General features: G+C 62.2%; 48 protein-coding genes and 2 tRNA genes (1 of these 50 running past the window's edge). 39 read left to right on the top strand and 11 right to left on the bottom strand.

Features of this window, described 5'->3' with window-relative positions; genetic code table 11:
• Positions 1-407, bottom strand: partial view of an acetyl-CoA carboxylase biotin carboxyl carrier protein subunit gene (locus tag AC1Q5P_RS01515; protein ID WP_039332404.1) — the 5' portion only. Its footprint begins 40 nt before the window's first position; only the first 407 of its 447 coding nucleotides appear in the window; its start codon is at positions 405-407; its stop codon lies beyond the left edge, outside the window.
• A gap of 7 nt (positions 408-414) precedes the next feature.
• Positions 415-1,632 (bottom strand): Tm-1-like ATP-binding domain-containing protein, encoded by a 1,218-nt coding sequence (locus tag AC1Q5P_RS01510; protein WP_492517942.1) that lies wholly within the window; start codon positions 1,630-1,632, stop codon positions 415-417.
• A gap of 139 nt (positions 1,633-1,771) precedes the next feature.
• On the opposite strand from AC1Q5P_RS01510, the gene AC1Q5P_RS01505 reads away from it, so the two are divergent.
• From AC1Q5P_RS01505 to AC1Q5P_RS01450, 12 genes are all read left to right on the top strand, one after another.
• Positions 1,772-2,548 carry an IclR family transcriptional regulator domain-containing protein gene (locus AC1Q5P_RS01505; RefSeq protein ID WP_230487620.1) on the top strand — a complete coding sequence of 259 codons (777 nt, stop codon included), beginning with the start codon at positions 1,772-1,774 and terminating at the stop codon, positions 2,546-2,548.
• 79 nt (positions 2,549-2,627) lie between these two features.
• A complete protein-coding gene (locus AC1Q5P_RS01500; RefSeq protein ID WP_244885323.1) occupies positions 2,628-3,647 on the top strand; it encodes a zinc-dependent alcohol dehydrogenase family protein in 1,020 nt (339 codons plus the stop codon).
• A 54-nt stretch (positions 3,648-3,701) separates the two neighbouring features.
• Positions 3,702-4,247, top strand: a complete 546-nt coding sequence (locus tag AC1Q5P_RS01495) for a VOC family protein (protein ID WP_062346772.1) — start codon at positions 3,702-3,704, stop codon at positions 4,245-4,247.
• Positions 4,248-4,281: 34 nt separating this feature from the next.
• Positions 4,282-5,523, top strand: a complete 1,242-nt coding sequence (locus AC1Q5P_RS01490; RefSeq protein WP_039332126.1) for an MFS transporter — start codon at positions 4,282-4,284, stop codon at positions 5,521-5,523.
• A gap of 17 nt (positions 5,524-5,540) precedes the next feature.
• The gene (locus AC1Q5P_RS01485; protein WP_492517941.1) at positions 5,541-6,482 is read left to right on the top strand and encodes a helix-turn-helix domain-containing protein; all 942 of its coding nucleotides are present in this window, start codon (positions 5,541-5,543) and stop codon (positions 6,480-6,482) included.
• Between the two features lie 150 nt (positions 6,483-6,632).
• Positions 6,633-9,137, top strand: a complete 2,505-nt coding sequence (locus AC1Q5P_RS01480; protein WP_492477982.1) for a TonB-dependent receptor — start codon at positions 6,633-6,635, stop codon at positions 9,135-9,137.
• A 74-nt stretch (positions 9,138-9,211) separates the two neighbouring features.
• Positions 9,212-9,745 (top strand): 2,4'-dihydroxyacetophenone dioxygenase family protein, encoded by a 534-nt coding sequence (locus AC1Q5P_RS01475; RefSeq protein WP_039332130.1) that lies wholly within the window; start codon positions 9,212-9,214, stop codon positions 9,743-9,745.
• A 13-nt stretch (positions 9,746-9,758) separates the two neighbouring features.
• Positions 9,759-10,304: a 2,4'-dihydroxyacetophenone dioxygenase family protein gene (locus AC1Q5P_RS01470; RefSeq protein ID WP_039332131.1), complete on the top strand. Its 546-nt coding sequence runs from the start codon at positions 9,759-9,761 to the stop codon at positions 10,302-10,304.
• Positions 10,305-10,311: 7 nt separating this feature from the next.
• Entirely contained in the window at positions 10,312-10,845 is a 534-nt protein-coding gene (locus AC1Q5P_RS01465; protein ID WP_039332133.1) for a 2,4'-dihydroxyacetophenone dioxygenase family protein, read from the top strand.
• A 10-nt stretch (positions 10,846-10,855) separates the two neighbouring features.
• Positions 10,856-11,932 carry a Rieske 2Fe-2S domain-containing protein gene (locus AC1Q5P_RS01460; RefSeq protein ID WP_492517940.1) on the top strand — a complete coding sequence of 359 codons (1,077 nt, stop codon included), beginning with the start codon at positions 10,856-10,858 and terminating at the stop codon, positions 11,930-11,932.
• Positions 11,933-11,958: 26 nt separating this feature from the next.
• Positions 11,959-12,798 (top strand): SDR family NAD(P)-dependent oxidoreductase, encoded by an 840-nt coding sequence (locus AC1Q5P_RS01455; RefSeq protein WP_039332135.1) that lies wholly within the window; start codon positions 11,959-11,961, stop codon positions 12,796-12,798.
• Positions 12,799-12,808: 10 nt separating this feature from the next.
• On the top strand, positions 12,809-13,816 hold the full coding sequence (locus AC1Q5P_RS01450) for a zinc-binding dehydrogenase (protein WP_062346786.1): 1,008 nt from the start codon (positions 12,809-12,811) through the stop codon (positions 13,814-13,816).
• A gap of 70 nt (positions 13,817-13,886) precedes the next feature.
• On the opposite strand, the gene AC1Q5P_RS01445 is transcribed toward AC1Q5P_RS01450, so the two are convergent.
• On the bottom strand, positions 13,887-14,810 hold the full coding sequence (locus AC1Q5P_RS01445) for an intradiol ring-cleavage dioxygenase (RefSeq protein ID WP_062346788.1): 924 nt from the start codon (positions 14,808-14,810) through the stop codon (positions 13,887-13,889).
• 320 nt (positions 14,811-15,130) lie between these two features.
• On the opposite strand from AC1Q5P_RS01445, the gene AC1Q5P_RS01440 reads away from it, so the two are divergent.
• The 3 genes from AC1Q5P_RS01440 to AC1Q5P_RS01430 are packed head-to-tail and all read left to right on the top strand — an operon-like array spanning position 15,131 to position 19,709.
• Positions 15,131-16,453 (top strand): MFS transporter, encoded by a 1,323-nt coding sequence (locus AC1Q5P_RS01440; RefSeq protein WP_052242041.1) that lies wholly within the window; start codon positions 15,131-15,133, stop codon positions 16,451-16,453.
• Positions 16,453-18,552, top strand: a complete 2,100-nt coding sequence (locus tag AC1Q5P_RS01435) for an alpha-galactosidase (protein WP_492517939.1) — start codon at positions 16,453-16,455, stop codon at positions 18,550-18,552. The genes AC1Q5P_RS01440 and AC1Q5P_RS01435 overlap by 1 nt, the downstream gene beginning before the upstream one ends.
• A 23-nt stretch (positions 18,553-18,575) precedes the next feature.
• Positions 18,576-19,709: a glycoside hydrolase family 68 protein gene (locus tag AC1Q5P_RS01430; RefSeq protein WP_492517938.1), complete on the top strand. Its 1,134-nt coding sequence runs from the start codon at positions 18,576-18,578 to the stop codon at positions 19,707-19,709.
• Between the two features lie 4 nt (positions 19,710-19,713).
• Here AC1Q5P_RS01430 and AC1Q5P_RS01425 read toward each other — a convergent pair whose 3' ends face one another.
• A complete protein-coding gene (locus AC1Q5P_RS01425; protein ID WP_492517937.1) occupies positions 19,714-20,733 on the bottom strand; it encodes a LacI family DNA-binding transcriptional regulator in 1,020 nt (339 codons plus the stop codon).
• 267 nt (positions 20,734-21,000) lie between these two features.
• Between AC1Q5P_RS01425 and AC1Q5P_RS01420 the strand changes: the two genes are divergently transcribed.
• From AC1Q5P_RS01420 to AC1Q5P_RS01405, 4 genes are all read left to right on the top strand, one after another.
• Positions 21,001-23,511 carry a TonB-dependent receptor domain-containing protein gene (locus AC1Q5P_RS01420; protein WP_062346798.1) on the top strand — a complete coding sequence of 837 codons (2,511 nt, stop codon included), beginning with the start codon at positions 21,001-21,003 and terminating at the stop codon, positions 23,509-23,511.
• Positions 23,512-23,670: 159 nt separating this feature from the next.
• On the top strand, positions 23,671-25,173 hold the full coding sequence (locus AC1Q5P_RS01415) for a tryptophan halogenase family protein (protein WP_492517936.1): 1,503 nt from the start codon (positions 23,671-23,673) through the stop codon (positions 25,171-25,173).
• Positions 25,170-26,564, top strand: coding sequence for a 2OG-Fe(II) oxygenase family protein (locus AC1Q5P_RS01410; RefSeq protein WP_492517935.1), 1,395 nt, complete (start codon positions 25,170-25,172; stop codon positions 26,562-26,564). Before AC1Q5P_RS01415 ends, AC1Q5P_RS01410 begins: the two co-directional genes overlap by 4 nt.
• A gap of 1 nt (position 26,565) precedes the next feature.
• A complete protein-coding gene (locus tag AC1Q5P_RS01405; RefSeq protein WP_492517934.1) occupies positions 26,566-27,888 on the top strand; it encodes a glycoside hydrolase family 32 protein in 1,323 nt (440 codons plus the stop codon).
• On the opposite strand, the gene AC1Q5P_RS01400 is transcribed toward AC1Q5P_RS01405, so the two are convergent.
• The 3 genes from AC1Q5P_RS01400 to AC1Q5P_RS01390 all read right to left on the bottom strand — a co-directional run bounded on the left by AC1Q5P_RS01400 (position 27,867) and on the right by AC1Q5P_RS01390 (position 31,442).
• The gene (locus tag AC1Q5P_RS01400) at positions 27,867-28,766 is read right to left on the bottom strand and encodes an ROK family protein (protein WP_492517933.1); all 900 of its coding nucleotides are present in this window, start codon (positions 28,764-28,766) and stop codon (positions 27,867-27,869) included. The genes AC1Q5P_RS01405 and AC1Q5P_RS01400 overlap by 22 nt on opposite strands.
• On the bottom strand, positions 28,763-30,268 hold the full coding sequence (locus tag AC1Q5P_RS01395; protein ID WP_492477993.1) for an MFS transporter: 1,506 nt from the start codon (positions 30,266-30,268) through the stop codon (positions 28,763-28,765). The genes AC1Q5P_RS01400 and AC1Q5P_RS01395 overlap by 4 nt, the downstream gene beginning before the upstream one ends.
• A 139-nt stretch (positions 30,269-30,407) precedes the next feature.
• Positions 30,408-31,442 (bottom strand): LacI family DNA-binding transcriptional regulator, encoded by a 1,035-nt coding sequence (locus AC1Q5P_RS01390; RefSeq protein ID WP_039332154.1) that lies wholly within the window; start codon positions 31,440-31,442, stop codon positions 30,408-30,410.
• 350 nt (positions 31,443-31,792) lie between these two features.
• Here AC1Q5P_RS01390 and AC1Q5P_RS01385 point away from each other — a divergent pair, with 350 nt between their 5' ends.
• The 12 genes from AC1Q5P_RS01385 (at position 31,793) to AC1Q5P_RS01330 (ending at position 49,076) form a co-directional block, all read left to right on the top strand.
• Entirely contained in the window at positions 31,793-34,513 is a 2,721-nt protein-coding gene (locus AC1Q5P_RS01385) for a TonB-dependent receptor (protein WP_052242088.1), read from the top strand.
• 114 nt (positions 34,514-34,627) lie between these two features.
• Positions 34,628-36,154 (top strand): tryptophan halogenase family protein, encoded by a 1,527-nt coding sequence (locus tag AC1Q5P_RS01380; protein ID WP_492517932.1) that lies wholly within the window; start codon positions 34,628-34,630, stop codon positions 36,152-36,154.
• Positions 36,147-37,970, top strand: a complete 1,824-nt coding sequence (locus AC1Q5P_RS01375) for an alpha-amylase family glycosyl hydrolase (protein WP_492517931.1) — start codon at positions 36,147-36,149, stop codon at positions 37,968-37,970. The genes AC1Q5P_RS01380 and AC1Q5P_RS01375 overlap by 8 nt, the downstream gene beginning before the upstream one ends.
• Entirely contained in the window at positions 37,967-39,601 is a 1,635-nt protein-coding gene (locus tag AC1Q5P_RS01370; RefSeq protein WP_492517930.1) for an alpha-amylase family glycosyl hydrolase, read from the top strand. The genes AC1Q5P_RS01375 and AC1Q5P_RS01370 overlap by 4 nt, the downstream gene beginning before the upstream one ends.
• Positions 39,601-41,649: a glycoside hydrolase family 97 protein gene (locus AC1Q5P_RS01365; RefSeq protein WP_492517929.1), complete on the top strand. Its 2,049-nt coding sequence runs from the start codon at positions 39,601-39,603 to the stop codon at positions 41,647-41,649. The genes AC1Q5P_RS01370 and AC1Q5P_RS01365 overlap by 1 nt, the downstream gene beginning before the upstream one ends.
• A 1-nt stretch (position 41,650) precedes the next feature.
• Positions 41,651-42,562 (top strand): alpha/beta hydrolase, encoded by a 912-nt coding sequence (locus tag AC1Q5P_RS01360; protein ID WP_492517928.1) that lies wholly within the window; start codon positions 41,651-41,653, stop codon positions 42,560-42,562.
• Positions 42,563-42,733: 171 nt separating this feature from the next.
• The gene (zwf, locus tag AC1Q5P_RS01355; RefSeq protein ID WP_039332162.1) at positions 42,734-44,182 is read left to right on the top strand and encodes a glucose-6-phosphate dehydrogenase; all 1,449 of its coding nucleotides are present in this window, start codon (positions 42,734-42,736) and stop codon (positions 44,180-44,182) included.
• Positions 44,175-44,801, top strand: a complete 627-nt coding sequence (locus tag AC1Q5P_RS01350; RefSeq protein ID WP_492517927.1) for a 6-phosphogluconolactonase — start codon at positions 44,175-44,177, stop codon at positions 44,799-44,801. The genes zwf and AC1Q5P_RS01350 overlap by 8 nt, the downstream gene beginning before the upstream one ends.
• On the top strand, positions 44,801-46,639 hold the full coding sequence (gene edd, locus AC1Q5P_RS01345) for a phosphogluconate dehydratase (RefSeq protein ID WP_492517926.1): 1,839 nt from the start codon (positions 44,801-44,803) through the stop codon (positions 46,637-46,639). The genes AC1Q5P_RS01350 and edd overlap by 1 nt, the downstream gene beginning before the upstream one ends.
• Before the next feature lie 28 nt (positions 46,640-46,667).
• The gene (locus AC1Q5P_RS01340) at positions 46,668-47,636 is read left to right on the top strand and encodes a glucokinase (RefSeq protein ID WP_492478003.1); all 969 of its coding nucleotides are present in this window, start codon (positions 46,668-46,670) and stop codon (positions 47,634-47,636) included.
• Positions 47,637-47,802: 166 nt separating this feature from the next.
• Positions 47,803-48,585 (top strand): enoyl-CoA hydratase-related protein, encoded by a 783-nt coding sequence (locus tag AC1Q5P_RS01335; RefSeq protein ID WP_039332424.1) that lies wholly within the window; start codon positions 47,803-47,805, stop codon positions 48,583-48,585.
• A 38-nt stretch (positions 48,586-48,623) separates the two neighbouring features.
• The gene (locus AC1Q5P_RS01330; RefSeq protein WP_492478004.1) at positions 48,624-49,076 is read left to right on the top strand and encodes a DUF488 domain-containing protein; all 453 of its coding nucleotides are present in this window, start codon (positions 48,624-48,626) and stop codon (positions 49,074-49,076) included.
• Here AC1Q5P_RS01330 and aroB read toward each other — a convergent pair.
• Both aroB and AC1Q5P_RS01320 read right to left on the bottom strand, forming a co-directional pair.
• Positions 49,073-50,179: a 3-dehydroquinate synthase gene (gene aroB / locus AC1Q5P_RS01325; protein WP_492478005.1), complete on the bottom strand. Its 1,107-nt coding sequence runs from the start codon at positions 50,177-50,179 to the stop codon at positions 49,073-49,075. The genes AC1Q5P_RS01330 and aroB overlap by 4 nt on opposite strands.
• Positions 50,170-50,751: a shikimate kinase gene (locus AC1Q5P_RS01320; protein WP_039332172.1), complete on the bottom strand. Its 582-nt coding sequence runs from the start codon at positions 50,749-50,751 to the stop codon at positions 50,170-50,172. Before AC1Q5P_RS01320 ends, aroB begins: the two co-directional genes overlap by 10 nt.
• A 97-nt stretch (positions 50,752-50,848) precedes the next feature.
• Between AC1Q5P_RS01320 and AC1Q5P_RS01315 the strand changes: the two genes are divergently transcribed.
• The 5 genes from AC1Q5P_RS01315 (at position 50,849) to AC1Q5P_RS01295 (ending at position 56,366) form a co-directional block, all read left to right on the top strand.
• The gene (locus AC1Q5P_RS01315) at positions 50,849-50,992 is read left to right on the top strand and encodes a hypothetical protein (RefSeq protein WP_156135713.1); all 144 of its coding nucleotides are present in this window, start codon (positions 50,849-50,851) and stop codon (positions 50,990-50,992) included.
• A 227-nt stretch (positions 50,993-51,219) separates the two neighbouring features.
• A complete protein-coding gene (locus AC1Q5P_RS01310) occupies positions 51,220-52,899 on the top strand; it encodes a hypothetical protein (protein WP_492517925.1) in 1,680 nt (559 codons plus the stop codon).
• Positions 52,900-52,945: 46 nt separating this feature from the next.
• Positions 52,946-53,785 carry a tyrosine recombinase gene (locus AC1Q5P_RS01305; RefSeq protein ID WP_492517997.1) on the top strand — a complete coding sequence of 280 codons (840 nt, stop codon included), beginning with the start codon at positions 52,946-52,948 and terminating at the stop codon, positions 53,783-53,785.
• A 32-nt stretch (positions 53,786-53,817) separates the two neighbouring features.
• Positions 53,818-54,762, top strand: a complete 945-nt coding sequence (locus tag AC1Q5P_RS01300) for an acetyl-CoA carboxylase carboxyltransferase subunit alpha (RefSeq protein WP_492517924.1) — start codon at positions 53,818-53,820, stop codon at positions 54,760-54,762.
• 176 nt (positions 54,763-54,938) lie between these two features.
• Positions 54,939-56,366, top strand: coding sequence for a M48 family metalloprotease (locus tag AC1Q5P_RS01295; protein WP_169745700.1), 1,428 nt, complete (start codon positions 54,939-54,941; stop codon positions 56,364-56,366).
• A 91-nt stretch (positions 56,367-56,457) separates the two neighbouring features.
• Here the strand turns inward: AC1Q5P_RS01295 and AC1Q5P_RS01290 are convergent, their stop codons facing one another.
• On the bottom strand, positions 56,458-56,637 hold the full coding sequence (locus AC1Q5P_RS01290) for a Flp family type IVb pilin (protein ID WP_492517923.1): 180 nt from the start codon (positions 56,635-56,637) through the stop codon (positions 56,458-56,460).
• A gap of 100 nt (positions 56,638-56,737) precedes the next feature.
• Positions 56,738-56,920 carry a Flp family type IVb pilin gene (locus AC1Q5P_RS01285; RefSeq protein WP_193826635.1) on the bottom strand — a complete coding sequence of 61 codons (183 nt, stop codon included), beginning with the start codon at positions 56,918-56,920 and terminating at the stop codon, positions 56,738-56,740.
• Positions 56,921-56,992: 72 nt separating this feature from the next.
• Here AC1Q5P_RS01285 and AC1Q5P_RS01280 point away from each other — a divergent pair, with 72 nt between their 5' ends.
• The 3 genes from AC1Q5P_RS01280 to AC1Q5P_RS01270 all read left to right on the top strand — a co-directional run bounded on the left by AC1Q5P_RS01280 (position 56,993) and on the right by AC1Q5P_RS01270 (position 57,669).
• On the top strand, positions 56,993-57,427 hold the full coding sequence (locus AC1Q5P_RS01280; RefSeq protein WP_492517922.1) for a (deoxy)nucleoside triphosphate pyrophosphohydrolase: 435 nt from the start codon (positions 56,993-56,995) through the stop codon (positions 57,425-57,427).
• A gap of 28 nt (positions 57,428-57,455) precedes the next feature.
• A tRNA-Arg gene (locus AC1Q5P_RS01275) sits at positions 57,456-57,532 on the top strand.
• Between the two features lie 63 nt (positions 57,533-57,595).
• Positions 57,596-57,669, top strand: a tRNA-Arg gene (locus tag AC1Q5P_RS01270).
• Positions 57,670-57,671: the final 2 nt, after the last annotated feature.

The following is a 57,671-nucleotide window of genomic DNA, read 5'->3' as shown; positions in this document are numbered from 1 at the left end:
GTTCCGTTCGCGACGACGATCGCGGCAATCGTGCCGCTGCGGCCGGCGTGCACCGGGTTCATCAGTTTCATCGTTTCGACGATGCCGATCACTGTTTCGGGGCCGACTTCGTCGCCCGGCTGCACGAACGGCGGCGCTCCGGGCTGTGGGGCATGGTAGAAGGTGCCGGGCAGGGGCGAGCAGATTGCGTTCGGATCGACGACTGCCGCGCTTGCTTCGGTCGAGACTTCGGGTCCCGATCCGGCCCATTGCCATTCCTGGGTCACGCCGCCCTGTGCATCGACGCCTTTGGCCACGCGCAGCCGGAAGCGCCGCGTCGAAAGGTCGAGTTCGCGGTAGCCTGACTTCTCCAGGATCTCGGCGATCTCGGCGATGTCTTCGTGGGTCAGGGGAATGTCGTCGGTCATCATCGGATCAGTTCTTTGCGGCCAGCAATTCACGGGCAGCGGCGATCACCGCACTCGAAAATGCTTCGTCGTTGAAGTGGGAATCGATCGCGGTGACAGGCACATGATCGGGCATCACCTGCGCGAGGTACTCGGCGAACGGGCCTGGCACGCCGAGGTCCTGCAGATGTCCGGCTGCGCTATCGTGGCTGGAAAAGCCCCTGAGCGGGGTGAAAACCCGAACCGGCCCCTTGGCTTCGCGCACGTTTGCGGCAAGGTGGTCGGCCAGCTTCTTGAGATCATCCACCTTGGTTCGCACCGCTGTCAGCTGCGGGTTGTGCTGATGGTAGCGGCGGCCGGGGAACTGCACTTCTGCTGCATCGATCGGTCCGCCGATGATGAAGTCGGCATTACCAGGTGCCAGGATCGTCGGTATGCCCTTGCGCAGCGCTGCGCGACCGCGATCGGGGCCGGAGTCTGCCAGCCCGCCGAAGAGATGGTCGAGGATCTCGGTCTGCGAAAGATCCAGCACCAGCGCCACGTCCTTGTCGGTGGCCAGACCATCAAGGGTGGGCCCGCCCGCGCCGGAGGAGTGGAATACCATTACCTCGCAGCCATCGCTTTCCAGAGCCTGGCGGATGCGCTTCACGCTGACTTCGGTGGTGCCGAGAGTGGTAATCAAGACCAGCGGCTTTTCCGGGCCCTTGTCGCGATCAAAGCCTTTGGCCATCCCTGCAACGGCGTTAGCGGCGTTGCGGAAGACATCGCGGCTGATGGTGTTGATGCCCGATATGTCGGTCACCGCGTTCATCATCGCGATGTCCTTCACGCCCATGTATGGCTTTGTAAATCCCGAGGCCATGGTCGAGACGATCAGCTTGGGCAGGCCATAGGGAAAGCTCTGCATCAGTGCCCCGGCAAGCGCCGAGCCCATCGAGCCGCCGACGGCAAGAATGCCCGAGACGGGCGACTTGGCGTCCCATGCGTGGGCTGCTGCGATTGCACCGCCAATCATCGCATCCTGGCACTTGCCTTCGTGGCCAAGTGCCCGGACCTCCTCGATCGTCATGCCGGCGGCCTCCGCAACCATCTCGGGCGAGATTTCCGCACCGCCGACAGTGCGGCGGACGCTGGGATCGAGGTGGACCACGTCAACTCCAGCCGCTTCCAAAGCGGCTCGGGTGAAGCGGGCTTCCTCTTCCTTGGTATCCTGCGTGCAGATGAACAGGACGCTTGGCTTCGTCATCGTCAGGTTTTCCTCTCCGTCCCCTATTGCTGCGACAGCGCGGTTGACTTTGCACGGGGGTTTCGTGATTTTGCGTTGCATAAGGTGAAACGCAGAATTTGCCGGAGCAGGATGGATGCTGGAACGCAGGGTCAAGACCGTGCGCGCGCTCGAGCGTGGACTGGACGTGTTGATTGAGGTGCAGACGCGCAAGGCGGCAAGCCTGCACGAACTCCATCAGGCGACGGGGTTGCCCAAAGCGACCTTGCTGCGAATGCTTGTCACCCTCGGGCAAAAAGGGCTGGTTTGGCAGCGTCTGGCAGATGGTGCCTACCTTCCGCATGTCGATCGGATCGAACGCGCGTCTTTCACCTCAGCTGCGCATATTGCCGAAGTCGCTTCTCCACACCTGAAGGCGCTTTCGACAAGGGTGGCCTGGCCGTCCGTGCTGGCCGCCCCGCGGCTTGATCACATGGAGATCCTCGAGACCAACAGCCCGCTTTTCCGGCTGGATTCTGCTATTCTCGGTCCAGTGGGCGTCAAGCTATCCTACATCCATACCGCGACTGGGAGAGCATACTTGGCGGCATGCGGAGATGCCGAGCGCGACTCGATCATCGACCGCCTTCGCCCCGCCAATCCACCTGACGGCAGCGAGGCTGAGCTTCGGCAGATGCTGCAGCAGGTAAAGCAGCGGGGGTATGCAACCCGCGATCCGCTGCTGCCCTGGCCAGATCGGTCGAAGCAACTCGTCTTGCGAGACGGGCGACGGTCGATGGCTGTACCGATCATGGTGGGTGGATCGCCAATAGCAACCATCAACGTGACCTGGCCGGGCAGGCGGGGAGCGGACGAAGCAGTTGTCCAGAGACATCTGGAAGCTTTGAAGGCAACTGCGCGAGCAATCGCGGCGGCGCTCGAAGCCAACCCAAACTAGGTTTCACTCCGTGAAATCGGTTTGTCCAACTGATTAATTTGTGACGCTGGATCGGTGATGATCGTCTCACAGGGAGAAAATGCCGATGCGCCAGTGGGTGATAGCCGCAGGCTCTACGTCGCTGAATGATCTGCGGCTGGACGAGACCGACATTCCGCAGCCCGGTCCGGGCGAAGTGCTGGTGCGCGTTCGTGCGTGCTCGCTGAACTACCGCGACCAGATCATTCCGCTCGGCTTCTACATGGGCGGTGTCGTACAGCAGGATACCGTACCGCTTTCCGACGGCGCCGGCGAGATTGCCGCGGTGGGCGAGGGCGTTGCCTCGCTCAAGGTGGGTGACCGCGTGGCCGGTATATTCTTCCAGGACTGGATGGACGGCCCGCCCAACCCCGGCATGGGCGCAGCCCTTGGCGCACCGCCTGCGCCGGGCATGCTGCAGGATTATGTTGTCCTGCCCGAGCATGGCGTTGTCCCGCTGGCTGAAACCTTGGACTTCACGCAGGCGGCCTGTCTGCCCTGCGCCGGTGTCACAGCGTGGAACGCCCTCATGGAGGGACCGCGCCCGGTAAAGGCGGGGGACACCGTCCTGGTTCTTGGCACCGGGGGCGTCTCTCTCCTGGCGCTGCAGATTGCCAAGGCGGCAGGTGCCACCGTCATCGCCACTTCGTCCTCGGACGAGAAGCTCGAGCGGGTGAAAGCGCTGGGTGTCGATCATGTGATCAATTACCGCACCACGCCCGAGTGGGGTGCCGAAGCAGCACGGCTCGCTGGTGGCGGCGTTGACAAGGTCGTCGAGGTGGGAGGCGCAGGTACGCTCAAGCAATCCATCGCCGCGGTCGGCTTCGCGGGCGAAATCGCCCTGATCGGCGTGCTGACGCGCGAGGGCGACACCAACCCGCACGGCCTGATGTTCAAGGGGGCCTCGATCCGCGGCATTTTCGTCGGTTCCAAAGGCATGGCCGAGCGCCTGAATGCCTTCATTGACCAGCATGGGATCGAGCCCGTGGTCGACAAGGTATTCCCCATCGAGAAGGCCCGCGACGCTTACGCTTACCAGTCATCGGCAGGCTTGTTCGGCAAGGTCGCAATCACGCTTTAGCAGCATTTGGTACGCTTCCGTCCGCCAGAGGCGGGGCGTGCGGAGAGGACAGAAATGGCAAGGATGCTCGGCTTCGGCCAGCCGTTCGGCGGCGTCATGCAGACCGCGTTCGTGGTCGAGGATGTCCGCGCGTCGATCGCGCACTTCCAGAAGGATTGCGCCGCCGGGCCGTTCTTCCTGCTCGACCATTTTCTCGGTCCCGACCAGTTTTATCGGGGCGCGCCATCGAACGCAGATGTCACGATCGCGATGGGCTTCATCGGTCACATGCAGGTCGAACTGATACAGCCTCTCGACGGCAACCCGTCCGTTTACCGCGAAACCATCGAGAAGAGCGGCTACGGCTTCCACCACTTCGGCATCGCCTGCGAGGACGTAGAGGCTGAACTGCCCGGCTATCTCGCACGGGGCTACAAGCTTGCGTTCAAGGCTGCTGTGCCGACAGGCGGCAGCGTCGCCTATCTGGAAGGGGGGAATGCTGCGGCACCGGGCTTTCTTGAACTGATCCCGGCCACGCCCGGGATGGACGCGCATTTCACGGCAATGTGGCAGGCTTCGCAAGGGTGGGATGGCGCCGACCCGGTCCGTCCATTCATCTGAACCATAACAATGATAGCAGGGACGGGAGACCGGGATGAAGGGCACACAGGCAAGAGGCAGCGGCTATCAGGTGTGGGTTACCGCGCTCCTCAGCCTCAATTTCGGCATCCTGTTTTTTGACCGGAACGCGCTCAACTTCCTGATGCCGTTCGTCCAGCCGGACCTGCAATTGAGCAACACGCAAGTCGGCATGTTCAGCTCGGCCCTGTCGCTCACTTGGGCGCTGTCGGGCCTGTTGGTCGGGCGCATCTCGGACAAGCTGGGGTCGCGCAAGCCCGTGGTTGTAGTGGCGACGGTGGCATTCTGCTTGTGCTCCTTCATCTCTGGCGCCGCCTCTTCGTTTCTGATGCTGCTTGGCGCGCGCCTCTTGATGGGGGCTGCCGAGGGTGGTGTCATGCCGGTCAGCCATTCTATCATTGTTGCCGAGGTCGCCCCTGAGCGCCGCGGCCTTGCCATGGGGGTTGCGCAGAACCTGGGTTCCAATCTGCTCGGTTCGGGACTTGCGCCCTTGCTGTTGGTGCCCGTCGCTGTTGCCGTTGGTTGGAGAACCGGCTTCTACCTGGCTGCGCTCCCCGGACTCGTGACGGCGGCCCTGATCTGGTTCACGCTGCGCGAGCCGCCGGTGGAGGCGCATGACGACACCGCACCCAAAGTCACGCTGCGTGAGGCATTTGGCCATCGCAACGTGATCCTTTGTGCCCTGATCTCGATCCTGCTGGTTTCCTATCTGGTTGTGTGCTGGGCCTTCATGCCGCTGTTCCTGACCAAGGCGCGCGGGTTTGATCCGGACACAATGAGCTGGCTGATGGCAACGCTCGGGATTTCCGCGGGTCTGGGCAGCTTCGCTGTACCGGCGATCTCCGACGTCATTGGCCGCCGCCCGGTGATGATCTTTTTCTCTTTCCTTGGTGTGATCCTGCCCTTGGGTGGCCTTTATTACGAAGGGTCTGCGTGGGTCCTCGCAGCGATCTTCTTCTTCGGCTGGGGCCTCAACGGGCTTTTCCCGATGTTCATGGCCACGATCCCGTCGGAATCGGTTGACCCGCGGTTGACCGCAACGCTCACAGGCGTCGTCATGGGGACAGGCGAGGTGCTCGGCGGGGTTCTGTCCCCGTTCCTCGCCGGAACCTTGGCTGACGCTTACGGTCTTGCTGCCCCGCTGTGGCTGATGCTCGGCTGCACCGTGCTGGCGGGCTTCCTGACACTTGGACTTATCGAATCCGCACCGCGCGTCGTTGCGCGGCGCTCCGGCAACGCGATCCCCTCGATCGCCTGACACGACGGAGAAGAACCATGGGTGCGCTTCTCAAATTTCACACTGCTGACGTGGCTCCCCCCGATCGGGCGCGATATTGGAACGAGATTGCCGATCGGGCCTTTACGGGCACATTCGTCAACGTGCCGGGAGAAGACTTCGCGGGGAAGATGCTGTCCTGGCGCGTCGGCGAGCTCGACATGATCCGCACGGATTCATCCCACTCGGCAGTAGGGCGCAATCCTCTGCCACAGAATGACGAGCGCCTGATCCTCCACCTTCAATGCCGCGGCAACAGCGAGCATATGCAGGGGCGCAGCGAATGCACACTCCAGCCGGGTGACTTCGTTCTGGCCAGTCCGCACCAGCCTTATGCGATCCGCCTCACAGGCCACGAACTGCTTGTGGTCGAGTTTCCGCGAGCGCCTCTGGCCGAGCGTTTTCCGGGCATCGATGATGCGCTGATGCAACGCATGTGCGGCGCGACGCCTGGCGGGCGCGTGTTCCACGATTTCCTGCTTTCGTTGTGGCAGCAGGGCGAGCGCGCCTCAGAGGATCCGGAATGGGAAATCGGTGTCAACGCCGTATTCTATGATCTCGCCGCAATGGCCGTACGCGGGGCGCAGCGTCCTTCAACCGACGCAGGCGAGGCCGACATGCGCCGCCGCGTGCTGGCAATGGTTGCAGCCAACCTTGAGGACCCGGCCCTGCGCACTACGTCCATAGCCGATGCCTGCAGCATATCGGTTCGTACGGTGCAGAACATCTTCGCGGCGATGGGTACTACGCCCACGGCCTACATCCTTGATCAGCGCCTGCGCCGCGCGGCTGACAGGCTGGTGGCCAGACCCGATTCCAGCATAACCGAGATCGCATTCGAGCTGGGCTTCAATGACAGTGCCTACTTCACGCGCTGCTTCCGGCAGCAGTTCGGCGCTGCCCCGCGCGACTGGCGAATGGGCAGAAAGTCACCAGCATGACGTAAGGGAATGCCGCGCAGCAGGACTTTTGCGCGGCAGTCCTGATCAGCTTGCGCGTGAGTGCAAGCGACAAGTTCCGCCAGTGCCTATCAAGCTGGCGAAATTCCGGGGCAGGGGCCCCTTTCGGACATAAACAGGGAGAGGAAAACCATGAGAATAGCATCGGTTTCCATTGCAGCCATGGCGACGGTCCTTGCGGCGCCAGCGTTTGCACAGGATCAGGCTCAGGCCGAAGACAGCGGCGGCGGCATCGCCCAGATTGTCGTGACTGCACAGAAGCGCGCGGAGAACGTCCAGGACGTGCCGATCGCGATTTCCGCATTCAGCGCAGATGCTCTGCAGGAACGTGCCGTCGGCAGCGTTGCGGGTCTTTCGAACATTTCGCCCAACGTCACGCTGGACGCCGGTACGCCGTTCTCGGGTTCGTCGGCGGTTCTCTCGGCCTATATCCGTGGCATCGGCGCGAACGACTTCGCGTTCAACATCGATCCTGGCGTGGGTGTCTATCTCGACGGCGTCTATCTTGCCCGTTCGGTCGGTGCGAACCAGGATCTTCCCGACGTGGAGCGCATCGAAGTGCTCAAGGGCCCGCAGGGCACGCTGTTCGGTCGTAACACCATTGGTGGCGCAATCTCGATCGTCACGCACGATCCGGGCGACGAGTTCCGTTTCAAGGGCGATGTGACGACGGGCCGTTTCGGCCTCGTACAGACCCGTGGCACAGCGGACCTGCCGCTGACTGACGGTCTTGCAGCGTCGGTCAGCTTTGCAACCAAGAACCGCGACGGTTACGTCAAGCGCGTTGCGTTCCCCGGCGCGAACAACTTCGCCTCTACGCCGATCACCAACTACAAGGCCGCTGGCTACAACAATATTGGCTACGGCAGCGAAGGCGGCGACAACAGCTGGAACCTGCGCGGCAAGCTGCGCTACGACAACAAGTCGAACCTGCGGATCACCGTGTCGGGTGACTACAGCAACATCGACCAGTCCCAGCTCGCCAATACGCTGATCAAGACAACCCCAGCCGTGTTCGCAGGCACCTACAACTGCGCCATTCAGGGCGTTGTCGTTGGCGATTGCGGTGGTGGTCCGCCCTCGTTTGCGTACATTGGTGGCATCGGCGGCCTGAACAGCATTTTTGACAATCCGACCGTCTTCGGCGTCAACGCCGATGCCAATCCGGCCAACAATCGCCTGCCTTACGACGACCGTTTCGTGTCCAAGGACATCGACGTGTCGTATGCGAACGGCAACAACTACTCGAAGCTGAAGACCTACGGCGGTTCGGGCACCATCGAGTTCGATCTTTCGGACACGATGATGGTCAAGTCGATCACGGCCTATCGTGAACTGCACTGGAACGCCGGAATGGACCTCGACGGTTCGCCGCTGAACTTCCTGCACACCAGCTTCACCATGAACCAGTGGCAGTTCAGCCAGGAACTGCAGCTCAATGGTTCGGCGATGGACAAGAAGCTGAATTACGTTCTGGGCGCATACTTCTTCAAGGAAGCGGGCGACCTTCACGACTACGTGACGTTCGCCGAAGGTCTGCTGCAGGTTGACGGTCCGAACGATCTTTCGACCAAGAATTATGCCTTCTTCGGCCAGATCGATTACCGTCCCACCGAACAGTTCGGCATCACCATCGGCGGTCGCTACACCAAGGAAAACAAGACCTTCGAGGGCTTCCAATCGGATGCCAACGGCCTGACCTACAAGATCCTGAATCAGATCGGCGTGCCGCAGTGCGCCTCGATCAATCCGATCTCCGATGCATGCCGTATCGCTGCGGGTTTCCCCAATCAGGGTCAGCCACTGCGCTACTACGTCGCCGGAACGCAGCGTAAGTCGTTCAGCGATTTCTCGCCCAAGATCGGCCTTCAGTATCACCCGACCGAAGACGCCATGCTCTACGCCAGCTGGTCGAAGGGCTACAAGACCGGTGGCTGGACGACACGCCTCTCCAACCCGCTGCCAACCGCGCCTGATTTCAACGAGGAGAAGGCAACGACTTGGGAAGTGGGCGTGAAGTCGATGCTTCTGGATCGTCGCCTGCAGATCAACGCAGCTGCGTTCCTCACCGACTACAAGGGCATCCAGCTGAACTTCCAGCAGGGCGTTTCGCCGACCATTCAGAACGCCGGCGATGCGCGCATCAAGGGCTTTGAAGTCGAGGTCGTCGCAGCTCCGACGGATGGCTTCCTGATCAATGCCTCGGTCGGTTACACGGACTCGTACTATACTGCGGTTCTTGCAGGAGCGCAGGTTGCTGCAAATCCGTTCCAGGCTGGCGTGTTCCCGGGTGCCGATCTGCCCAAGACGCCGAAGTGGAAGTTCAACGTCAGCCCGCGCTACGAACTTTCGATGGGCGGGGATTCCAAGCTTGTCGTGCTGGCTGACTGGACACACACCACGTCGCTTTGGAATGATACCGAGCGCGCCTACCTGCTCCAGCGTGGGCCGACTGACATCATCAACGGCAACATCACCTACAAGTCGGGCAACCACTGGGACCTGACTGTGGGCATGACCAACATCACCGACGAGCGCTATCTGGTCACCGGCCAGGCCCAGATTGCCGGTGGTCAGTTCTACGGCACCTACAGCCGCCCGCGTGAGTGGTTCGCGCGTCTCGGCGTGGAGTTCTGATAAACTGAACAAGTGCGCGGGCGGGGTCGTATCCCCTTCGGCTTCGCCCGCGTCCATCAATACGGAGAGAGACAATGCCTGAAGCGGCGCACACAGAGTTCTGGAAGGACATCAAGCCGGTCGACAAGGTCTTCCGTGAAGGCGGTCTGCCCGAAGTCTACATGCCCAAGATCGCCGAGGGCGACGAGCGCTACTGGGTGCCAATCTCCGAAACGGTATTTTCCAAGCCCGTCTGGATCAGCCCGGCAAAGAACATGTGGGCGGACGTCCTGATGAGCAAGCAGGCGGGTCTGGTGAACCGCCACTATCATCCGCATCCGATCTGGGCCTACACGATCAGCGGCAAGTGGGCCTACCTCGAGCACAGCTGGACCGCCACTGCCGGTGACTTCGTTTACGAAACCCCGGGCGAGAGCCATACGCTGGTCTGCTACGAGCATGAGGACCCGATGAAGGTCTTCTTCGTCGTCTCCGGCCCGCTCATGTGGCTCGATGAAGAGGGCAACACTGTCGGCCACTACGACGTGTTCGACTACATGAAGGCAGCGCGCGAACACTATGACGCCGTCGGAATCGGCGCCGACTATGTCGACACGCTGATCCGTTGAGAGGACCTGCACAATGAGCACCGCCACCGTGATGACCGCGCCGCCCTCGGACAAGGCCGAGATCGTCGATGTTCCTTTCGCGCACAAGGACCTGGTCAAACGCCTCAGCCCCGGCGGTCGCTACATCGACGCGCAGACCGACGTCGACAGCCCGTGGGTGCCGTTCGGTGAAAACGCCGCGATCAAGCACCTCGCGTTTGATGTGCGCCAGAACCTGTTCTCGAACATCCTGTGGGTGAAGGGGCCGGGCGTCATCGGCACGCACTTCCATCGCGGCACCATCACCATGGTCTGCCTCGAAGGCAGCGTCCGCTATCTCGAGTACGATTGGGTTGCCACACCGGGCGGTCTGATCCTTGAGACGCCCGGCGAGAGCCATACGCTCGTCACCGACCACCCGGAAGGTTGCAAGCTGTTCGGCTGGATGCAGGGCCCCATCGAATTCTACGACGAGAATGCCGTTCTGGTCGACACCACCGACGTCTGGTGGTTCATCAACCACTACGAAACGTACTGCCGCGAGAACGGCATCGCCATCAACCCCAAGCTCTATCTCTGAGGCTGCCATGGGTACCATGACCGCACCCCCATCGGGTGCCTACAAGATCGTCAATGTTCCGGAACTCTACGGTGACCTGATTCGCGCCAAGGGTGTTGAAGGCACCTACGTCGGCTCGTCGGAGGTCGAGAGCCCGTGGGTTCCCTTCGGTGACAACGCGGCCATCCGTCACCTTGCATTCGACGTCCGCGAGAACGTCTACGTCAACGTGCTGTGGATCAAGGGACCGGGCGTCATCGGCACGCACAAGCACCGCGGCAAGGTCTGGGCGATCGGCCTCGAAGGATCGTTCCGCTATCTCGAATATGACTGGGTTTGCCGCCCCGGCGACTTCATTACCGAGACGCCGGGCACCGCGCACACCCTCGTCACTGACGACCCGAACGGCATGAAGGCGCTGTTCCACATGCAGGGTGCGAACGAGTTCTTCGACGAGCACGGCAATCACGTCGAAACTCTCGATGTCTGGTGGTTCATGAACCACTACGAAAGCTACTGCCGCGAGCACAACATCGCGATCAACCCCGCCCTCTATCTCTGACGCTGCGATCGTGGGCGAGGAGAGGGCACCGGTTCCACGGCTCGGGCAGGAGCCACGGGGGACATACCTGCGCAACACCTGGTACGTGGCAGGCTGGGCGAGCGATCTAGGTACACAGCCGCAGCAGCGCACGTTCCTTGAAGAGCCGGTAGCCCTGTTCCGCGACGCAGCAGGCGTGGCGCAGGCCATCACCGGCCGCTGCCCCCATCGCTTCGCGCCGCTCGGTCATGGTACGGTGGTGGATGGCGCGCTGATGTGCCCGTATCACGGCCTGCGCTTCAGCGGCGCCGGTGTGTGCGTCCACAATCCGCACCCGGGCGGCCAGCTGCCCGATGCGAACCTTCAGGTCTACCCCCTTGTCGAACGCCATGCCCTGCTGTGGATCTGGATGGGCGACGCGGCCAAGGCCGACGCCTCAACGATCCCGGACTTCTCCTGGCTCTCGGACCCGAAGTGGGAAGCCGTCCGCGGCGTAACCGTCGCCGAAGGGCATTACGAGCTCTACAGCGACAACATCCTCGATCTCAGCCACGCCAATTTCGTCCATCCCGCGCTGGTAGCCAGTGCTTTCACGGAGGGGGAGCGGAAATTCTGGCAGGATGGCAGCAGCGTCTTCGCTGAATACATCCGCCTGAACGATCACCTCTCGGTTGGCATTTCCGCGGTCATGGGCACCGAGGGGCGCCGACAGGACTTCTACGGCCTCGTGCAATGGCACGCGCCCGCCGTGCTCTACTTCGACTTCCGCGCCGGCGATCCCGGTACCCCTTTTGAGGAGTGCACGCTGCTGCCCTCGCTGCACGCCTTCACGCCAGAAACGCCCGACACCACTCACTATTTCTGGGCAACGGCCCGCGACTACAAGCTGGGCGATGCCGAGTTCACGGCGGCCATGCGCGGCGCGCTCGAATTCGCGTTCGAGCAGGAGGACATGCCGATCATCCGTGACAGCCACCGCCTGATGCGCGGGGCAGACTTCTGGGATCTGCGCCCGGTCATTCTCGGTGGAGACGGCGGCGGCGTGCGGGCCCGCCGGATGCTGCAGCGCCTGATCGACCGCGAGCGCGAGGCCAGCGCCGCTGCCTGAACGAAACCAAGAACAAGAGGATGCAAATGGGAACGCTCGACAAGTTCGACATCAAGGGGCGCTCGGCGCTTGTAACCGGCGGCGCATCGGGGATCGGCCTCGCCTATGCCGAGGCCATGGCGGAGGCGGGCGCTGCAGTGACGCTGACCGACATCGATGCCGATGGCGCTGCCCGGGAAGCGGCAAGGTTGCGGAGCGAGGGGTATGAAGTCCGCTCCGATCAACTGGACGTTTCCAACTGGGAGAACGTCGTCGCCGCCTTCGACGCGCACGATAGCGCTTATGGTGGGCTCGACATCTGTTTCGCCAACGCCGGCATCGACACCGGCGCCGGCTTCTGGAACCCGGCAGGCCACCGCAACGATGATGGCCAGGTCGATACTTACGATCACAACCGCTGGGACCGTTCGATCCAGGTCAACCTCAACGGCGTGTTCTATACCGTGAGCAACGCCGTGCGGATCATGAAGAAGGGGGGGCGTGCCAGCGGTCGTAGCGGGGGCTCGATCATCACCACCGCGTCCAACGCCGGGCTCGTCACCGAACCGATTGTCGGCTTGCCCTACATGCCAGCCAAGGCTGGCGTTCTTCACATGGTGCGCGCGCTCGGCCTCGAACTCGCCGAGTTCAAGATCCGCATCAATGCCATTGCTCCGGGCCCGTTCGTCACCAACATCGGCGGCGGTTGGCTCAAGAAAGACCCGGTCGCTCGGGCCGCATGGGACGCCATCGTCCCGCTCGGTTCGGTTGCAGAGACAGACCAACTCAAGCCGCTTGCGCTGCTGCTCGCCTCGGATGCTTCGGACTACATGACCGGCAGCCACGTGGTGATCGACGGTGGCATGATGCTCGGCAAGTACAAGTAAGGACCCCGTTATGCGCGCCGCCGTGATGCAGGGGCTGCACAAGCCCTTGGCCGTCGAGACCATCGCCGACCCGACGCCGGGGGAGGGCGATGTCGTGGTAAAGGTCGGCCGCTGCGGCATCTGCGGTTCGGATCTGCACATGACCGAGGACCCGGCCTATGGGCAGGGTGCCGGTTCGGTGCTCGGCCATGAATTCGCTGGCGAGGTCGTCGCTCTCGGCAAGGGCGTCGAAGGTCTGCGCAACGGCGATCTGGTCTCGGTAATACCGCTGCAAAGCTGCGGCCACTGCCATGCCTGCCAGACTGGCGAAGTCCAGTGGTGCGAGCGCTTTGGCTTGCAGGGCGGGGGGTACGCCGAATACGCCCTGACCCGTCCGAACCAGTGCGTGCGCCTGCCATCCAGCGCCAGCCTCGCCGATGGCGCGATCGTCGAACCGCTGGCCGTTGCACTCCACGGCGTCGTGCTCAGCCGAATGAAGATCGGTGACAAGGTGCTGGTCTTGGGGGCGGGGCCCATTGGTCTTGCTGTGGCCTTCTGGGCGCGGAGGTTCGGGGCGGGGCGCGTAGTCGTGCAGGACCTTGCCGACTGGCAGCGCGATCGTGCGCTGCTGATGGGGGCCCATGATTTCGTGGTAGAGCCCGCCGATCCCGTTGGCAGCGCCGACCGCGCGCTCGGCGGCAAGGCCGATGTCGTGTTCGAATGTGTCGGGGTTCCGGGTCTTATCGCCCAGGCTGTGGATCAGGTGCGCAACGATGGCACGATCACACTGCTAGGCCTCTGCACCCGTCCTGACAGCATCAACAGCTTCGCCATGCTGTCAAAGCAGGTGAAGCTGGTGACCTCTGCCTTCTTCACCCGGCAGGAGTACGAGGTTGCGCTTGACGCGCTTGACCGTGGCGCCGTCGAACCACGTCTGCTGGTGACCGACACCATTACGCTCGATGCAACGCCCGACGTGTTCGAGAGCCTGCGCAAGCGCACACATCAGTGCAAGGTGCTGATAGATCCCGGGCAATGATGTGTGAGACTTGCCGAGGCTGAGCCTTTTCAGGGCCGAGCTGAAGGCTAGGCTCGGTATCGCAGGACCGTCAGGTTGCGATGCCGATGGTCGTCGTGCCCGTGTACCCCGTAGTTGTCGAGCCGGTCACCGTGGGTGTCATTACTGCGAGCTGTGCGTCGGTGTTGTTGCCGAAGACGTTGTCGCTGGAAAGCGTAACGTTTGCAAAGTTCGTCTTGCTGCTTGGATACGCCGAAAGTGCATAGACTTCGTTGCAGGCTGCCGCAGGCAGTGCGAGCTGCGAAATCAGTCGGGCGTAATTCGCGTTGGTCGCGTTGGCGAGGCTTGAGAACACCTCGAAGTGGATGTGCGGGTAGCGGCCGGAATAGCACCCCGGGAAGATCGTGGTGAATGTAACCTGCCCGTTGGTATCGGTTACCTGCACGCCCCGCAGGTAGCTTTCATTCGGCAGGGTATAGAGCGAATAATACCCATCTGCCGTGCAGTGCCAGATATATACGGCGTAACCGGCAAGTGGGGCACAACCGTTGTTCACGTCGACCACGGTCAGCGTAAGCGTCAGTTGAACGCCGACGGCGGTGGCTGTCGAACTGCCGAGGAAGCTGGACCTGATGTCGCTTCGGACGATTCCGCTGGCTGTAAGAGCGTTCGAGGTAAGGCCAGAGGTGGTGTTCGTACCGTCTGCCGGGTAGGGACCGTTGGTCTCGGTCGCGGGGACGGTGCAGGTGCCAGCAGTCGCAGTAGCTGTCGCAGTTGCAGTCGCCGAAGCTGTCGCCGTTGCCGTTGCGGTGCTGGTTGTTACTGTCGTTGTGCTTGATGCTGCCCCATCGCTGCCGCCGCAGCCAAACAGCAATGCGCTGCCGCCGGCCGAGCCGAAGAGGGCAAGGGCGCGACGCCGTCCCACTCGCAGGCGTTCGATCTGGGCTAGATCGGCAGCAAGACCCTCGGACTGATGGTCGTGCGAGGTGTCTTCGGTGATGTCGCCATGCTGCATTGGATGTCTGTCCCTTTGTCCCGCTGATATCATCGTTTGCCGATGTCTAACGTCCTGCGGATCGAAACCCTTCACCAAGACCTGGCTTGAGTTTGCATATATTTCGCAAAGGTCTGTTTTCTGGTAACTTATTGCATTCCATCAAAGCTTCCGATCACAGCCTCGAGTGTGGGGTCAGGTATTTCTGCAATCGATTGTTGTAAGGCTCGACATGCTGTGGCAAGAAGCGGCGAGAGGGCCGGAATAGGTCGATGGGAGAGCCGGACGTGGGAACCAGTAACATCGCCAGACCCAAACTGTCCTTGGCGCGCATTCTCGAAATGAATCTTGGCTTCCTCGGCCTGCAGTTCAGTTTCGGCCTGCAACAGGGCAACATGGGGCCGATCTACAGTTATCTCGGTGCTGATGAATCCCAGTTGCCCATGCTCCAGCTGGCCGGGCCGATCACCGGCCTGCTTGTGCAGCCAATCATCGGAGCCTTGAGCGATCGGACTGCCAGCCGGTGGGGGCGTCGCACACCCTATTTCCTGATCGGTGCAGTACTGTGCTGCCTCGGCCTGTTCTTCATGCCGCTGTCGAGTTCAATCCTCATGGCGATGTCGCTGCTGTGGATCCTCGATGCCGGCAACAATATCACGATGGAGCCCTACCGCGCCTATGTCTCTGATCGGCTTAATCCCGATCAGCGCCAGGCGGGCTTCCTCTCGCAAAGCGCCTTTACCGGTCTCGCGCAGATGCTTGCGTTCCTCACGCCCTCACTGCTTGTCGGCTTCGGCATGAACCAGGACTGGGTAGACAGCCATGGAATTCCCTACACCGTCCGCATCGTGTTCATGATCGGTGCGGTACTTTCGCTGACCACGATCTTGTGGTCGGTGCTTCGCGTTCCCGAACTCCCGCTTACGGCAGACGAGATCGCCCACATCAAAGCCCAGCCGAGGGGTGTTTGGGCGACCTTTAGCGAGATTGGGGCGGCGATCGCCGACATGCCCGTCGCCATGCGCAAACTGGGCCTTATGAGCCTGTTTCAGTGGGCCGGCATGTCCGGCTACTGGACGTATGCCGTCTATTCGATCAGTCGGACAGTCTATGGGACCGCCGATGTTCACAGCAGTGCCTTCCACACGGCGGTACTGACCAACGGCGAAGTCGCCGCATTCTACAATGCCATTTCCTTTGTGACCGCCTTCGCCATGGTTCCTCTCGTGAAGCGCATCGGACCGGGGCCACTCCATGCACTTTGCCTTTTTGCCGGTGGCGTCGGCATGTTTCTTCTGCCGAACGTGACAGACAAGGCGTTCCTGTTCGTTCCGGCCATCGGCATAGGCCTGGCGTGGGGCAGCATCATGGGTAACCCCTACGCCATTCTGACAAACTCAATCCCGCCGCAGCGCACGGGCGTCTACATGGGCATTTTCAACATGATGATCGTAATCCCCATGCTGCTGTTTGCTGTGGTGATGAGCAGGCTCGATCTTGGCTTCGTCTCGATCGGCTTCGATGCCTACAAGCTCGCGCTGGGTGGCGATCCGCGCAACATGTTGATGTTCTGTGGTGTCTCGCTTGCACTTGCAGGTGTTTCGGTTCTTTGGGTCCGTGAAGGGCGGGTCGGAGCCATGTCGCAGCAGGCAGTGGTTGCGTGATGTCTCGCACTTTTGCCTTGCATACGGGGACTGCGTCCCTGGCTTGGGACACGGCAGAAGGCAGGGCGCCGGTCTGGCGACATTTCGGTCCGACGGTCGAGACGCAAGGCCTGCCGCCATTGTCGGACCTGCGCGGTCCCGCCTCGTATTCACTCGACCACGACGTGCCGTTCTGCTCGGTTCCGGTGTCAGGCCTTGGCTGGTTCGGCCCTGCATTCCTGAAGGTCAGCAGCGCCGGGAAATGCCTGGATATCGACTTTTCTGCTGTGGACGTTTCCGACGGTGCTGGATGCGTGATTATCCGCTGTCGCGATGAGGATTCCGGCGTTGAAGTTGAACAGACTTTCGAGGTCTCGGGTAGGGCATGCGTATGCCGCAGCGTCGTCCGCAACGTAGGTGATTTGGCTTTCTCGGTGGATTGGCTCGCCAGCGCCATGCTGCCGCTCCCGTCAACTTCAGGTCGGATCGTGTCATGGCGTGGCCGTCATAACGCTGAGCTGGTGGAATGTTGTGAGGCCATGCCTCAGCAGTCGTGGGTGCGCGAGGTGCGGCGGGGCATTTCCGGGCACGGTGGACCGGGTGGTGTCTTCGTGCTCGATCATGGTGCGACTTTGCACCAAGGCACCGTTCGCGCATTGCAGTTGGCGTGGTCGGCCGACAATCGCGTTGCAATAGAGCGCGACGATGAAGGCTGCTGGATCATGAGCGCAGGCGCTCTTCTGCAGCCGGGAGAGGTCACTTTATCCCCTGGAGATAGCTGGACAGCACCAGACGCGATTTTCACGGTGTCAACCGAGGGGCGGAACGGTGCGGCATCTGCGTTCCACGACGCGGTGCGTGCCCGTCTGCAGTGGCCTGGCCGCACTATGCGCCCCCGTCCCGTGCATCTCAACTCATGGGAGGCCTGCTACTTTGACCATGACGAAGCACGCATCGTTGCCTTGGCCGAGGCAGCGGCATCGGTTGGTGTAGAACGCTTCATTCTGGACGATGGCTGGTTTCGCAATCGGGATGATGACACTTCCGGACTGGGCGACTGGACGGCCGATCCGCGAAAGTACCCGAACGGCTTGAAACCCCTAGCGGACAGGGTGAACGCCTTGGGCATGGAGTTCGGTCTGTGGGTCGAGCCGGAAATGATCAACCCGGATAGCGACCTTTATCGTGCTCATCCCGATTGGGCACTGTCCCTGCCGGGCCGGCCGCAGCCGACAGCTCGCAACCAGCTCGTCCTGGATATGGCTCGAACGGATGTCCGTGACTATCTCTTCGACTGTCTCGACGCTCTTCTGACCGAGCTGCCGATCACATACCTCAAGTGGGATCACAACCGCGATCTTGCGCCAGCCGGCGGTGCCGCGCAGTTGCGTGGAGTCTATGCTCTGCTTGCGAGAGTTCGTGCCGCGCATCCTGGAGTTGAGGTAGAGTCCTGTGCCGGTGGCGGTGGCCGTAACGATGCTGGAATGGCTGAATTTTGTCATCGCTACTGGACCAGTGACAATATCGACGCAGTCAGCCGGATCAGTATACAGCGCGGATTTCTCTCGTTTTTGCCGCCAGAAATGATGGGGTCGCACATTGCTGCGAGCCCCGCACATGCGACTGGTCGCAGCCATCCTCTCGCTTTTCGCGCGGCGATGGCGCTGACTGGTCATCTCGGCGTGGAAATGGATCCGCGCACGCTGTCGGAGGGCGAGCGCGCGGAACTTGCGGGCTGGATTTCCTTTTACAAGCAATGGCGTGACTTGCTCCACCAAGGCCGTGTCTGGCTGGGGGAGGGCGCCGACCGCACTTATTGGCAGGCGCAAGGCCGGGACGACGAACTCCTCCTCTTCGTCATCCGTGCAGAGCCTCCGGGTGATCGCCGTCCGCAGCCGCTGATCCTGCCTTTCTGCGGAAAATCAGATTCTTGGGATGTCCAACTTCTACGCATTGCCGGAGGCGAGGGCGGCCATGCCGCCCATAGCGCACCGTTCTTTGAAGCCATGAAGTCAACGCATCAGAGCCTGCCGGCCAGTTGGCTTAGCAATGCAGGCCTGCCCTTGCCACCGGCGAAGGCAGAAACCGTGACCATCTTTCACATGCGCAAGCGCGCCTGAAGTTCTTTTCGAGAAAGCCTCTGATGTCCCAAATTTCCTTTCCGGTTCAGAATGATGCTGCGTTTGGTGCGAGCCGCTGGGCGCCGTCTGGCTACGGCAATCCGCCTCGCATTCCGCTGATCGGCAAAACCGACGTCGTCCGCCTGTTCGATCACCTTGACCTGTGGGACTGCTGGCCACTCGCCCATGAGGACGGACGAACGGTTGAACACAACGGCCGAAACTGGTGGTTTTTCCTGTCATCTCCGGTCTTTGCCGATCCGGTGCAGCGCCACGGCCACGCGCGTATCCGTCTGATTTCGTTCGGCAAGGATGGCTGGATCGATCATGGCAACGCCTTTCCGGACGGTTTCACTCCAGGAAGTCGCGAATGGGCGGGCTCAGCCGTCTTGATGGACAACGGGCAGACCGTACAGCACTTCTTTACAGCCGCCGGCCGCCGCGGGGAACCACAGGAAACCTTTGAACAGCGCCTGTTCGTCAGCGAAGGCACACTCAACGCCGAAGGGCCCGGATCATGGCGCGAACCGCGCGAGATCTTCGCCGCCGACGGCCTCCGCTATGTGCTTGACCGGCAGGACAGAGGCGCGCCCGGCCAGATCAAGGGTTTCCGCGACCCTGCATGGCTGCGAGACCCCGCCACAGGCAAGGCGCATATTCTGTTCACTGGCAGCGCTGCATGGTCGGATCATGCATTCAACGGCAATATCGGGATCGCGACACTGCAGGGCGGCCAGTGGACGCTTGGTGACCCGTTGATCGATGCTGTTGGCGTAAACAATGAACTCGAACGACCGCATGTGATCGTCCGCGACGGGCGGTACTACCTGTTCTGGTCCACACAGACGCATACTTTCGCGCCCGAGGCGGTAGCGGGGCCCAACGGCCTCTATGGCATGGTGGCCGACAGCATTGCCGGGCCGTGGCGGCCGATCAACGGCACCAGCCTGGTTGCTGCCAACCCTGATGCGGAAGCGAAGCAGTCCTACAGTTGGTGGGTCACCGGCGAGGGCGTTGTGTGGAGCTTCGTGGATTACTGGGGCATGGAAGGCCGCACTACCGCCACAAACCCCGAGTTGCTGCGCAGCAATTTTGGCGGGACGCCAGCCCCTCGTTTCCATCTGCGGTTCGATGGCGACAGCGTAACCGTCGCCTGAAGCGTCAGGCGCTTTCGCGCTGAATAAGTTCGGGGTGCATGATGGTTGAAGGCGCGTCCTCACCGGCAATGCGGCGGCGCAAGGCATCGACCATGGCGCGCGCGCCCGCGGCAATATCCTGACGCACGGTCGTCAACTGCGGCACCATGCGGGTCGCGATGGGCAGGTCATCGAAGCCGGTCACGGCAACCTGATCGGGCACGGCAATCCCGTGCTCGTGCAGGATGCGGATCGTCGTCATCGCGATGATGTCTGACGCGCACACGATCCCGTCCACCGCACCGTTCAGATCGGCCAGATGGCCAGCGATCTGCGTTGCCATCTCCTCGCTGGCGAGATGGGTGGGGAAGCACACCAGGGATGCGTCGAGCGCCTTGGCGACTTCCTGTTGTACGCCGCGCTGGCGTTCCGCGATCTCGGGGCCGTTGGGATCGCCGAAGAAGGCCAGACGCTTGGCTCCGCGCGCCAGCAACCTCCGAGCGGCAAGGGCACCGCCAGCCGCGTTATCGACGCCCACTGTGCATTGTGCCTGTCCCTCGCGATGGCTGCCCCACACCACGAGAGGGCGGTAATGTTCCGCCACGCGCTCGATAACGTCGAACTGGTTTGATTGGCCAATGACCAGAGCGCCGTCGAGCATGCCGGAGTCGACAATGCGATCGAGCCACTCATCGTCGCCCGGAATGACGCGCGAAAGCATCAGGTCATGGCCGCTCTCGGTCAGTTCGTCTGCAAGGTAGCCGAAGAGCGTCATGAAGAATGGATCGGAGATGTGCTGGCGTCGTTCATGGCCAAGCGGGATGACCACGCCGATCACGCCGGTCTGCTGCGTACGTAGCCGACGGGCCATCTGGTTGGGACGAAACCCGTGCTCGCGCGCCAGTGCCTGAATACGCTCACGCGTCTCCTTGTTGACAAGCGACTTGTCGGCCAGGGCGCGGGAAACGGTTCCGGCAGAGACGCCTGCGATCCGCGCAAGCTCTGCAATGTTCCTGATCTTGCCGGGTTTTTTCACATCGTCCATGTAGTTTGCATGTCCTGCACAAGCGCATCTGCGCGCGGTCATGCGCAACGCCCCTCGCGTGATTGATGCGATGTTATCGGCGCGCGTGTCAATGATTTAGGTGGCTTCAAGATCGGTGAGGAGGGGCCTGGTGTTGCGTATTCAGCACAAGTTGCAGGGAGTCTGCAATCGATTGCGATTTCGTGTTGCAAACGATTGTAGTCGGGCTTAGTGGAGACGGTGACTGATTCCTGCAGGTGCTGCAGGAGCATCTTGGTGGGAGGAAATATGAAGCTTACACCCCTTTACGGCTGTGCCTCGCTTGTCGCGCTCTGCAGCGCGATGTCGGCCATGCCCGCTCTCGCGCAGGACGCAGCACAGGCTGACAGCGCCGAAGCCGCTCCTGAGACAACCGGCCTTGACGCTATTGTCGTGACCGCATCGGGCCGTGACAAGACGCAGCTCAACAGCGCAGTCTCGGTCAGCTCGATTTCGTCCGAGACCATTCAGGCGATCCGTCCTACCTCAGAAGCCGAAGTGTTCCGCGCCATCCCGGGCATCCAGGTTGCCGGTACCGCCGGCCCAGGCGGCAACTCGAACATCGCCGTGCGCGGTCTTCCGGTCGCCACCGGTGGTTCGCCGTTCGTGCAGATCCAGGAAGATGGCCTGCCGACCGTGCTGTTCGGCGATATCCAGTTCGGCAACAACGATTACTGGACCCGCTTCGACGGATCGGTGCAGAACATCGAAGGCGTGCGTGGCGGTTCGGCCGGCACCTTTGCCTCGCAGGCACCCGGCGCGGTCATCAACTACATCAGCCACACCGGTAAGCAGGAAGGTGGATTTGTCTCGATCAACCGCGGCCTCGGCTATGACGAGACCCGCGCCGACTTCCGTTATGGCGGTCCGATCAACGACACGATGTACTTCCACATCGGCGGTTACGTGAAGAACGGTCGTGGCCCGCTGAAGGCGGACTATACCGTGTCAGATTCCTTCCAGGTCAAGGGCAACCTGACCAAGGAGTTCAACGAAGGGCGCGGCTATTTCCGCCTCAACTTCAAGGTGGCCGATACGCAGGAGCCGAACTACACCGGCGCACCCGCACTTGCCACGATCACCGGCAAGAAGGTCTCGAACATTCGCCCCTATCCGGGCTTCGATGGTCGTGATTCCTCGAACTACTCGATCTACAATCAGGACTTCCTCATCTATAACCGTGAGGGCAACCTCGAGCGCGTCAAGATGGACGGCATCACCACCCAGGCGCAGTCCTTCGGTGGCCAGTTCCACTATGATTTCGACGGCGGGATCACTGTCGATAACAACATGCGCTACACCAGCATGAGCGGTGCGTTTGCCTCACCGTTCCTCAACACCGCGCTGACCTCGTCGGTGCTCGGGTCGACCGTCAACGGCCGCACCGTCGCCGCGATCCGCTATGCCAGCGGTCCCAAGGCCGGTCAGCTGTTCACCGATCGCTACCTCGACAACAACGTCAACGTGCGCACCAACATCCGCGACATTGGCAGCTTTGCCAATGACCTGACCCTCGCCGGCAAGTTCGACGTAGCTTCGGGCAAGCTGACCACCCGCGCTGGTCTGTTCTACATGAACCAGAAGATCGCGATGGACTGGCACGTCAACAAGTCGCTGCGCGAACTGAACGGCGACAACCCCTCGCAGCTCGACCTGTTCGACAGCGCAGGCAACAAGCTGACCCAGGCCGGCACTTCTGGCTACAACAACAATTGGGGCGAATGCTGCGCTCGCGACTACGACCTGTCGTATGCGAACACGGCGCCGTACCTCTCGCTCGACTTCGACCACGACCAGTTCGGGCTCGATGGCTCGGTCCGCTTCGAGCGCATCAAGTCGACCGGCTATGCCATCGGCGGCGGGGCCGAGTTCCCCATCAACAGCAATGGCGTGACCATCCCTGCGATCACTGCCAACGGCGTGCGCGAGAACCTGAACTATACCCGCAGTTACACCTCGTGGACCGTGGGCGGTCTGTTCAAGGTCACGCCGAACGTGACGATCTTCGCCCGCACCTCACGGGGTGGCCGCTTCAACAGCGACCGTCAGACGCTGGGCGGCAAGATCCGCAACGACGGTGCGCTGTGCCGTGCGAGCGACATCGGCAGCAACGGCTGCTCGGCTGACGGCGTGACGCCTTCGGTCGACTTCGTCACCCAGCACGAACTCGGCATCAAGAGCCGTGGCGATCTGTTCGGCGGCCAGTTCACGATGGAAATGACGCTGCTCAAGGGCAACTTCAAGCAGTCGACCTATGAGCTGTCGGCCACCCGCTGCCCCGGTGGTTCTGGCGGTTGCGTCATCGATGCCAAGTTCAAGTCGACCGGTGCGGAATTCTTCGCAACCTATCGCAACGGCGGCTTCAGCTTCGTCGGCAACGCAACCTACTCGAAGGCCAAGCGGCAGTCGGCAGGTGCCACGTCCTATACTCGTTCGCCCAACCTGCCTGACCTGATCTACACCGCATCGGCCAATTACGACATCGGCGATATCGCCACCGTCGGCGTGGCGATGACCGGGCAGACCAGCGCGATTGACGATGCGGGCTTCGAGTATCCGGGCAAGGCCATCTTCAACCCGTCGCTTCGCGTCTATCCGATGAAGGACCTCGAACTCGGCCTGCAGGTCTACAACGTGTTCGATACCTTCGACCTGCGCGGCAACGGCGGCATTGCCGACACGACTGCCAACCCGGTCGTGATCGGCGGTGCGCCTGCACTGGGCCGCACGGTTTCGGCTTCGGTCCGTTACAACTTCTGATGCTGGCGGGAGAGGCCTGGCGTCTCTCCCGGTCACTTCGGGTCGCATGAGGGAGGGGCGGGGCGCTGATGCGTTCCGCCCTTCCGTTCCAATATCGCCGGAAGAGCGATAGGACAGAAGGGACGCCAACGAGAGGCACGCCTGAATGAGCGGTATGACATGAGCAATCCTGACCTGATGATCCGATCCATCGCGGTGATCGGTGGTGGCACTGCAGGCTGGATGACAGCGGCGGCGTTGGCTCAGGCGCTGCGGCACAACTGCAGCATCACGCTGGTCGAATCCGACGAAATCGGCACGGTCGGCGTAGGCGAGGCGACGATCCCGCCGATCCGCACCTTCAACGAGACGCTCCAGATCGACGAGCGCGAGTTCGTGCGCAAGACCAAGGGCTCTTTCAAGCTCGGCATCGAGTTTGTTGACTGGGGCAGCCTCCGCAACAGCTATTTCCATCCGTTCGGTCCGCATGGACGGGCGTTCGATATCGTCAACCTTCACCACTACTGGCTGCGGGCGCGTGAAGCGGGCGAGGCTGCGCCGCTGGACGAGCATTCGATGGCGTGGGCTCTGGCAAAGGAGAACCGGTTTGCTCCGCCGATGCCAGATCAGCGCAATGTGCTTTCGACCTTCGATTATGCCTATCATTTCGATGCAGGCCTCTATGCGAAGTTTCTGCGCGAATACTCAGAAGCCAGGGGCGTGACGCGCATCGAGGGCAAGGTCGCCAGCGTGCAGCAGGACGCCGAGACCGGCTTTGTCACAGGGGTAACGCTGGATGATGGGCGAGCGGTCGAAGCGGAGTTGTTCGTGGATTGCTCGGGCTTTCGCGGCCTGCTGATCGAAGGTGCGCTCAAGGCGGGCTACGAGGACTGGACGCACTGGCTGCCGTGCGATCGGGCAATGGCCGTACCATGCGAGAATGCAGGGCCGCTGACGCCCTACACCCGGTCGACTGCGCGGGAAGCGGGGTGGCAGTGGCGCATTCCGCTGCAACATCGCACTGGCAACGGCTACGTTTTCTGCAGCCAGTTCCTGTCCGAGGATCAGGCTGCGGACAAGCTCCTGTCGCGCCTGGATGGCAAGGCGTTGGCCGATCCCCGGCCGCTGCGTTTTGTCACTGGTCGGCGCAAGACTTTCTGGGAAAAGAATGTCATTGCGGTTGGCCTCTCCAGCGGGTTCATGGAGCCGCTGGAATCAACCTCGATCCATCTGATCCAGGCCGGCATTTCCAAGCTGCTTGCCCTGTTTCCCGACCGCACCTTCGATCCCATCGTGATCGAGGAGTACAACCGCATTGCCATCAACGAGTACGAGCGGATCCGCGATTTCCTGATCCTGCACTACAAGCTCACGACGCGCGATGACTCCGAACTCTGGCGCTATTGCGCGGCAATGGACATTCCCGATACGCTCCAGACCAAGATCGAGCATTTCCGTCGCTACGGCCGCCTGGTTCAGCGCGATGCCGACCTGTTCGGCGCGCCGTCGTGGCTGGCAGTGCATGTCGGGCAGGGGAACATTCCAGAGCGCACCGATCCGCTTGCAGACTACCGTGGGATCGACGGACGCGAGTGGCTTGGCAAATTGCGGGCCGCCATGCACCACGCTGCGCTTCAGCAACCCACGCATGAGCAGTTCATCAAGGCCAACTGCGCGGCATGAGCGAGGCGGAAGCCTTGTTCCGGCGCGCCGTCGCGTTGCGCGAAGTGCAGGACCTTGGCGGTGCTCTGGACGCGATCCTGCTGGCGGCCAAAGCCGCGCCTGGCGATCCCAACGCGGCGCTGGGACTGGCGCAGATCTCGTTTGAGGCGGGGCTGAATGCTGCAGACCTCTACGCCGAGGCGGCAAGGCTGCAGCCACAGCGGATAGACCTCCAGCGCAGCCGTGCGACTGCCTTGGCGGCCGAAGGACGACAGCTGGAAGGTGAAGACCTGCTGGAAGGCGTGCTGGCTGCAAATCCCGGTTGGATCGAAGGTCACCGCTGCCTGTGCGGAATGCGTGCGACTGTCGGCGATCCGGACTTCGCGCGCAGCTTTCCAGCCGCGATCGAGCGCGATCCTGCCAACTTCGGCCTGAGGATGGCGTGGTTCCACGTGCTTGCCACGGCCCGGCAATGGGACGATGCCCGCGCCGTCATAGCAGACGCCGAAGCGGCATTGGGCGAACGCCAACCTTCGCTGCTCGGCAAGCTGTTCATTGCCAGCGAGAGCGGTGAAGCGGCGGACAACGCGGCATTGTTCGACGGCGTGGAACAGGTTCAGGACGTGGGGCTCGATCTCGCCCGCGTTCGACACTTCCTGCGCGGTGGGCAGATAGAACGCGGCCGCGACGTTTGCCTGCGCCACGCCGGAACCGCAGCAATGCGCGCTTTCTGGCCCTATCTTTCGCTTGCCTGGCGGCTCCTCGATGATGCCCGTGTCGATTGGCTCGACGGCGGGATGCGCGATGTCCGGGCGTTCGATCTTGGCTTCAGCGCTGAAGAATTGGCGGAACTGGCACGGACGCTTCGCCGGCTTCACACCATGAACGAACCCTGGCACGAACAGTCAGTTCGCGGCGGCACACAGACCGAGCGGCCGCTGCTGCTGCGGATCGATCCCGTCATCGCTGCAGCGAGGAGCAGGATCGAAGTGGCAGTCGCACGCTACATCGCCGACTTATCCTCGCCTGACCCCGCGCACCCGCTGCTTGCTGCGCCGCGGGGGCGGTCTCTGTTCGCCGGTAGCTGGTCGGTAAAGCTGCGGCCCGGTGGATATCACGCGATGCACACGCACCCTATGGGCTGGATCAGCTCTGCACTTTACGTTACCGTGCCGGAGGAGCCCCGGCGGGGGGCGGCGCCGGCGGGTTACCTGCAATTCGGAAGACCGCCGCCCGAACTCGCGCTGGCGCTTGAGCCTTACGGCTCGATCGAGCCGAAGCCAGGTCGGCTCGTGCTGTTTCCCTCGACGATGTGGCACGGCACTGTACCGTTCCCCGATGGAGAGCGAATGACCATCGCTTTCGATGTCGTTCCCGCTCCCGCAATCCCCAACCCACCCACAAAGGCCTGAGATGCGCCCTCGCTACCATTATGCCCCCGCCGCCAACTGGCTGAGCGATCCTAACGGCCTCGTCTGGCAGGATGGCGCGTGGCACATGTTCTACCAGTACAATCCTTTCGGTGAAGAATGGGGGCACATGTCGTGGGGGCACGCTGTTTCGTCGGACCTCGCACATTGGCGGGAGCTGCCGGTGGCACTGGCCGAGGAAAATCAGACCATGATCTTTTCGGGTTCGGCAGTCATCGATCATGCCGACAGTGCTGGCTTCGGACATGGCGCGATGATCGCAATCTACACCGGCGCCAGAACCGATCGCCTGCATCAGTTCCAATGCATTGCCGCAAGCACCGACCAGGGGCGCACCTTTACCAAGTATTCCGCAAACCCGGTGCTGGACCGCAAGATGGAAGACTTCCGCGATCCCAACGTGTTCTGGCATGAGCCGACGCGGCGCTGGATCATGACCGTGGTCCTGTCCGACGAGAATCGCGCCTTGATCTATGGATCGGGCGACCTGAAATCATGGGAAGAGCTGTCTGAGATACCGACAGACGGCGCGCCGGGACACTTGTGGGAATGCCCGTTCCTCGTCGAACTACCCATTGAAGGCTCCGCTGAGACACGCTGGTTGTTCAAGGTCGATGTGCTTTCAGGCGCACCGGGATCGGGCGCTCTTTATCGGGCCGGCAGCTTTGACGGTATCCGGTTCAAAGCCGAAAGCGCCTGGCAGGTGGCCGACTACGGCGACGAGTTCTACGCGGCTATTGGCTGGACGGAACCACGCGACCGACTAGACAGGCCGACGTGGATTGGCTGGATGGGCAACCATGCCGTTCAGAAGCACTTGCCGCTGCAAGGGTGGCGCGGTGCGATGAGCCTCCCTCGCAGGCTTTCGCTCAGGCGGCGCGAGGACGGCTTCGTGCTCGTCCAGTCGATCGAACCATCATGCCGCGCACTCTTCGGTGGAGCGGAGAAGATCGAACTAGATCACGGCTGCTTTCCGCTGCCGGGTTGTTCCATGCTAACAGCGGCTGCTGGCGATTGGAGCTTCACGCTTTCCGATGACGCAGGACGCTTGCTCGCATGCTCTTGCAAGGCGGGCAGGATCGAGGTCGTGCGCAAGGATGCGGTAACGCCGCAGCTTGATCGGAAGTGCGAAATGGAGCTCACCGGCGATGGACCAGTCGAGATCTGGCTCGACCACGGCAGCATGGAGATCATCGCAGGGGCTGGGGCAGATTGCCTCACCTTGCAGCATCGCCTTGCCGGTGAGGCATGGGCGTTGCGCGGCAGCGGCACACTTTCTGCCCGTTACCTTACCGCGAGCGCTTGACGGCCGAGTTCGATGGCGCCGGTGATTCCCGCATCATCTCCAAGGCCCGGCGTGACGATGTAGCTTTCCAGCTCGGCGTCGAGCCGTGGATGCTGAACATAGCCATTAAGCTGGCCAACCGTAGCCTTGCGCACCGCTTCGACCAGCCCCGGCGCCTTCATCACGCCACCGCCGAAAATCAGCCGGTCCGGCATGTGCAGCAGCACCAGTGTCGAGGCGAGGTGGGCAATGTACTCCGCGACGATTTCCACTTCCTGTGGCCCCAGCTTGTCGAGGCTGGTGCCCCAACGTTTCTCAATAGCCGGACCGCAAGAAAGTCCTTCAAGGCAGTCCCCATGGTAAGGGCAAATGCCAGGAAAAGGATCGCGCTCCGGATTGCGCGGGGGCTGGATGTGGCCGCTCTCGAAGTGTGAAATGCCCATGAGTGACTGCCCGTTGCGCACAACGCCCGTGCCAACCCCGGTGCCGATGGTGGTGTAGGCGAGGGTGCGACAGCCTTGACCCGCCCCGGCCATCCATTCGCCGATCGCAGCGCCGTTCACGTCGGTATCCAACTTGATCGGGGCGCCAAATCCGGACAGCACGTCGTGAAACCGTGCGCCTGACCAGCCCGGCTTGGGCGTGGTGGTGAACGTGCCGTAGGCGGACGACGTCGGGTCGATGTCGATAGGGCCAAAACTTGCTACGCCGAACGCCACGATCGGACCATGCTGCGCGCTTGCCTCTTCGAAGAACGCCTGCATTGCCGGCCATGTCTCGGTCGGCGTGTTCGTCGGCATGCGCGTGCGGGCGAGGATTTCACCCTCATGCGTCGCAAGCGCAAGCACGAACTTGGTGCCGCCAGCTTCGACCGCTCCGATCAGACCTTTCTCGCTCATTCGCCCGTCACTTTCGCATTCTCTTTAACCAGTATCATGGCAGCTGCTGCCGCCGTCATCATCAAGGCCGCCACCAGCATCGTCCAGCGCGGTTCTCCGGGGAAGAAGCTGCGCATCACACCACCCATCAGTGTCGCCACGACGAGTTGGGGTATGACGATGAAGAAATTGAAGATGCCGATGTAGATCCCGAACTTTCGCGGCGGCAGCACTCTTGTCAGAATGACATAGGGCATCGAAAGCACCGATGCCCAGGCAATCCCCATGCCGACCATCGGCAGGAGCAGCGCATCCGGGTTGCGGATCAGGAGAATCCCGACGAAACCTGCCGCCCCGCACAGAAGGCCAACTGCATGAGTTGCGGCATTGCCGATGCGCCGCGCCAGAATTGGCAGCACGAACGCTGCAACTGCGGCAACGCCGTTGTAGAATGCGAACATTATCCCGACCCAGTCCGCGCCTTCGTTATAGGCAAGGCTGGTCGTGTCGGTCGCGCCAAACGCCTGTGCGGTGACCACCGGCGTGGTGTAGATCCAGACAATGAAAAAGCCGATCCAAGTAAAGAACTGCGCGAATGCCAGTTGGCGCATCTGGACGGGCATCTGGGCAAGGTCGCTGACGATGTGCGCAAGCGCTCCTCGGGCTGACGTGGCACGAACGCCGATCTGGATGAGGCCGAATGCGCAAAGCCCGGCTCCCAGCACGTAAAGCTGCTTGTCCAGGGCGAGCGCCTGGACAAGCCCAAGCATCACGATTCCGGCAATCGTCCAGAACGGCCCGCTGCGCGGATAGATCAGTGGCTCGTGCTCCGCGCCATGATCGTGGTCGGAGCCCGGATCGAACTCTGCCATTTCATCGGGTGAGTATTCGCGCACTCTGAGCACTGTCCAGCCCACGCTGAAAACCATCGCTGCCGCGCCGAGATAGAAGCTGTAGCGGACGGACGGCGGGATCACCCCCTCCGGCGCGACGTTAGGAATACCGAGCCAGTTGAAGAGCGCCGGCGCGAGGCTGCCGAGCACGGCGCCCGCGCCGATAAAGCACGTCTGAAAGGCAAAGGCCTGCGCGCGTTGGTCGTCCGGTGTCATGTCTCCGGCAAAGGCGCGGAAGGGCTCCATTGCGACGTTGAGCGAAGCATCTAGAAGCCACAGGAAGGCGGCGGCGAGCAGGAGCAGTCCGGTGTTGGGCAAGCCGATCAGGGCCAATCCGGCGAGCACCGCACCGGCAAGGAAATAGGGGCGGCGGCGGCCAAGGAAACCCCAGGTCCGGTCCGAATGATAACCGATCAGCGGCTGCACGATAAGGCCGGTTACCGGCCCCGCGATCCACAGGAATGCGAGATCGTCGACGGAACTGCCAAGTGACTGGAAGATGCGGCTGACGTTTGCGTTTTGCAGTGCGAAAGCGATCTGGATGCCGAAATAGCCAAAGCTGATGTTCCACAGTCCCCAGAAACTCTGCCTGGGTTTTTCCCTAGCGGGTTGGCGGATCGAGGTGGTCATCGGCTCTCCATCGGGGCGCTGTTGGCGCGCCAGGTGGCCGTCTCACGCGGCCATTGCATTGCAATCAGGCGTCGCGAAGTCGCAGAATCCGGGCGTTCCTGCAATCGATGCGCATACGAATACCAAGACCGTTGGCGGTTCACCCGCCGCTGCTTGCCCGAACCACAAGCCGCGCCGGCAGCACGCGCGGGTTGCCTGGGCGACCTTCGACTTGTGCAAGGACGCTTTCCACCAGAGCCTCACCAGCCAGCCGGATATCCTGCATGATCGTGGTCAGCGGAGGCGAAGTGAATGCGGCAGCGGGAATGTCGTCGAAGCCCACGACGGCGACATCGTCGGGAACCGACAGTCCGGCTTCGGACAGTGCGCGCATGGCGCCTACCGCGATAAGATCGCTCGCGGCAAAGATCGCATCGAACGACGCCTCCCGCGATAGAAGCTCACGCGCAGCGTGATAGCCGTTCTCCTCGGATGAAACGGCGTCGACGAGCAGGGATGGGTCGGGCGCGAGGCCTGCAGTCACCACAGCTTTGGCAAGGCCGGCATAGCGCTGCTCGAATTCCGGATAGTGCGAATCCGCCTGTCCTAGGAAAGCGATCCGCTTGCGTCCACGTGCCAGAAGGTGCTCGCCAGCAAGCCGCCCCGCGCCGAAATTGTCCGATCCGACCGTGGCCCCGATCGTGCCGTCGTCAACCGAGCCCCAGCGTACGAAATGCGTGCCCGAGCGGATCAACTGGCGCAGTCGCGGCTCGTATGCCGTGTAGTCGCCATAACCAAGCAGGATCAATCCGTCCGCGCGATGGCTGTCTTGGTAACGCTTGTGCCAATCGTCATCCAGTTTCTGGAACGAGATCAGCAGGTCAAGACCGCGATTGGCGCAATGCCGCGTGATCGACCCGAGCATGGCGAGAAAGAACGGGTTGATGTTGGATTCATCAGGCGTCGGATCCTCGAAGAACAGCAGAGCCAACGTGTTCGACCGCTGCGAACGCAGTGAAGAAGCATTCTTGTCGACCGTGTAATTGAGTTGTCGAGCAATCGCCTCGATCTTCTGCCGTGTCGCGAGACTGACCGATTTGCTGCCTCGCAACGCCCTGCTCACGGTGGGCTGGGATACGCCGGCAAGGTAGGCAATGTCGAAACTGGTTGGTTTGTTGGAAGGCCTGCGCCCCATATCCCGATCACTCCCACCGCCCGGTGTGGTCCCGTGGTCGGTCAACCCGGACTTTATGCGTGATGTCTCAGTCATGCAATGGCTCGGCGGTTGCGCTGCCAGAATCAATGGGAAATGCCGATTTCCCAAGGGTTTTTCTCACGGAGGGAGCGTTGCCAAATAGCATCAACTGAAACCAATCCGGGGGGCGGCGCATGCATAGTATACGTATGCCATATTCGCCATTCTTCATCGCTCCCTTAAACCGGAATGGAGCGGAAGGCCGGGATCAGCGGCACCGCCGAGTGCAATCACGGTTTCAACAGAAGGTTCAGGGTCGGAGCTTCCGGCTTGGGGGAGTGAATTTCAACATGGCAATTCGCACATTATCCGCTGCTGCCGGCGTATCGCTCGCAGCGATGACAGTCGCCCTCGTTGCGACTCCGGCCATGGCGCAGGACGCCACCCCGGCGCAGGATCAGGCGCAGGCAACTGACGCGGCTCCGGAGGCGCAGGAGCAGGCCATCGTCGTCACCGGTTTCCGCGCCGCGCTCGCCACGGCCGTCAACGTCAAGAAGACCTCGCCGGTGATCGTGGAATCGGTCTCGGCCGAAGACATTGGCCGCCTGCCCGATGCCTCGATCGGTGAATCGATCGCTCGCCTGCCGGGTCTCACCACCCAGCGCCTGTTCGGCCGCGCCAACTCGATCGCTATCCGCGGTTCGAGCGCGGACCTTTCCTCGACCACGCTGAACGGTCGCCCGCAAACCTCGACGGGCGAACAGCGCAACGTCGAGTTCGATCAGTTCCCTTCGGAAATCGTCAGCCGCGTTGACGTCTACAAGACGCCGCAGGCGAACCTTGTCCACCAAGGCCTCGTCGGCACCGTCGACATCAAGACGATCCGTCCGCTGGAATTCGGCAAGGGCCTTCTCTCGTTCGGCGGCCGCGGCACTTACGCTGACCTTGGCAAAGTCAACAAGGACAGCAACGAGTTCGGCTATCGTGCGACGGCGACCTATGTCGGCCAGTTCATGGAAGATCGCCTTGGCGTTGCTCTGTCGGCTGCTTACACCGATGAGCCATATCAGGCTCAGGAATTCGAGGCTTGGGGTTACGCCGACGGCCCGAACAATACCAAGATCATCGGCGGCATGAAGCCTTTTGGCGTATCAACGCAGCTCAAGCGTCTCGGCATCCAGGGCACCGTGCAGTTCAAGCCGGTCGACGAGCTGACCCTGACCGTTGACGGTTTCTACGGCAACTTCAAGGACAAGCAGATCAAGCGTGGCATCGAGTTTCCGCTGGCCTGGAGTGGTGCGCAGCTGTCGCCTACCGGTATCGAGACCAACGGCAACCTGATCACCAAGGGCACGTTCTCGGGCGTCGAGGCCGTCGTCAACAATCATGGCTACGAACGCAACTCGGACATCTTCTCGGGCGGTTTCAACGCTGCTTGGGCCGGTGAGGATGGCTGGTCGGCCTCGTTCGACTTCGGCTACTCGAAGACCGATCGCAACGAACTTACCCTTGAAACCAACGCGGGCACCGGCCCGGGCGCTGGCGTCGGTGCGACCGATACGCTGACCTTCGTCAGCGGTCCGACCGGAACCAGCTTCACCAGCCACGTCCTCGATTATGGCAACTACAACACTATCGTCCTGACCGACCCGCTCGGCTGGGGTGGCGGCGCGCCGAATGGTTCGCAGGAGGGCTACTACAACGACCGCATCATCGACGACGAGATCAAGAGCTTCCAGGTCGAAGTCGGCAAGGAACTGGAAGACAGCTTCCTCTCGAAGCTGACGGTAGGCACGGCTTACGTCGATCGCACCAAGGCAAAGACGCCGGTCGAGTATTTCCTGAACCTCGCCGGCGGCGCCAAGTCGCTGGTCGTGCCGGAGAAGTACCGCACGGGCGCAACCGACCTTGGCTTCATCGGTGCCGGTCCGGTCATCGGCTACGATCCCTTCGCGCTGCTCGAGGACGGAGTCTACGTAAAGACGCTGAACGCTTCGAAGGACGTTCCGGCAAAGGCTTACTCGGTCACCGAGCGCGTCATGTCGATCTATTTCAAGGGCGACCTCAAGGCGACGCTCGGCGATGTCGAGATGGACGGCAATATCGGCGTTCTCGCACAGAACACCGAGCAAAAGTCGCGTGGCTTCGTGAACCTTGCGGCTGCCTCGCTGGTGCCTGTCACCCGCGGCGCGCGTTACTGGGACATCCTGCCAAGCCTCAACCTTAATTTCCGCATTCCGGGTGACTGGGTGGTACGCTTTGCCGCAGCGCGCGAGATCCAGCGTCCGCGCTTCGAGGACATGAAGGTTAGCCTGGACTACAGCTACAACGTCAACAGCGGCGTGATCACCGGTAACGGCGGCAATCCGCAGCTGCGTCCGTATCGCGCATGGGCAGCTGACCTGAACATCGAAAAGTACTTCGGCCGCAAGGGCTACGTCGGCCTACAGATGTTCTACAAGAAGCTCGACAACTACATCTACAAGGATGTCGTCCCTTACGATTACACCGGCCTGCCGATCGTCGCCCCGGTTCCGATCACGAACTTCGTCGGTACGATCAACACGGCGGTCAACGGTTCGGGCGGCAAGCTTTATGGTGTGGAACTCGCTGGAACTCTTCCGTTTGAAGTCATCACCCCGGCGCTCGAGGGCTTCGGCTTCACGGGCGGGCTTGGTTACACCAAGACCTCGATCAAGCCGGGTCCGAACGCCAATTCGATGGACCTTCCGGACTACTCGCGCTGGGTTGCTTCGGGCACGCTGTTCTTTGAGAAGGCCGGCTTCAACGCCCGCGTCTCGGCCCGTCACCGCTCATCGTTCCAGGGAATCTTTGTCGGCTTCGGCGGCGAGCGTGAACTGCGCCGCGCGCTGAAGGAAACCATCGTCGATGCGCAGATCGGCTATGACTTCCAGGAAAGCAGCCCGCTAAATGGCCTGTCCCTCTTCGTGCAGGGCCAGAACCTGACCGACGAGCCCTTCGTTTCGGTCGACAATGGCGCACCGCTGCAGATCCGCAACTACCAGACCTACGGTCGTCGCTTCATGGCAGGCTTCAACTACAAGTTCTGATCCCTCCGGAGGGAGCGGCCTCATCCCGCTCCCTCCACCCTTTCGGGACAGAGACGTTGCCAGAATGTGCCCGCAGAAGGCACTCTCGAGAGAATTCACTGCGGGAGAACGGACGTGTCGGCTACAGATCAGCGCAGGATCGTCATTGCAGGTGGCGGCACGGCAGGATGGATGACCGCCGCTGCTCTTGCCCGGCTGGCTTCGCCGCACTGGCAGGTGACATTAATTGAGTCCGAGGAAATCGGCACGGTCGGCGTCGGTGAGGCGACCATCCCGATGGTTCGCCTGTTCAACCAGACACTGGGTATCGACGAGGCCCAGTTCCTGCGCGAAACGCATGGCACCTGGAAGCTTGGGATCGCTTTCGAAGGCTGGGGTGGTTTCGATGACCGCTACATCCACGGCTTCGGGCTTACGGGTCGCAGCCTCGGTGTTCTGCCGTTCCACCACTACTGGCTGCGAGGCCGTGCACATGACCTTGCCGGTCCGCTGGGCGAATACGTGCTCAACGCCGTCGCTTCCGATGCAAACAAGTTCGCGCATATCGACCGTCCGCAAGGTAGCGCCTTGCCGCCGATGCCATACGCCTACCATTTCGACGCCTCGCTTTATGCCGCATTCCTCAGGCGTTACGCTGAAGGCCGTGGCGTTCGCCGGATCGAGGGGCGGATCGTCGGTTTCGACCGCGATGTGCTGAACGGCAATCTGGCGGCACTTCGTCTCGAACGTGGCGACGTGATCGACGGCGATCTCTTCGTGGACTGCTCTGGCTTCCGCAGCCTGCTTCTGGGGCAGGAGATGGGCGTCGGTTATGTCGATTGGAGCCAGTGGCTGAAATGCGATCGCGCAGTGGCGGTGCCCTGCGACAGGGCTGAGCCGCTTGTTCCTTACACCCGTTCAATTGCCCAGCCCGCCGGCTGGTGCTGGCGCATTCCGCTTCAGCATCGTACCGGAAACGGCCACGTCTTCTGCTCCGACCTGATGAGCGAAGACGAAGCCACAGCGCGGCTTATCGGCCGCCTCGATGGCGAGCAACTGGCCGATCCGCGCACCATCCGCTTCAAGGCCGGGCGGCGCGAGAAGTTCTGGGAGCGGAACGTTGTGTCTATCGGGCTCTCCTCCGGCTTCATTGAGCCTTTGGAATCCACCTCGATCCACTTGATCCAGACCGCAATCAGCCGCCTCGTCGATTTCATGCCCAATGGCCCTGTGCAGGATGCTGATCGCGATGCTTACAACCGCCTCGCAACTTTCGAAATAGAGCGCATCCGCGATTTCGTGATCCTGCATTACGTCGCCAATGGCAGGCACGGCGAACCCTTCTGGGACTCTCTGCGGCAGATGGAGGCAGCCGGACAACTGCCCGATGCGTTGGGCGAACGTCTTGCGATGTTCCGGGCGTCGGGACGCATCGTGCGCGAACACGACGAACTGTTCGACGTGCCCGGTTGGGTGCAGGTCATGATCGGGCAGGGTGTCGTGCCCGCACGCTGGCATCCGCTTGCCGACCAGGTTGCGCCCGAAAGCCTCAAAGCCTTCCTCGATACCGTGCGCGGTGCCTACGAAAAGGACGTTGCCCGAATGCCGTCTCACGCTGAATACGTGTCGCATGTTTGCGGACAGGTGCCGGCACATGCGTAAGGTCATGGGTCTTTCTCTTCTGGCGCTGCTCGCCTCGCAACCCGCGCAGGCCGACGTGCCGCTCGCCGAAGTCCGGGCGCGTCCGGCAGCGGGGGAGACGATCTATTTCCTCCTGCCCGATCGGTTCGAGAATGGCGACAAGGCCAATGATCGCGGCGGCCTGAAGGGAGATCGCTACAAGACCGGTTTTGATCCCGCCGCCAAGGGCTTCTACCACGGCGGCGACATCAAGGGGCTGACCCAGCGGTTAGACTACCTGCAGCGGCTTGGCGCCACCGCGATCTGGGTGGCACCGGTCTTCAAGAACAAGCCGGTGCAGGGCGGGCCGGGGCTCGAGAGTGCCGGATACCACGGCTATTGGGTGACCGACTTCACCCGCGTCGATCCGCACTTCGGCACCAATGCCGACTTCAAGGCGCTTGTCGACGCGGCCCACGCCCGTGGGATGAAGGTCTACATGGACATCATCGCCAACCACACCGCTGACGTAATCCAGTACAAGGATGGCCAGTACACCTACCGCGACAAGGCGAACTGGCCCTATTCGCGCAAGGGTGGCGTGAATGGTGAGCCGGTCAATCCTGGGTTCGCCGGAGACGCGGACTCGAGTGCAGCCAACTTCGCCAAGCTGACCAATCCCGGCTTTGCCTACGAGCCATTCGTTCCGCCAGCCGAAGCGCACGTGAAGGTGCCCGATTGGCTTAACGATCCGATCTATTACCACAACCGCGGTGACAGCACGTTCCGCGGCGAGAACAGCCGCTTCGGTGACTTCGCCGGCCTTGACGACCTTTTCACCGAGCATCCCCGGGTACGCGCCGGCATGATCGAGATCTATGCCGATTGGATCAGGCAGTTCGGCATCGACGGCTACCGGATCGACACGGCCAAGCATGTCGATCCGGGTTTTTGGCAGGCGTTTATCCCTGCGATGCTGGAGACGGCGAAGCAGGCCGGCATACCCAACTTCTCGATTTTCGGCGAAGTGGCGCACGAAGGGTCGGACCCCGGCACCATAGCCCGTTACACCCGGCGTGACGGCTATCCGGCAGTGCTGGACTTCGCCTTTCAGGGCGCGGTGCGCGCCGTGCTGGGGCAGGGCAAGGGTACCGAGGTCCTCGCCGATACTTTCGATGGCGATGTGCTCTATGAGGGCGGCGAAGAAGCCGCGCTGGCGATGCCGACGTTCCTTGGCAATCACGACATGGGCCGGTTCTCCACGCTGCTCGCCAAGGACATGCCGGGGATTTCAGACGCCGAACTTACCAAGCGCGTCGAGCTTGCCCATGTGATGTTGCTGACCCTGCGTGGTTCGCCAGTGATCTACTCTGGCGACGAGCAGGGCTTTGTGGGCGATGGCAACGATCAGGACGCCCGCGAGGACATGTTCGCCAGCATGGTCGCGAGCTACAACGACAATCGTCTGCTCGGCACTTCGGCAACCACCGCAACGGCCAACTTCGATCCGGCCCACCCTTTTTACAGGTTGATCGCGACCCTGGCCCAGCTGCGCAAGGCCCACCCGGCGCTGGCGCGAGGTCGGCAGGTTACGCGAACGTATTCGGAAGCGCCCGGCTTGTTTTCGGTCTCCCGCTTTGATCCGGTTAGCGGTACCGAATACTTCATTGCCTTCAATACCTCGGACAAGCCGATCGCCATGCAAAGCGTGATCGGGGTGTCCGCAGCAAGCCTTGAGAAGCTCTATGGGCGATGCCCGGCGCAGGTTTCCGCGCCCGGCAGCGTTACGGTCGAGCTACCCGCCTTCGGCAGCATGGTTTGCCGTGTTGCTCCCTCCCCGGAAACTACCGTTCGATGAAGACTTCCGAAGCCGTACTTCCCAGCACCAAGCCACAGCCTGACGTGCCGTGGTGGCGTGGCGCTGCGATCTATCAGATTTATCCGCGCAGCTTCTGTGATTCCAATGGTGACGGCATCGGCGACCTGCCGGGCATCACGCAACGTCTGGAGCACGTGGCGCGCCTCGGCGTGGATGCAATCTGGGTCTCTCCGTTCTTCAAATCGCCGATGCGCGATTTCGGCTATGACGTGGCCGACTATTGTGACGTCGATCCGATTTTCGGCACGCTCGCCGATTTCGACGCAATGGTGAAACGCGCCCACGAACTGGGGCTGAAGGTCACGATTGATCAGGTCTACGCCCATACTTCGGACCTCCATCCATGGTTCGAGGAAAGCCGACAGGATCAGCTGAACGACAAGGCGGACTGGTACGTCTGGGCCGATCCCAGGCCCGACGGTTCGCCACCCTCAAACTGGCAATCGGTGTTTGGCGGTCCGGCATGGACGTGGGATGCGCGGCGCAAGCAGTATTACCTGCACAACTTCCTTTCCAGCCAGCCGCAGATGAATGCGCACAATCCTGATGTGCAAGATGCGCTGCTTGGCGTCATGCGCTTCTGGCTGGATCGTGGCGTGGACGGGTTCCGTCTCGATGCGCTCAACTTCCTCATGCATGACCCGACGCTGCGCGATAATCCGCCAGCGCCCGATGACGGGCGTCGCAAGACGCGCCCCTTTGACTATCAGCTCAAGATCTACAATCAGTCGCACCCGGATATCCTGAGGTTCATCCAGCGCGTGCGGGAACTGTGCGATCAGTATGGCGCGGTGTTCACTGTGGCCGAAGTGGGTGGCGATCTGGCCGAGACCGAGATGAAAGCCTTCACCGCCGGCGAGGATCATCTCAACAGCGCCTATGGCTTCGACTTCCTCTATGCGGACAAGCTGACTCCGAAGTTCGTCGAGCAGGCCGTTGCCAAGTGGCCGGACACGCCGGGTATCGGATGGCCGAGCTGGGCTTTCGAGAACCACGACGCTCCCCGCGCACTGTCGCGCTGGTGCGGCCTCGATGATCGCGAGGCGTTTGCACGGCTGAAGGCCATGCTTTTCACGTCGCTGCGGGGCAACATCATTGTCTATCAGGGCGAGGAACTGGGGTTGACCCAGGTCGAGATCCCCTTCGAGCAGTTGCAGGACCCGGAAGCGATTGCCAACTGGCCGCTGACGCTTTCACGCGATGGGGCCCGCACGCCGATGCCGTGGGTGGTGCAGTCAGGCGAGGGGGGCTTCACATGCGGAGCGCCGTGGCTGCCGTTGGGCGAAGAGAATCTGGCGCGCGCGGTAGACCGGCAGGAAGCCGATCCGTCGTCGCTGCTCAATCTGACCACGCGCCTGCTGCGTTTGCGCCGTGAAAACGATGCGCTACGCCTTGGCTCATTCCAGGTTCTCCATGCAGACGAATGCCTGCTTGCTATCCGTCGCGTCTCGGGAGAGCAATCGATTGCAGGACTTTTCAACCTGTCCTCCGTCCCGGTGGTCTGGCCGCAAGGACTGGTTCGGGATGGCAAGGAACTCGCGTCGGTAAACGGCGCCACTGTTGGGCAGTTGCCGCCATTTGGCGCGCTGCTGATCGAAGAGAGGATCTGATGCGTAACTTTCTGAACGTTGCAGCGCCGCTGGCGCTGACCCTTTCGTGCGCCCTCGTTTCGCCGGCTCTTGCTGAAACCGTGACAGCATCATCCCCGGACGGATCGTTGGTCCTTTCCGTCACAACCGACAATGACGGGCACCCGCTTTACAGCCTGACCCGCAAGGGCAAGCTGCTGCTGGCGTCGTCGATGCTGGGCTTCATCACCAGCGACGGGCCGACGATGCAGCGCGGCCAGAAGATCGTCGGCAGCGAGACCGCATCGGGGAAGGAAACCTGGGAACAGCCGTGGGGCGAGCGTCGCTATGTCAGCGACAACCACAATGAATTGCTGGTCAGGTTCGAACAGACGCCGGCCTGGGGTGCCCGACGCATGAATGTGCGCTTCCGCCTGTTCAATGACGGCTTCGGCTTCCGTTATGAGATCCCGGAACAGCCCGCGATGAAGGTGATGAAGATCGCCGATGAACTGACCGAGTTCAACGTCGCGCAGAACGGCACCGCATGGTGGATCCCCGGCGGCGAATGGAACCGTTACGAGCAGGTCTACCAGAAGACCCCGATCGACGCCGTCTCCACCGCGCACACGCCGATCACGATGAAGCTCGATGACGGCACCCACCTGTCGTTCCATGAAGCCGCACTGGTCGATTATTCGGGAATGTGGCTCAAGCGTCAGACCGGCACTTCGTTCCGTGCGACACTGGCCCCTTCGTCCAGTGGCCCGAAGGTTGTGCGCGCAGTGCCATTCAACACTCCATGGCGCACGCTGCGCATCGCCGACAGTGCCAAGGGCCTGGTCGAGAACGACCTCGAATTGAACCTCAACGAGCCCAACAAGATCGGCGATGTCTCCTACTTCAAGCCGATGAAGTACATTGGCATCTGGTGGGGCATGATCCGCGGTGATTGGTCGTGGGCCGAAGGGCCCAAACATGGCGCGACGACCGCGCGGACCAAGCAGTACATGGACTTTGCCGCCAAGCACGGTTTCGGCGGGGTGCTGGTGGAAGGCTGGGACAAAGGCTGGAACGGCACATGGTTCGGCAACGGCAAGGACTTCAGCTACACCCAGGCAACGCCCGACTTCGATATCGAAGCCGTCACGAGATACGGCGCAAAGAAGGGCGTCATGTTGATCGGCCACCACGAAACCGGCGGCAATATCGCGAACTACGAGGCCCAACTCGAAGACGCCATGAAGCTTTACGACCGGTTGGGCGTTCGGGCGGTGAAAACTGGCTATGTCGCTGACGCCGGTGGCATCCTCGCCCCCGGTGACACGCCGGACACGTACAAGATGGAATACCATGACGGCCAGCGGCAGGTTCAGCATCACCTCAAGGTCGTGGAGATGGCGGCGAAGTATCGCATCGTCGTCAACGCCCACGAACCGGTGAAGGACACTGGCCTGCGCCGCACCTATCCCAACTGGATCGATCGCGAAGGCGCGCGGGGCATGGAATACAATGCCTGGGGCCAGTTTGCCAACGGACCGGACCACGAGCCGACGCTGGTCTACACCCGCATGCTGTCCGGGCCGATGGACTACACGCCGGGCGTGCTGAGCCTTGAAGGCGCAAACAAGGTGCCGTTGGCCTCCACGCTTGCCAAGCAGCTCGGCCTTTACCTTGCCCTCTATTCCCCGATCCAGATGGCAGCGGACTTCATCGAGAGCCTCGAGGCGCATCCCAGGGAACTGGCTTTCATCAAGCAGGTGCCCGCCGACTGGTCCGAAAGCCACCTGATCGCCGGTGAGGTGGGTGACTTCGCGATCTTTGCGCGCAAGGACCGCAACAGCGAGGACTGGTATGTCGGGGGCGTGAACGATGCGACCGCGCGCGACGTTTCGCTGAGCCTCGACTTCCTCGACCCGGGCAAGACCTATACCGCCACACTGTGGAAGGACGGCGAGGGCGCTACTTACGAGACCGAGGCCCGGCACCGTATCGCCTATGCCACGCTGAAGGTGAAGAAGGGCGATGTCCTGCCGGCCTGGCTGGCACCCGGCGGTGGTCTCGCCGTGCGTCTGCATCCGGGGAAGTGACATGATGCTGCGCCTGCTTGCCGGGATGGGGATGCTCCTGCTGGCGATGACCACGCATCCGGCGGCGGCGCAGGATCAGGGGCGGATAATCGAATATAGCGAGATTGCGGCGGCAGGGTTGCCGCCGCAGCGACTGAGCATCTGGCTGCCGCCTGGATATGACGGGTCGAACCGCAGCTATCCGGTGGTCTACATGCACGATGGGCACAACCTGTTTGACCGGCGAAATTCCAACTTCGACAAGATCTGGGCGGCGGACAAGGCCATGCTTGCTGTCATGGGTAAAGGCATCGAACCGCGGATTATCGTCGGGATCTGGGCTCCGGGTGAGGATCGCTTCCGCCAGTATCTGCCGAAGCCGGCCTACGATGCCGCTCCGCCGGAACTGCGGGCGAAGATGGACGTGATGGCAAAGGGACCTGTGACCTCGTCTCGATACCTCGCGTGGATCGGTGATGTGCTGAAGCCTTGGGTTGACCGCTCGTTCCGCACGCGTCCGGCAAAAAACAACACCGCGATCATCGGCTCGAGCATGGGCGGCCTGATGAGCTGCTATGCCATTGCCGCCAGGCCTGAAGTGTTCGGGCGGGCGGCCTGCTTGAGTTCACATTGGCCGGCAGCGATCCCCGACGCGGTTGCTGGCTATGACGCGCAGGCCGCGAAGGTGTGGCGCGACTATTTCTCGTCGACGCTGGGCAAGCCCGATGCTCGCCGGGTGTGGATGGACCATGGCGACGTGACGCTCGACCAGTTCTATGCGCCTTACCAGAAGGAGGTCGATCAGGCCTTCGCGAGCGCAGGATGGCAAGAGGGTGCAGATTTCGAGAGCCGGTTCTATCCCGGTGCGCCCCATGACGAGGACGCCTGGGCAGCCCGCTTGCCGGAAGTGCTCGAGTGGCTCTTTCGCCCCTGACGGTTGCCCGAGCGCCTGTCGGAGTGCAAGGATGTCTACCCGGCGCCAGCGCATAGCTATCCTGCATACATATGCGTGCTGAACCGGAAGGACTAAGGGTCTAGGGCCGGTGCAAGGCACGGGTCCGGCGCCGATTTCGGCGGGCCGCATTGCCAAGGGAGATTAGCGTCGATGATCGAAACCAGTTGCTCGGCCCTGCTGCTGTTCGGCGCGACCGGGGACCTTTCGCGGCGCATGCTGCTGCCTTCGCTTTACGCACTGCACGAGGACGGGCTGATCCGGCCCGACCTGCGCATAGTCGGCACCGCCCGTTCGGAGCATGACGACGCCGAGTTCCGCGAGTTCGCCCGTAACGCGCTCGCCGAGTTCCTGCCAGAAGACCGGCGCGATGACGAGAAGCTGGCAAGCTTCCTCGAACGGCTCGAATACCAGACGCTTGATGCCTCGAATGTCGATGGCTTCGGCGCGCTCGCTGAAAAACTGGGTGATACTTCGTGCGGCCTGTCGATTTTCCTGTCGACCGCACCCTTCCTGTTCGAACCGACCATCGAAGGCCTGAAGAGGGCGGGGCTGGCGCATGCCAATGTCCGGATCGGCCTTGAAAAACCGCTGGGCAACGATCTCGCTTCGTCCACCCGGATCAACGATGCTGTCGCCGCCGCCTTTGCCGAGGAACAGATCTTCCGGATCGACCATTACCTTGGCAAGGAAACGGTCCAGAACCTGATGGCGCTGCGCTTTGCCAACATGATGTTCGAGCCGTTGTGGAACGCGGGCGGCATCGATCACGTGCAGATCACGGTCAGCGAGACGGTTGGCCTCGAAGGCCGAAAGGGTTTCTACGACGATACCGGTGCGCTGCGCGACATGGTGCAGAACCATATGCTGCAACTTCTGGCGCTGACGGCGATGGAGCCGCCAGCCAGCCTCGATGCCACTTCGATCCGCGACGAGAAGGTCAAGGTGCTGCGCGCACTGCGCCCGGTAAAAGCCGAGGAGATGGTGCGCGGCCAATATCGCACCGGCGCAGTCAAGGGCGCTTCGGTGGCGGGCTATCAGGAAGATCTTGGCGAGGCATCGGATACCGAGACCTTCGTCGCCATCAAGGCGCACGTCGACAACTGGCGCTGGACCGGGGTGCCGTTCTACCTGCGTACCGGCAAGCGCCTTGCCGAGCGGCGCAGCGAGATCGTCGTCGAATTCAAGCAGGTGCCGCACAACGTCTTCGCCGAGCGTGGTGGCCGCCTGCGCGCCAATCGCTTGGTCATCCGCCTTCAGCCCGAGGAATACGTTCGCCTGCAGGTCATGGCGAAGGAGCCGGGGCTGGATCGCGGGGGTATCGTGCTCCGCGAAGTGAACCTGGACCTGTCGCTGACCACGGCGTTTGCGAAGGCGCGCCGTCGCATTGCCTACGAGCGTTTGCTGCTCGACCTGATCGAGGGCGAGCAGACGCTGTTCGTGCGCCGTGACGAAGTGGAAGCGCAGTGGAAATGGGTCGACGCTATCCGCAAGGTCTGGGCTGACACGGAGATGGAAGCTCGGCCCTATGCCGCTGGGTCGTGGGGGCCGAACGCCGGCATTGCCCTGACCGAACGGGACGGGAGAAGTTGGAATGACTGACCTCGTGCCGGCAAGCGTGCGGTGGGCGCAGCCCGGCGATGCTGCGGCCGTGGCGGATCATATCGCGCGAGTCGTTTCGGCAGCGGGCCATAAGCGGATCGCGTTCACCGGGGGCTCCACGCCGATCAAGGTGCTGGCCCTGCTCAAGGATCGCCCGCTCGACTGGTCCAGCGTCACCATTGCCCTGACTGACGATCGCAGGGTGGCGGACGACCATCCGGCAAGCAACTTCGGCAAGATCCATGCAGCGCTCGGGGATTCCGGTGCGCAATTCGAACGCCTCGCAGAAGGCGCGCAAGTCGCGCCATTCGACCTCGTCTGGCTCGGCATGGGTGAGGACGGGCACGTCGCCTCGCTGTTCCCGGAAATGACAGCGCATGTCCGACCCGGGCCTGCCGTCATCGCGACCACGCCCATCCCGCTGCCGCAGGAAGCGCCGTTCGATCGGCTCACCTTGAATGAAAAAGCACTCAAGGCGACGAGGGAGATCATCCTTGTCGTGACTGGCACCTCGAAGAAGGCGCTGCTCGATGCGGCACTTGACGGTGATGAGCGTTATCCCGTCACAGCTTTCCTCCGCGGCTTTGGCCCGCCCGTTACCATCTACTGGAGCGAATGATGCCCTCCAATTCCAGTGTCGCCCTGCACCCTATCGTCGAGCGCGTCACCCAACGCATCATCGAACGCTCGCGCCCCACGCGCACCGCCTACCTCGACCTGATCGAGCGGTCGCGCGAACAGGGCCTCAATCGCCCGCAGCTTTCATGCGGCAACCTTGCCCACGGCTTTGCCGCCTCGGGCGAGGACAAGACGCTGATCAAGAGCGGCAAGGCGATGAACATCGGCATCGTCACCGCTTATAACGACATGCTCTCGGCGCATCAGCCCTATGGCCGCTACCCTGAGCAGATCAAGATATTTGCCCGTGAGGTCGGCGCGACGGCGCAGGTTGCGGGCGGCGTTCCGGCGATGTGCGATGGCGTGACGCAGGGACAGGACTCGATGGAGCTGTCGCTGTTCAGCCGCGACAACATCGCGATGGCGGCGGTCGTCGGGCTTAGCCATGCCATGTTCGAAGGCGCACTGCTGCTGGGCATTTGCGACAAGATCGTGCCGGGTCTGCTGATCGGGTCCTTGCGCTTTGGGCACCTGCCGACGATCCTCGTCCCCGCCGGCCCGATGCCGAGCGGCCTGCCCAACAAGGAAAAGGTCCGCATCCGCCAGCTCTATGCCGAGGGCAAGGTCGGGCGCGACGAACTGCTCGAAAGCGAGAGTGCAAGCTACCATTCGCCCGGCACCTGCACTTTCTATGGCACCGCCAACTCCAACCAGATGATGATGGAGATGATGGGCCTGCACATGCCGGGCTCCAGCTTCGTCCAGCCCGGCCTCAAGCTGCGCCAGGAACTTACCCGCGCTGCGGTGCACCGGATCACCCAGATCGGTTGGGACGGTGACGACTACCGCCCGCTCGGTCTGTGCGTGGATGAAAAGGCGATCGTCAACGCAATTGCCGGTCTGCTGGCGACCGGAGGTTCGACCAACCACGTGATCCACCTGCCAGCCATCGCGCGGGCCGCGGGCATCCAGATTGACTGGGACGACATGGACGAGCTGAGCCGCGCCGTCCCGCTGATCGCCAGCGTCTATCCGAACGGGGCCGGCGACGTGAACGCTTTTGCTGCGGCCGGTGGCATGCCCTACGTTATCCGCGAATTGATCGGCGCAGGCCTCGCCCATGCGGATATCATGACCGTATACGGCAAGTCGCTCGAAGAGGGCGCGCAGGAGCCGGTCATGGATGGCGACACGCTCAGATGGAGAGCCGCGCCAGAGGTGTCGGGCGACGACAAGATGTTGCGCCCGGTAGCTGCACCATTCCAGCCCGAAGGCGGCTTCCGCCTGCTCAAGGGCAATCTCGGCCGCGGCACGATCAAGGTCAGCGCTGTGGACCCCTCGCGCTGGACGATCGAAGCGCCTTGCCGGGTATTCAGCGACCAGAACGACGTTCTGGCAGCCTTCAAGGCCGGCGAATTGGAGAAGGATGTTGTGGTCGTGGTGCGGTTCCAGGGACCCGCGTCGAACGGCATGCCCGAGTTGCACAAGCTGACACCGCCGCTCGGAGTGCTGCAGGACCGCGGCTTCAAGGTTGCTCTGGTCACTGACGGCCGCATGTCTGGCGCGTCCGGCAAGGTTCCTGCTGCGATCCACGTGTCGCCGGAAGCGAAGACCGGTGGCCCACTGGCCAAACTGCGCGACGGCGACATCGTGCGCGTCTGCGCAGACACAGGCGAACTGGCTGCGTTGGTCGATGCTGCTGAATGGTCCGCACGCGAGAATGCGCCTGCTCCCGAAGCAGCCATGGGCGTTGGGCGTGAACTGTTCGCCTTGATGCGCCTGCATTCGGACGAGGCCGAACGCGGTGGTTCGGCGATGCTGGCTGCAGCCGGGCTCTGACGGCAACGAAAGAGAATAGGGGGACAGGATGCAGGTAGTTGCCGTCGATATTGGCGGGACCCACGCCCGCTTCGCGATTGCGGAAGTGACGGGGGGAAGGGTCGTTTCCTTGGGTGAAGCGGTCACGCTGAAGACCGCCGAACACGGGTCTTTCCAGCTCGCCTGGGAGGACTACGGGCGGATCGTCGGCAGGCCGTTGCCGTCGGCAGCAGCGATCGCAGTTGCGGGTCCGGTTGGCGGCGAGATCATCAAGTTCACCAACAATCCGTGGATCATCCGACCGGCTCTGATTCCCGAAAAGCTCGGTGCGGAACGCTACGTGGTGGTGAACGATTTTGCCGCCGTGGCTCATGCAGTGGCGCAGGCGGACGATAGTCATTTCCTGCATCTCTCCGGCCCGGAAACGGATTTGCCATCCACTGGCGTGATCAGCGTCGTCGGCCCCGGCACCGGCCTCGGTGTCGCGCAACTCTGGCGGAACGAAAGCGCATATCGCGTTCAACCGACCGAGGGCGGGCATATCGATTACGCGCCGCTCGATGCGATCGAGGATGCGATCCTCGCAGGCCTGCGCAAGCGTCATCGCCGGGTATCGGTCGAACGTGTCGTGGCAGGGCCGGGCATAGTCGACATCTACGAGGCTCTCGCGCTGTTGGAAGGGCGCCCATACACCCCCCGCACGGACCGCGAGCTTTGGGAACTCGGCACTTCAGGTGGCGATAGCCTGGCGGCGGCGGCGGTTGACAGATTCTGCCTTTCGTTGGGCAGCGTTGCCGGCGACCTCGCGCTTGCGCACGGTTCGACTGGCGTGGTGATGGCGGGCGGACTTGGCCTGCGCATCAAGGACACGCTAGTGCGATCGGGATTTGCTGACCGGTTCCGCGCCAAGGGTCGCTTCGAAGGGCTGATGGCGGCGATCCCGGTGAAGCTGATTACCCACCCGCAGCCGGGCCTGTTCGGTGCAGCAGCAGCCTACGCCCAAGCCTATCCAGACTGATCAATGTGTGGATAGGCGTGCGGTGCCGCGTCCGCCTATGGATGGGACCAGATAGACCGGCATTCTCGCTTTAATCGGGCAATTAATTCTGGTGGATTCGTTCTGCCGAAGCGGTATTGCTTGGGTCGGAAGCATGAATGCGGATGCCGAAGGAGAAGGTGCCCAGATGGAATACGAGACCATTCGCGTCGAGCGTGCAGGCGATGTCCTCAAGATCGTGCTGAACCGGCCGGAGCGGCTGAACGCCTGTCCGCCGAACATGGCGCTTGAACTGGCCAATGCCGTCAACGATCTCGGTGGAGCACGTGCCGTCGTGATCACCGGAGAGGGCCGCGCGTTTTGCTCCGGCGCTGATCTTGCCGCGCGGGGTGATCGCTCGATTGCAGGCGGGCGAGGTGCCTACACTGCGCTGACGCAGGCCTATAATCCCTTGATGCTTGCATTATCGCGCCTGCCGGTTCCGGTGGTCACGGCGGTCAATGGACCTGCGGCAGGCGTCGGATGCTCGATAGCGCTGGCAGCCGATTTCGTGATCGCCGCCCGCAGCGCCTACTTCCTCCAGGCTTTTGTCAACATTGGGCTCGTGCCCGATGGGGGCGCCTCATGGATGCTTACGCGTCTTGTCGGCAAGGCGCGCGCCACCGAGATGATGATGCTGGGCGAGAAGATCGGAGCGGAGAAGGCAGAAAGCTGGGGCCTGATCTACAAGGCTGTGGACGATGCCGCTCTCCAGGACGAGGCGATGGCTCTGGCTACCCGACTGGCAGCAGGGCCAACGGTTGCCCTCGGCGTGATGCGGCAGAACATCGCCAAGGCGCTTGAAGCGGACTACGCCAGCGCCTTGCTCGTCGAAGCCGAAGGACAATGGAAAGCCGGCGACAGCGCCGATGCGGCCGAAGGTGGAAAGGCGTTTCTCGAAAAGCGCAAGGCGGCGTTCACCGGCAAGTAAACCCTTGATATGCGGATGGTCTACCCCACTTCAGGGGTATGACCACCCGCAGGATCTGGACTATCGGCTATGAGCAGGCAACCGTGCCTGCGGTGATGAAAGCGCTGCGTGAGGCGGGCGTTGAGGTGCTTGCCGATGTCCGGGCCCTTCCTCTGTCTCGCAGGCCGGGCTTCTCTAAGTCGGCGTTGGCGGCAAATGCGCGCGACGCCGGGATCGAGTATGTGCATTTCAAGGCGCTCGGAACCCCGGCCGAAGGACGCGCGGCGGCACGGCGCAACGATCACGCAACTCTCGAGCGGATTTACGAAGGCCAGCTCGAACTTCCCGAAGCGATTGCGGCCGGTGCCAGGTTGGCCGACATGGCAAGCGAGCGCAAGGTTGCTCTGCTCTGCTATGAGCGCGAGGCACACGGCTGCCATCGCACCTTGCTGCGGCAGGCCATCTTGCCGGACTTCGAGGTGATCGACCTGATCCCCGTGGACGCTGCCTAGGCGCGCAATTCCTCATCGAGGAACGCTGCCACGTCGGCGAGGTCGACGTCCTTTGCAAGGAATGTCTGCCCGATCCCCCGCATCAGCAGGAAGGGCAAGGTGCCTGCGTCCATTTTCTTGTCGTGCAGCATGTGGTCCACAAGGCGGCGGCCATCGCAGGCAAGGCCAAGCGATTGCAACGATGATGGCAGGCCGACCGCTTCCATGTGGGCCGCTATCCGACGCGCATCCTGTCCGTTCATGAGCCCTCGACGTGCCGAGAAGCGCGCGGCGAGTACCATGCCCAGGGCAACGCCTTCCCCATGGAGCAGGCGGTCCGAAAAGCCGGTCTCCGCTTCCAGCGCGTGGCCAAAGGTGTGGCCAAGGTTCAGCAACGCGCGGATTCCGGCAGTCTCCTTCTCGTCTGCGGCGACGATCCGGGCCTTTGCTGCAACGCTCCTGGCAATTGCAGTTTCCCGCGCGCCGCTGTCACCTGCGAGCAACCTTGTCCCATTGGCCTCGCACCATTCGAAGAAGGGCGCGTCGTCAATCAGGCCGTACTTGATGACCTCGGCGTAGCCTGCACGGGTGTCGCGCAAGGGCAGCGTGTCGAGGGCCAGCGGATCGGCGAGTACCAGCGAGGGCTGGTGGAATGCGCCAACCAGGTTCTTGCCGGCGGGCGTGTTGATTGCGGTCTTGCCCCCGACACTGGAATCGACCTGGGCAAGGAGCGTGGTGGGAATCTGGACGAACCCGCAGCCCCGCTTGACCATCGAGGCGGCAAATCCCGTCAAGTCTCCGATCACGCCTCCGCCGAGGGCAACGATGTTGTCCTTGCGCTCGACTTCCAGTGCCAGCAGCCAGTCGACAACTTCGGCGAGGCACTGCCAGCTCTTGGTGCTTTCGCCGGCGGTCAGAACGAGCCATTCGCTGCGGATGCCTGCAGCCGTGAATGAGGCCGCAACCACTTCGCGCCAATTTGCGGCGACGTTCGCATCGGTGATAACGGCAACACGGTCCTTGCGCAGGAATGGCCGGCAATGCTGGCCCGCATTGGACAGCAGCCCTGCCTCGATGCGCACTTCGTAAGGGGCGCCAGCGATGGCGACGGGGATCACAGCCATTTGTCGATTGCCTTGAGTATCTTGTCGGCAGTCACATGATGCGGCTGCGCACTGCTGGTGACGTGAATCGGGGCCTGGGAGTAGAACGGTTCCCGTTCTGCCTTGAGGCGAGCCAGGATCTCGCGCGGGTCTCCCGACCGAAGGAGGGGGCGGTTGTCCTTCCGGCCTACCCGCTCGACAAGGGTTTCGACGTCACTGTCGAGCCAGACTGCAATGCCTTTTTCAAGGATCAGTGCGCGGGTTTCGGCATTGCAGAACGCTCCGCCGCCGGTGGACAGCACCTTGCGATCCGTGTGCTGCCCTGTGCCCATCAGGCGAACGATGACGCGACGCTCACCATCGCGAAAATATTGTTCGCCATAGGTGGCAAAAATCTCGGGGATTGGCATGTGTGCGGCGCGTTCGATCTCTTCGTCCGCGTCAAGGAAAGGCAGGTGCAGCATTGTCGCCAGCTTTCTGCCGACGGTCGTCTTTCCCACGCCCATCATGCCGACGAGTACCAACGGTCGTGCAATCCGCCGCGCGATGCGGGCGATTTCGGACGAGCTGAGCGGATGCGCGTCATGTTCCATTGCCGCGCCGCCTATACTTGCGCTAGTGCCCGTTGCAAGCACCGCCTCGACTGCACGGCGGTGCAAAAGGGTTTGTCGTCTGGTACCGGGTGGTTGAATGAAGAGGATTGCCGTGGTCGCTCTGGCAGCAGTTGTAGTGGTGGCCTTGTTGACGGTGATCTGGATCAGGGGTGGAACACAGCCGATGCAGTGGGTTGAACAGCCGGTCGGCGAACCTCCGGTCGGGGGCAATGCGCAGTGAGCAGGCCTGTGTCCGGAAGGATGACGTTCTGGCTGGGCGGGGTTGCTGCCCTGGCTTCCCTGTCCGGGGCCTTGCTTGCGCAGGAATCCCTGCTCCCGCCGGGCTTTGATAACCCTCCTGCGCCCACGCGCCCTGCGCCACAGCGTTCCAGCGCCCCGGCACCGGCACCGGCACGTAACGCGGCTCCCGCGGCAGTGCGTCCAGCTGCATCGGGATCGGCGGCTCCCATGCCGACAGCTTCGCCTGTCGTGCAACCGTTGCCCGACACGGTGCAACCCGTAGCCACGACCGGGGGCGGTCTCAGCGATCAGGCATTGCTCGATTCGATCGACCCGGCACTCCTCGCCAAGCTGATAGATTCGGCGAGGCCCAAATCGGACATTCCGCCGGCCGGACGGCGCAGCCTCGATGTCGTGGGCGTGATCGACCAGAGCGATGGCGGTTTCCCGGTCGGCTCGACGCATTACCTCAACGGCCCGTTCGTCGAGGGCGTGATCACGAAGATGCGCGGACGCTTCGTGTCGCGCTGGGGCCACATCCTCGCACGCAGGGTGATTGCCAGCAGGCTGGCAACACCTGTCGGCATGAACGGGGCGGACTGGGCGGCGATGCGTGCGCAGCTGCTGCTGCGCATGGGCGAAGCGGACGCGGCGCGGGCGATGGTGCAATCGGTCGACAGCGGAAATTTCACCCGTGGCCTTGAGGACGCCGCGATGGCGAGCTTCCTTGCCACGGCGGATCCCGTCGGGCTGTGTCCCATCACAGCGCTAACTGCCGCAGGCCGGCCCGGGTGGGACTGGGAACTTTCGCGTGCGATCTGTTCTGCCTTCACCGACGAAGGGTCGACCGCGATGGCCACGCTCGACAAGGCCTTGCGCAGGGGAACCGGAACCAAGATCGACATCTTGCTGGCACAGAAGTTCGCCGGAGCGGCAACGAACGCGCGGCGTGCTGTCAAGATCGAGTGGAACGATGTGGAGGCACTGACGCCCTGGAGCATCGGCATGTCCTTTGCCACAGGGCTTGAGCCTCCGGAGGACCTGCGCAAGAAGGCTGGCGAGAACTATGCCTTGCTGGCGGCGCGGGCGCCGATGCTCTCCATTTATTCACGGGCCGCGGCTGCCGATGTTGGCGCTGCACGTGGCGTACTGTCGTCGCGGTCACTGATCGACCTCTACAGCGCGATCTATGCTCAGCGCGATGCCGAGGCAGCAGACGCCACTGAGGATGAATGGACCCAGCGGGCAGCGACCCTGCGCACCGCCTATGTGGCCGAGGCGCAGGAAGACCGGCTTGACGCGATCCGCAGCCTGTGGGGCGATGGCAATGATCCGGAGCGGGCCTATGCAGGGCTGGTCCTAACATCTCATGCATCAGCACGGATGGTCCCCTCCGAGGCACTAGCCGATAGCGCGGCGCCCTTGATTTCGTCGATGCTGACCGCCGGACTCGATCGCAACGCGATAAAATGGGCACCGTTTTGCCCGGTTGGAACGGAGGCCTGGGGATTGCTGGTCCTGTCAAATCCGGGCCGGGCGAACCGGACTGGGTCTGAAGGGCTGAACGCATTCGCTGACAATGACGACTCCGATAACGCGATCAGATCGCGCTTCCTGCTTGCGGGCATGATGGGGCTCGAGCGGGTCGACCCTGCCGCCGCGCGCGACTTTGCAGGCAAGCTGGGCGTTGATTTCAACCGGCAGACTCGTTGGACCCGGGCGATCGATCAGGCTGCGGCGTCGAACAATCAGGCCTTGGTGGCTTTGCTTGCGGCCTTTGGCATGCAGGGCGATGGCTGGGGCCGGATGACCCCGTTGCACCTCTATCATGTGGTGTCGGCCCTGCACCGTGTCGGGCTCGATAACGAGGCGCGCATGATTGCTGCCGAAGCCGTCGCTCGCGTCTAAGGGGGTGAAAGCCAGGGCAGAGCCTGCAGTCGAAGATTTTCTGTCGATGCTGGCTGTCCAGCGCGGAGCGGCACCCAATACAATCGCCGCCTATCGCCGCGATCTTGCGGGTGCGGCCGAGGCGATCGGGTGCTTGTCGACAGCAACGCGCGAAGACATTTCGCGGCTTTCGGTCGCCTTTGCGGACCTGGCGCCAGCCTCGCTGGCACGAAAGTCTTCGGCTTTGCGGCAGTTCTACGGCTTCCTTGTCGACGAAGGGGTGAGAGAGGACGATCCGTCCGGCGCCTTGCCACGGCCAAAGACCCGTCGCCCTCTCCCCCGCCTGCTCGGCCATGAGGAGATCGGCGCTCTTTTCAGGCAGGCGGAAGAGGATGCCGCGTCCCGAACTCCGGAGGGTCTGCGGATGCTGGCGCTGTTGGAGCTTCTCTACGGGTCTGGCCTGCGAGCGACTGAGCTGGTTTCGCTCCCATTGGCCGCGGTGCCTCGTGATGCACCGTTCCTGACGATCACGGGAAAGGGAGGGACGCAGCGGATGGTGCCGGTTTCCGCCCGGGCCGTGAAGGCGTTGTCCGATTGGCTGGTAGCGCGGGGAGGGGGCGGGCGATTCGTCTTCCCATCGCCGCGAGGTGGGTTCCTGTCGCGCGTTCGATTGTTCCAGTTGCTAAGGGATTTGGCGCTTCGGGCTGGCCTGGACCCGGAAAAGGTCAGCCCGCATGTGCTGCGCCATGCCTTCGCCACCCATCTCCTGGAGGGCGGCGCTGACCTGCGCGTGTTGCAGACCTTGCTGGGCCACGCCGATATCGCGACCACGCAGATCTACACGCACGTTGATTCCGCGCGTCTGGTCGCCCTCGTAAACCAGCGTCATCCGCTTGCCCGGAGTTGACCAAATCCGCGCTCGCGCCTAGCGGATTGGCCATGATTTCCTACCTCGAGTTCGAAAAGCCGGTCGCAGCGCTGGAAGCCCGCATCGCCGAACTGCGCCAGACTGCGCAGGGCGGAGACATCGACATCTCGTCCGAGATCCGCAGGCTTGAAAGCAAGTCGGCCGAATTGCTTGCCAGCACGTACAAGGCGCTGACCCCTTGGCAGAAGACGCAGGTTGCACGGCACCCTTCACGTCCGCATTTCAAGGACTACGTCGAGAAGATCTTTACGGATTTCATGCCTTTGGGCGGGGATCGTCTGTTCGGTGAAGATCAGGCGATCGTCGGTGGTTTCGCCAAGCTGGATGGTCGCCGGCTCATGCTTATCGGCCATGAAAAGGGCAACGACACCCAAAGCCGCATTCGCCACAACTTCGGCATGGGCAAGCCCGAAGGCTATCGCAAGGCGATCCGGCTGATGGAATTGGCGAGCCGATTCGGGCTGCCTGTCGTGACGCTTGTGGATACCTCGGGAGCCTTCCCGGGCGTAGAGGCGGAAGAGCGCGGTCAGGCTGAAGCAATCGCAAGGTCAACGGAGGCCTGTCTTGCGCTGGGCGTTCCGATGGTGGCGACCATTGTGGGCGAGGGCGGATCCGGCGGCGCAGTGGCGCTGGCAAGCGCAGAACGCGTCCTGATGCTAGAACATGCCGTTTATTCGGTCATTTCTCCCGAAGGATGTGCCTCTATCCTGTGGCGTACGGCCGAGAAGGCCGCAGACGCGGCAGAGGCGATGAAGGTGACGGCGCAGGATCTGCTTTCGCTTGGCGTGATCGACCGCATCGTGCGCGAACCCGTTGGAGGAGCGCATCGCGATCCTGACGCGACCTGTGCGCTCCTGGGCAAGGCCATCGGCGAAGAGCTCGATGCCCTCGTCGGAAAGCCGGCGGACGAGCTGCGCCAGATCCGGGCAGAACGCTTCCTGCGCATCGGCGCCTGATCGCGGGCGCCATCTGGCGCTCGGGAACCGGATTTGCGACAAGACGGTTATCGGACCAGTCCCGTAGCGGGCGGGTGTTCTGCACTCGCGTCCCGCTAGACCTTCGCCTTGGGGAGTTGAAGATGCCGTTATTCCGCCGTTCGCGTGCAGCGTTTCTGACTGTGTCAGTCATCGCGATGTCGTCTCTGCCTGCGTGTGTCAGTCAAACTGGCAGCCCGGCAAGCGCGCAAGGCGCGACGCAGGCTATCAGCGCAGCCGACAAGAAGCAGGGCGCCGAGGCGCATCCACAACTGCTTCAGGAATTTGGCGGAGCGATGACGGGGGCGCAGGCCACCTATGTCGAAACGGTGGGCAAGAATATCGCGATCCAGTCCGGCCTCAGCAACGCCCGCGGTGATTTCACCGTCACCTTGCTGAATTCCCCGGTCAACAATGCTTTCGCCATCCCCGGTGGCTATGTCTACGTAACGCGTCAGCTTGCGGCGCTGATGAACAACGAGGCCGAACTGGCCGGCGTGCTGGGGCATGAAGTCGGTCACGTGGCCGCACGCCACGCGGCCAAGCGCGAAAGCCAGGCGACTCGCAATTCGTTGCTCGGAGCGCTTGGATCGATCCTGTCGGGTGCCTTGCTCGGTAACAGCGCCCTCGGCCAGCTTGGCCAGCAGATTTTCTCGACCGGCAGCCAGTTGCTGACTCTCAAGTATTCGCGCGGGCAGGAAACCGAAGCGGACAACCTCGGGATCACCTATCTTCAGCGGGCAGGCTACGATCCTCGGGCGATGTCGACAGTTCTGCAGAGCCTTGCCAACCAGAACGCACTTGATGCCAGCGTTAAGGGGACGACGAATCAGGTGCCGGAATGGGCCAGCACCCACCCTGACCCCGCGTCGCGTGTCCGGGCAGCATTAACCCGAGCGGGCAACACCACCGGAAGAACGAACCGCGATACCTTCCTCGCTGGCATCAACGGGCTAACCTATGGGGATGATCCTGCCCAAGGCATCGTCGACGGTTCCAGCTTCGTGCATCCCGCTCTGCGGCTTGCCTTCCGGGCCCCCAATGGCTTCTACCTCGTGAATGGCACGCGGGCCGTCTCCATCTCCGGGCAAAGCGGGAAGGGCGAGTTTTCGACCGCAGCATATAGTGGAAATCTCGAGAATTACGTGCGCTCGGTCTTCACCAAGCTGTCAAGCCAACAGCAGCTCGCGCCTGCAACGCTTGAACGGACCACGGTCAACGGCATCCCCGCCGTCTACGGTACAGCCCGCGTAAACAGCGGCAATGGACAGGTTGACGTTGTGGTGTTCGCGTATGAATTCGGCCCGCAGCAGGCCTATCACTTCACGACCATCAGCCAGGCTGGGCAAGCCTCACAGTTCGATACCATGTTCCGGTCCATCCGGAGAATCAGTGCAACCGAAGCATCGGCGGTCAAGCCTCGCCGTCTGTCGGTGGTCACTGTAAAATCGGGCGACACTGTCGAATCCCTGGCGAAGCGGATGGCTTATACCGACCAGCCGCTGCAACGGTTCCTGGTGCTCAACGGTCTTTCCTCAGGGAGCCGTCTGGTTGCGGGGCAGAAGGTCAAGCTGGTCGTCTATTGACGCTGCTTCTTCTGAATTTTCGACGAACATACGAAAAGAGGCAGGTGCCATGGCACCTGCCTCTACAAATCCTCTGGCGAGGCGCCGACTATTAGTTGGCCTTGTCAGCGGTGTCCATGTCGGTCGACACGTCGGTGAAGGTGTTGCTCAGCGATTTGCCCAGCGAGGTCATCGCGCCGATGGCAGCAACAGCAACGAGGGCAGCGATCAGGCCGTATTCGATCGCGGTGGCACCTTCGTTGTTGGCGAGCAGGTCACGGAAAAGCTTCATGTTCGGTCTCCTAGAGGTGGTGCTTCATTCTTCCCGTCCCGCCCCATTTTGTCCCCGGAGCGAGCATTCGTACTCTTACTTACAAAAGACTAAGGATTCGTTAATCCGTATTCGTCTTCTGGTTAGTGTTTTCATCTACAGTGACGTACAAGTTGTACAAAGCTGCGGTGAAGTTCTTCATGCCAAAGGTGGCAGCAAGGCCGATCAACGAGATAAGTAAACCGTATTCGACAGCTGTAGCGCCGCAATGGTTACGGAAGATTTTCAGAAGAAGGGTCTTCATTTCCGTTTCCATGGTTGCAGCGTAGGTTGGTCTACGTTGCCATTCCTAAGAAAAGGTTGATAGGCGCGCGGAATGGAAAAATTCTCGACAGTCATGATCGTCGTGGCGGTAGCGATCCTTGATCGGGCAGGGCGCGTGCTGATGCAACAACGCCCCCCGAACAAGCAGCACGGCGGCCTCTGGGAGTTCCCCGGCGGCAAGGTGGAGGCGGGGGAGACCCTCGCTGCCGCGGTTGTAAGGGAAATCGACGAAGAACTCGGCCTTGCGATCGACGCAGAAGCCCTGTTCCCGATTTGCTTTGCCAATGATGCGCTGGCCTCCAGCTCCCGGCAGATCCTCCTTTTGCTCTATGGCGCGCGAATCTGGGGTGGCGTGGCAATGGCCAAGGAAGCTGGGAGCGCCATCCGCTGGGTAGACGCCAAGGAACTGGCAGCTCTGCCGATGCCCCCGTTGGACATTCCGCTAGCCCAGGCGGTAATTCCTCTGCTTGGGGGTTGCCAAAGGTGAATCAGCCCCCTAAAGGCGCGTCTCCCAAGCACCCGTAGCTCAGCTGGATAGAGCATCAGACTACGAATCTGAGGGTCGGACGTTCGAATCGTTCCGGGTGCGCCACCTTCCCCCGGGAAGGTGATTCGGGAGGGCTGTGCCGCTGGTTCAGCCACGACATGATGGTGAGCACCCGTAGCTCAGCTGGATAGAGCATCAGACTACGAATCTGAGGGTCGGACGTTCGAATCGTTCCGGGTGCGCC

This window comes from Novosphingobium sp. GW835-FHT14H07, assembly GCF_058793515.1.
This window is presented reverse-complemented; position numbering and strand designations above follow the sequence as displayed.

Bases quoted from the DNA above. Each gene is read 5' to 3' on its own strand.
- AC1Q5P_RS01510 (WP_492517942.1), bottom strand. From the start codon at position 1,632: ATGACGAAGCCAAGCGTCCTGTTCATCTGCACGCAGGATACCAAGGAA.
- AC1Q5P_RS01500 (WP_244885323.1), top strand. From the start codon at position 2,628: ATGCCGATGCGCCAGTGGGTGATAGCCGCAGGCTCTACGTCGCTGAAT.
- AC1Q5P_RS01495 (WP_062346772.1), top strand. From the start codon at position 3,702: ATGGCAAGGATGCTCGGCTTCGGCCAGCCGTTCGGCGGCGTCATGCAG.
- AC1Q5P_RS01490 (WP_039332126.1), top strand. From the start codon at position 4,282: ATGAAGGGCACACAGGCAAGAGGCAGCGGCTATCAGGTGTGGGTTACC.
- AC1Q5P_RS01485 (WP_492517941.1), top strand. From the start codon at position 5,541: ATGGGTGCGCTTCTCAAATTTCACACTGCTGACGTGGCTCCCCCCGAT.
- AC1Q5P_RS01480 (WP_492477982.1), top strand. From the start codon at position 6,633: ATGAGAATAGCATCGGTTTCCATTGCAGCCATGGCGACGGTCCTTGCG.
- AC1Q5P_RS01475 (WP_039332130.1), top strand. From the start codon at position 9,212: ATGCCTGAAGCGGCGCACACAGAGTTCTGGAAGGACATCAAGCCGGTC.
- AC1Q5P_RS01470 (WP_039332131.1), top strand. From the start codon at position 9,759: ATGAGCACCGCCACCGTGATGACCGCGCCGCCCTCGGACAAGGCCGAG.
- AC1Q5P_RS01465 (WP_039332133.1), top strand. From the start codon at position 10,312: ATGGGTACCATGACCGCACCCCCATCGGGTGCCTACAAGATCGTCAAT.
- AC1Q5P_RS01455 (WP_039332135.1), top strand. From the start codon at position 11,959: ATGGGAACGCTCGACAAGTTCGACATCAAGGGGCGCTCGGCGCTTGTA.
- AC1Q5P_RS01450 (WP_062346786.1), top strand. From the start codon at position 12,809: ATGCGCGCCGCCGTGATGCAGGGGCTGCACAAGCCCTTGGCCGTCGAG.
- AC1Q5P_RS01445 (WP_062346788.1), bottom strand. From the start codon at position 14,810: ATGCAGCATGGCGACATCACCGAAGACACCTCGCACGACCATCAGTCC.
- AC1Q5P_RS01440 (WP_052242041.1), top strand. From the start codon at position 15,131: ATGAATCTTGGCTTCCTCGGCCTGCAGTTCAGTTTCGGCCTGCAACAG.
- AC1Q5P_RS01435 (WP_492517939.1), top strand. From the start codon at position 16,453: ATGTCTCGCACTTTTGCCTTGCATACGGGGACTGCGTCCCTGGCTTGG.
- AC1Q5P_RS01430 (WP_492517938.1), top strand. From the start codon at position 18,576: ATGTCCCAAATTTCCTTTCCGGTTCAGAATGATGCTGCGTTTGGTGCG.
- AC1Q5P_RS01425 (WP_492517937.1), bottom strand. From the start codon at position 20,733: ATGGACGATGTGAAAAAACCCGGCAAGATCAGGAACATTGCAGAGCTT.
- AC1Q5P_RS01420 (WP_062346798.1), top strand. From the start codon at position 21,001: ATGAAGCTTACACCCCTTTACGGCTGTGCCTCGCTTGTCGCGCTCTGC.
- AC1Q5P_RS01415 (WP_492517936.1), top strand. From the start codon at position 23,671: ATGAGCAATCCTGACCTGATGATCCGATCCATCGCGGTGATCGGTGGT.
- AC1Q5P_RS01410 (WP_492517935.1), top strand. From the start codon at position 25,170: ATGAGCGAGGCGGAAGCCTTGTTCCGGCGCGCCGTCGCGTTGCGCGAA.
- AC1Q5P_RS01405 (WP_492517934.1), top strand. From the start codon at position 26,566: ATGCGCCCTCGCTACCATTATGCCCCCGCCGCCAACTGGCTGAGCGAT.
- AC1Q5P_RS01400 (WP_492517933.1), bottom strand. From the start codon at position 28,766: ATGAGCGAGAAAGGTCTGATCGGAGCGGTCGAAGCTGGCGGCACCAAG.
- AC1Q5P_RS01395 (WP_492477993.1), bottom strand. From the start codon at position 30,268: ATGACCACCTCGATCCGCCAACCCGCTAGGGAAAAACCCAGGCAGAGT.
- AC1Q5P_RS01390 (WP_039332154.1), bottom strand. From the start codon at position 31,442: ATGGGGCGCAGGCCTTCCAACAAACCAACCAGTTTCGACATTGCCTAC.
- AC1Q5P_RS01385 (WP_052242088.1), top strand. From the start codon at position 31,793: ATGGCAATTCGCACATTATCCGCTGCTGCCGGCGTATCGCTCGCAGCG.
- AC1Q5P_RS01375 (WP_492517931.1), top strand. From the start codon at position 36,147: ATGCGTAAGGTCATGGGTCTTTCTCTTCTGGCGCTGCTCGCCTCGCAA.
- AC1Q5P_RS01370 (WP_492517930.1), top strand. From the start codon at position 37,967: ATGAAGACTTCCGAAGCCGTACTTCCCAGCACCAAGCCACAGCCTGAC.
- AC1Q5P_RS01365 (WP_492517929.1), top strand. From the start codon at position 39,601: ATGCGTAACTTTCTGAACGTTGCAGCGCCGCTGGCGCTGACCCTTTCG.
- AC1Q5P_RS01360 (WP_492517928.1), top strand. From the start codon at position 41,651: ATGATGCTGCGCCTGCTTGCCGGGATGGGGATGCTCCTGCTGGCGATG.
- zwf (WP_039332162.1), top strand. From the start codon at position 42,734: ATGATCGAAACCAGTTGCTCGGCCCTGCTGCTGTTCGGCGCGACCGGG.
- AC1Q5P_RS01350 (WP_492517927.1), top strand. From the start codon at position 44,175: ATGACTGACCTCGTGCCGGCAAGCGTGCGGTGGGCGCAGCCCGGCGAT.
- edd (WP_492517926.1), top strand. From the start codon at position 44,801: ATGCCCTCCAATTCCAGTGTCGCCCTGCACCCTATCGTCGAGCGCGTC.
- AC1Q5P_RS01340 (WP_492478003.1), top strand. From the start codon at position 46,668: ATGCAGGTAGTTGCCGTCGATATTGGCGGGACCCACGCCCGCTTCGCG.
- AC1Q5P_RS01335 (WP_039332424.1), top strand. From the start codon at position 47,803: ATGGAATACGAGACCATTCGCGTCGAGCGTGCAGGCGATGTCCTCAAG.
- AC1Q5P_RS01330 (WP_492478004.1), top strand. From the start codon at position 48,624: ATGACCACCCGCAGGATCTGGACTATCGGCTATGAGCAGGCAACCGTG.
- aroB (WP_492478005.1), bottom strand. From the start codon at position 50,179: ATGGCTGTGATCCCCGTCGCCATCGCTGGCGCCCCTTACGAAGTGCGC.
- AC1Q5P_RS01320 (WP_039332172.1), bottom strand. From the start codon at position 50,751: ATGGAACATGACGCGCATCCGCTCAGCTCGTCCGAAATCGCCCGCATC.
- AC1Q5P_RS01315 (WP_156135713.1), top strand. From the start codon at position 50,849: ATGAAGAGGATTGCCGTGGTCGCTCTGGCAGCAGTTGTAGTGGTGGCC.
- AC1Q5P_RS01310 (WP_492517925.1), top strand. From the start codon at position 51,220: ATGCCGACAGCTTCGCCTGTCGTGCAACCGTTGCCCGACACGGTGCAA.
- AC1Q5P_RS01305 (WP_492517997.1), top strand. From the start codon at position 52,946: ATGCTGGCTGTCCAGCGCGGAGCGGCACCCAATACAATCGCCGCCTAT.
- AC1Q5P_RS01300 (WP_492517924.1), top strand. From the start codon at position 53,818: ATGATTTCCTACCTCGAGTTCGAAAAGCCGGTCGCAGCGCTGGAAGCC.
- AC1Q5P_RS01295 (WP_169745700.1), top strand. From the start codon at position 54,939: ATGTCGTCTCTGCCTGCGTGTGTCAGTCAAACTGGCAGCCCGGCAAGC.
- AC1Q5P_RS01290 (WP_492517923.1), bottom strand. From the start codon at position 56,637: ATGAAGCTTTTCCGTGACCTGCTCGCCAACAACGAAGGTGCCACCGCG.
- AC1Q5P_RS01285 (WP_193826635.1), bottom strand. From the start codon at position 56,920: ATGAAGACCCTTCTTCTGAAAATCTTCCGTAACCATTGCGGCGCTACA.
- AC1Q5P_RS01280 (WP_492517922.1), top strand. From the start codon at position 56,993: ATGGAAAAATTCTCGACAGTCATGATCGTCGTGGCGGTAGCGATCCTT.